This window comes from Kitasatospora sp. NPDC101235, from assembly GCF_044767505.1.
Classification (GTDB): domain Bacteria; phylum Actinomycetota; class Actinomycetes; order Streptomycetales; family Streptomycetaceae; genus Kitasatospora.
Window position 1 is genome coordinate 106,337 of record NZ_JBIWNZ010000022.1, and the last position, 51,743, is coordinate 158,079.

Here is a 51,743-nt window from a genome sequence, read left to right on the forward strand (position 1 = left end):
TCCTTCGCGCCGCCGGGGGCCCCGGGGGGCGGCCCCCCCCGGGGGGGGGGGGGGGGGGGGGGGGGCGGGGGGGGGGCGGGCGGCGGGGCGGGGGGGGGGGGGGGGGGCCCCCCCCCCCCCCCACGAGTCTTCCGGTGCCGCCCGTCCGGGGCATCAGGGGCGGGAGGCCGCCGCTCCCTGATCTTGCGTCAGGGTTTGCCCGGAGACGTGGAGCAGGAAGTCGGGCGGGCCGACTTCCCACACCTTCGCCATCGCGGGAGGACGGCAGGGGCGGCGGCGCCAAGCAGCTTCAGGCAGTGTTCAGTTGTTCACCGGAGGCAGCACGTTCTGCTGGTAGGCGGCCGGGTCGCCGACGTCGCCCGGCTTCTTGTACAGGCACACGATGTACGACTCCAGGCCGTCCTTGGTCTCGGCCGTCCCCTCGCCGGCGGCCCGGGCGCAGCCGATGCGGGTCGTGGCCTTCCACACCACCTGGGTGAACAGGCCCGTGCCCGGGTTCTGGTCGTAGCCGGGCTTGTCGAACTTGTAGTCGCTGCCCTGCTTGTACCAGGCGTCCACCGCGGAACGCGCCGGGGCCGCCTCGACGCCCAGCTCAAGGGGCCCGCCCCAGCCCCACCACGCGTTCTCTCCCACGCCCATGACCCGCCCCTCGTGCACCAGGTCGAGCCTATGCCCGGTGCTCAGGTGAGTGGCGCGCTGCTTGGCGTACTCGACGAGTTCGGGATCGAGCGTCATGGGCGGGGAGTTGTGCTTGGCACGGTACTGGTTGTGCGCCTGGAGGGCCTCGTCCTGGAACGCCTGATCCATCACGAGGGGAAGCGCAGGGCGGGGATAGCCCTCGGCTGCCTGGACGGGCTGCGCGGGCACGAGCACGCCCACGGCCGCCGCCGCGCTGCACGCTCCCAGGACGGCGTTGCGGATTCGACGTCGTTCCACGGCGGTCTCCTTCGCGCTCCGAGTGATCGTCAGCGGCTTAACGCCGCCACAGGCGCCAAGGGCACGGGAGACCAGCCGGAAGGATCGATTCCCTCGGCCGCCGGTATCTGGGGCAACAGTTCCGCGCGCGGGAAGATGATCATTCGCAGGGCAGACCCTGGCCGACTTCCCATTCCCGGCGGTTTGTCGGTGCGTTGGCGTGCCGCGGGGGCGGTCAGGCCATGCAGGCGTACCACTGGGTGCGGGCGTAGGACGCGCCGCCGACCCAGTAGTTGACGTTGTACGCCGCAGTGCACTGCTCCTCCTTGGACAGCACCCTGGGGTAGGCGTTCGCCTGGGTGCCGGTGGCCAGGACGAGCACGGGGGCCGGCACGGCCGCGGTGGCCGCGGCGGCGGCAAGTCGGCAGACCTTCATGAGTGTGGACCTCTCCTTCGAGACAGCCGGATGCTCCGGCGCAGCGCCGCACGAACGACGCGCGGGGCCCGAAATCCGAAGCCCGGCCGGAGTGTTCGGGCCCGTGCACCACATCCTGGCAGCGGTGGTCGACACGGGGATGTCCCACAAATCTCGGATGTCGAAGGAGTGGGAAGTCGGCTTGGTCGACTTCCCACTCCTGGTGGTTCATGGGCGTGTTGGGGTGGAGCTATGGCGGGGTTCAGGGGGCATCGGGGGTGGTGGGGTCGGTGAGGTCGAGTTCGGCCCAGACGGTCTTGGAGTTGGGGTGGCGGGGGATGGTGCCCCAGCGGTGGCAGAGGGCGTCGATGAGGGTGAGGCCGCGTCCGGTCTGGGCGTTGAGGGTGTGGACGGCGGGGAGAACGGGGAGCTTGTCACCCCGGGGGTCGCTGATCTCGATGCGGAGGGTGGTGCCCCGGCGCACGGTGGTGGTGAGTGAGAGGTGGAGCTCGAACCCGCGCCCCGGAAGGCGTCCGTGCGTGATCGCGTTGGCGGCGAGCTCCGCGACGATCAGCAGCGCGCAGTGGAACGGTTCGGTGTGCGTGGAGTGCAGCCCCCAGTCGGTGAGTTGACGCCTGGCGAGGCGTCGGCAGATGGCTGCGCCCTTGGGTGAGGCGGTGAGGGTGGTGGTGTGGGACCGGGGGTTGTCGAGGGGGATTTCGGTCGTCATGGGAAGAAGCGTGGCGTGACCGACGTACGCTGGCCATGAATTCGGCGGGCACGGAGAGTGCATGTACGGACACAAAGGGTCGGCTTGTCGGTCGGCCCGGATCAATCGATCGCGAGGGCAGGTGGTGGTCATGGCTGGCGTCGAGCGCACGGTGTTCGATGACGGTGAGACGGCGGAGAACTCGGACGGGGTCGCGGAGTTCTACAGCGCGGTGGGCAAGCTGATCAAGCACTTCCGTGAGCGGGCCGGCATCACGCAGAAGGAGCTGGCCAAGCTGACCGGCTACAGCGAGGACCAGATCGGCGCGATGGAGCGGGGCGTGCGAACGGCGAGGATCGAGTACCTGACGAAGGTGGACCCGATCATCAACGCCGGTGGTGCCTTGAGGGTCATCGCGGACGACGTGATGAAGGCGAAGGTCCGGATGAGTGAGCGTCATCCGGCCTTCTCCAAAGCCTTCACGTCGGAGGAGAACCGGGCCATCGAGATCCACGAGTACGGCACGATGGTGATTCCGGGACTGCTTCAGACCGAGGCGTACATCCGCGCTTTGTACGAGATGCGTCGGCCGGTTCTCTCGCCCGAGCAGATCGACGAGTGGGTGGCGGCGCGACTGGCCCGGCAGGAGATCCTGGCCCGCTGGCCCGTGCCGGTGGTGACGTGGGTGATCGATGAGAGCGTGCTCCGTCGCCCGCTGGGCGGGTGGGACGTGCACAGGGAGCAGCTCCAACACCTGCTGAAGGTGGGGCAGATGCGGGGCCCCGAACTCCAGGTCATGCCGCTCGACCGGATGAGTCACGCGGGAATGGGCGGCTCGTTCACCATTCTGACCCCGCCCGGCCGACCGCAGATCGGCTATGCCGCGGCGCAGCACGTGAACCGTCTGATCACGGATCCGGCGGAAGTCCGTAATATGGCCGCACGGTACAGCAGTATCCGGGCCCAGGCCCTGGGGCTGAGGGAGTCCCTGGCCTTGATCGAAGCGATTCTGGGAGAGCGGTAGGCATGGCCGAGCTGGCGTGGTTCAAGAGCAGCTACAGCACCAACGAGGAAGCCCAGTGCATCGAGGTCGCCGAGACCCCCGGTGTCGTCCACGTACGTGACTCCAAGGACAAGAGCGGCCCCCAGCTGGCCTTCGAGCCGGCCGCGTGGGGGGCGTTCGTGAAGTTCGCCGCCACCACCGAGGTCTGATCCGAAGACCCCCCTCAACGGCCCACCGCCTTCCGGGTGGCGGGCCGTTGGCGTACCGTCACAAACATGGAACTGGCCTGGTTCAAGAGCAGCCACAGCGGCAACGAAGGCGGCGCCTGCATCGAGGTCGCCGAGACCCCCGGTGTCGTCCACGTCCGCGACTCCAAGGACAAGAGCGGCCCCCAGCTCGCCTTCGAGCCGGCCACCTGGGAGGCGTTCGTGAAGTTCGCCGCCACCGCCGACGTCAGCTGAGGCCCAACGCCAGGCACTCGACGATCGGGGCGGCGTACACCCCGTGCGGGTCGAGTTCCGGGTCGTAGATGGCGACGTCCAGCCCGATCACCCGGCCAGTGCCGACCAGCGTTGAGACGAGCCCACCCAGCTGGGCGAAGTCCAACCCAGGACGCCCCGGGGAGTCCACCGCGGGCAGGACACGTTCGTCCAGCACGTCCAAGTCCACGTGCAGCCAGACGCGTTCCAGCCCGCGCCCCTCCCAGTGGGCGACGACCTTCTCCCCCAGCTCGGCGATGCCGATCCGCTCGATCTCCTGGGCGGTGAAGCGGACAACCGGCGGAACCTCCTCGCTCTCCCGATCGCCGATCTGGACCACGTCCTCGTCGGCGACCAGCGGCCGGCCCACCGCCGGCCATTCCGTGAGCAACGGCTCGCCCCGGCCGGTGGCGAGGGCCAGGTCCATGCCGGCCACCGAGCCGAGGGACGACAGCCCGACATCCGAGTTGCCGGGATGCCGGAAGTCGCTGTGCCCGTCGAGGTGAACCAGGCCGCACCGGCCCTCGCTCCGGGCTCCCAGCAGGCACCCCAGCAGGATGCTGCAGTCGCCGCCCAGCACCACCGGGAACCGGGAGGCGGCGAGCGCCTCCCGGACCGCCTCGCCCAGCCGCAGCGTGTGCTCGCGGATGGTCACGCCGTTGCGGATGCGGGTGGCCGGCTGCGCTTCGACGTCGTACGGCGGGCGGTCGAGCTCCACCACCCGGGCCGGCCGCAGCCGCGCTTCCAGCCCCGCCGAGCGCAGTGCCTGCGGGGCCCGCCAGGTGCCGGGTTCGTGGCCTGGCGCGGGCGGGCGCAGGCCGAGGTTCCAGGGGGCCGTGATGAGCTCGACGGCGGCAGCCATGGCCGTCTCCTTTTCAGTCGGGGACCATCGTTTCCAACCGGATAACATCAGTACACTGGTTGGATAGAGCATGGCAAGGACAGGAGAGGCGATCAGGCATGACGGGAACCATCGCGGCGCACACCTTCACGCCCCGCGACCTGGTCGGCGGGCACCTCGTCGTCGACCTGGTGAACACGGTCACGGCACGCGACGCCGAGGGCATCGACTGGCTCGACGGCTACCCGCGCCTGCTGGAATGGGCCGCCCTCACCGGCGAGTTCGACCCCGCCGACCTCGCGGCTCTCCAGCAGCTCGCCGACGCCCAGCCCGCCAACGCCGCACAGGCCCTGGACCGCGGCCGCGAGCTGCGCGAGGCCCTGCACGCGCTCATCACGGCGCTGATCGACCAGGACGCCCCCGCCCCCGCGGAGGCGCTCGCCCAGGTCGAGCAGCACTGGAAACGTGCCGCCGCCCGCGCCCACCTCGCCGTCCACGGGAACGCGCCACAACTCCTGGTCAGCGTTGGGGATTCGGGGCTGGAGTACCTCAACCACGCACTCGCTCTCTGGGCGTTCGACCTGCTTCGCTCGCTGCCGCTGGACCGCACCCGCGTCTGCCCCGGTCATCGCTGCGGCTGGGTGTTCATCGACAGCTCCCGAGGCGGTCGCCGCCGCTGGTGCGACATGGGCACGTGTGGGAACTCCGCCAAGGGGCGCACCCACTACCAGCGGAGCCGACACGCATGAAGCACCGCCCGTCCGACCGCTACGACCCGTACAGATGCGGGATGTCGGGTCTCACGCGCGGGCCAGCAGGCAGACGTAGGAGCGGGCTTCCTTCTGGGGGTGCGGCTGTTCGAGGCGGCTCGTGACGGTGAAGCCGGCCCGTTCAAGGAGGTCCACGAGCTGCCCGGCCGGGATGAGATGCGAGGCGTACGACACTGGGTGGCCGTACGCCTGGGTGGGGCGCAGCAGTTGGGCCTCGCCGGCGTGGCCACCGAGGAGGAGGTGGCCGGCGGGGGCGAGGACGCGATGGAACTCGGCGAAGAGATGCGGAAGTTGTTCGGCGGGGGTGTGGTGGACGGAGTACCAGGCGAGGATGCCGCCGAGGGCGCCGTCGGGCAGGTCGAGGGCAGCCATCGAGCCGTGCAGGAAGCGCAGTTCGGGGTAGGCCCGACGCGCCAGGGCGACCATCTCGCCCGACACGTCGACGCCGAAAGCCGACAGCCCCAGACCGTCCAGGTACGCCGTCACCCGCCCCGGCCCGCAGCCGAGGTCCGCGACCTCGCCACAGCCCGACTCCCGCACCAGCTCGGCGAAGGCGGCGAGCATCGCCCGGGACACCGGGTCCATGCCCTCCGGCGGGACCACGAGGCGGACGTAGTCGGCGGCGACGGTGTCGTACGACGTCCGGACGGCGGCGAGGTGCGCGGGTTCGGTCACCGCGCCACCCTAGTGCTGCGGCCCGCCGTGTTCGCCCGACAAGGTGCACAGCTCAGCCTTGCGACAGTTCCGCCACCTCACAGGAGTGGGAAGTCGGACCCGCCGACTTCCCACTCCATCACGTTGCAGCCCGGCTCAGAGGACGAAGTAGCTCGCCCCGATGGCCCGCGCGAACGTCCCGGGATCCACCTCCGCCGTCACCGGCCCCTGGCAGTTCGCCGCGGAGTGCACCAGAACCGTCGAATCCGTGAGGTTCAGGATGGACACCGGGGACGAGGTCGCGTAGCAGCCCCGCTGCGGATTCTCCTTGGGTACCCCGTTCACCACCAGGACGCCCGTGGCTGCCTGGGCGGGAACGGCGAGTGCGAGCACACCGGCGACGGCCAGCATGCCGACCCCCGCGATACGACGACGCATGACTGTTCTCCCTTTTTTCCGGGGGCGCACGACTGGGAGCGCGCGCCTCTGCGGACCAGGGATTCCCCTCGCACCCCGTCCGCCTCGGAACAATCGCTGCCGCTCCCTCGAATCGGCGAGCGCGCAGAGGCATCGGACGACGGCGAGGTGGGAGGAACCGGTCACCCGACCAGCTTGGCTGCCCTGGCGGCGCGCTCGGCGAACACCTTCTCCCGCCGGTCCGCGGTCTGCTTCATCATCCGCTTGCGGTCCCGGGCGGAGAGGCGGTCGATGTAGAGCCCGCCGTTCAGGTGGTCGGTCTCGTGCTGGAGGCAACGGGCGAAGTAGCCGGTGCCGTCGATGGTGATGGGCTCGCCGTGCCGGTTGACGCCGCGCACCACGGTCCGGGCCGGGCGGGCGAGCCTGGTGTTGGCGCCGGGAACGGAGAGGCAGCCTTCGGTCTCCTCGATCAGCGCACGCCCGGGATCCTGTTCCTCGACCACCGGGTTGAGGATGTGCCCGGTGTGCCGGACGCCGTCGTCGTCGGGGCAGTCGTAGACGAACAGACGCAGGTCCACGTCCACCTGGTTGGCGGCGAGGCCGCAGCCGTCGGCAACGTGCATGGTGGCGAACATGTCGTCGATGAGCTGCGCCAGGCGCTCGCTGCCGAAGTCCTCTTCCGTCGCCGTGCGGCAGGTGCGGCGGAGGATCTCCTCCCCCACCTCGGTGATCCGCAGGACGGTCGGGCGTTCGCGCGGCTCGGACACGGGTGCTCCTTCGAGAGGCTGGGCTTGCTGCCAGCTTTGCAAAGTAGCAGACTTTGCAAAGTGACCGAAGACCTCGTCAGAAGCGGCCCCCTCCCCGAGCACGCCGTCCGCACCGCGCTGCTGGAACTGCTCGCCGAGCACGGCACCGTCACCTCCACCGAAGCCGCCGCCCGGCTCGGCCTCAGCTCGGGCCTCTGCTCGTTCCACCTGCGGCAGCTGGCCCGGTACGGGCTGATCGAGGAGGCCCCGGCCACCGACGGGCGGGCCCGGCCGTGGCGGCTTCCGACGGCCCAACCGCCCTCAGCAGAAGGAGAGTTCGGCGAGCTGGCGCGCGGCCTGGAGGACGAGAGTCACCAGCGCTGGCTCGCCCGGCGCGCCGAGGCCCCGGCCGAGTGGCAGCGGGACGAGGCCTTCAGCGCCGTCGTCTACCTGACGCCCGAGGAACTGACCGCCGTCGGCGAGGCCGTCCGCCAGGTCCTCGCCCGCTACCGGGGCCGCGAGACCGACCCGGCCTCCCGCCCCGCCGAGGCTCGCCCGGTCGCAGCCGTGACGCGCCTGTTCCCACTGATCGACGAGTAGTTCACACCGCCCGCGCCCGCACCGCCCGTACCAGCGGCCCGGCCACCAGCCCCAAGGCCGCTCCCAGGACGACCCCCTGCACCCCGTCCCAGACGTCCTGCACGTCGCAGTCCCGCCCGATCGCCGGCAGCGCGTACTGCACCGCCGACACCGCGAACGGCAGCGCCGCCGCACCCAGCAGCGCCACCGCCGCCCGCCGCCGGGTGCCCGCCAGTGCGGCCGCGAACCCGACCGGGGCGTACGTCGCCAGCTTGAGCTCGATGTGCCGAACGTGCAGCAGTTCGTACGGCGATCGCGGCCGGCCACCCTCCAGGGCGCACTGCCGGACGGCGCCCTCCGAGAGCCTGAACGCCTCCGGCAGCAGCGTCGCCACGACCACCCCGCCGAGTCCGAGCAGCAGCACGAAGCCCACCACCCAGTGGGCCCGCAGCAACCGCCCCACCGGCCGGTTCAGCAGAGCCGCGGGCACCAGTGAGAGCAGCAGCCCGGGCCAGAACATCGGCATCCCGCCGAGCACCGCACTGATCACGCCTCAAACGGACGCACCGAACACTCGCCCGGTTCTCACCGGAGGCGGGGAAAACCACCGGACGGTCACCGCACGGTCACCGCACGGCGTTCCGGCCGTGCGGTCCCCGGGCCCGAGTGGCTCCACGGCATCCGGCCACGGAGCCACCGCAAAAACCCGTTTGCGGACCAGGGCAACCACTGCTAACTTTCCGGAGGCCGTGCAAGAGAACGAGGAGGTGGTACCCGTGAACGCAGTATCGACATGGGTGCTCCCCTCCGGGGTCACGGTCGGGCGATAGGTCGTCGTCCGGGAGCGCCATCTCTGAGCACTCCCGAAAGGCACGACCATGCACTTCACTTCTGAGCAGCGTTTCGACAACGACGTCGTCGAGCGCGAGTTCACCCTCGGCGAGATCCCCGGCATCCTGTGGACGCCCGCGTCCGCCTCCGCGTCCGCACCGGCGCCGCTGATCCTGATCTGTCCCCCGCCGCTCGGACTGAGCAAGGTGTACCCCCGGCTGGCGGGGCGGGCCCGGTACTACGCGGCGGAGTACGGCTTCGCCGCGGCCACCATCGAACTCCCCGGAAGCGGTGACCGTCCCCGTTGGGCCGCCGCCGACCAGGCCCGCGCCGACCTGCGCCGGGTGATGGAAGCCGGCGAGCCGGTCAGCGGCGAGATCATCGACGCCCTGATCCTCCCGCTGGTCGAGAAGGCCGTCCCGGAATGGCAGGCCGCCCTGGACGCCCTCCTTTCGCTGCCCGAGATCGGCGGCCCGGTCGGATACGAGGGGGGAATCATCTCCATCGGCGTCCGGCTGGCGGTGGTCGAGCCGCGCATCGCGGCCGCCGGTCTCTTCGCCGGGAGTCTCGTGCCCGCCGCCATCTTCGAGGAAGCCCGGCAGGTCACCATCCCGCTGCAGGTCCTGCTGCAGTGGGACGACGAGGGGAACCCCCGGCAGGCGGCCCTGGACCTGTTCGACGCCTTCGGCTCCAAGGAGAAGACCCTGCACGCCAACATGGGCGGGCACACCGGCGTCCCGCAGTACGAGCTCGACGCCGGGGCCCGGTTCTTCGCCCGGCACCTGAAGTGAGGCCGGGTCGTCAGGCCGGCAGCAGACGGTAGGCGGTAGGCGGTAGGCGGTAGGCAGTGCCGGCCAGGACACCGCTCATCGAGGAGATGCCCCGGCCCTCCTCGATGGCGGCGGCCGGCAGATGCACGACCGCCCCGATCGCGGCGGTACCGGCCATCGGCGGTACCGCCACGATCGGGGCGACGCTCGGCCACCAGTGCCTCCCTCGGCCGGGCCCATGCCGTGAGGCACTCGGCCCGGCCGGATCAGTGCGGGATCGAGGAGATCAGCTCCTGCGCCCCCTGCCGCTTGAGCGCCAGCGCCACCGAGGTCCCGAGGTCCTCCGGGCTGAGCGCGCCCGCCCACTCGTGGGCGTCCAGCACCTGCTTGCCGTCCGGGGTGAAGACCCGGCCGCGCAGCGAGAGGCGGCCGTCCCTCTCCGCTCTGGCGTAACCGGCGATCGGGCTGTTGCAGTGGCCCTGGAGCGCGTGCAGGAACATCCGCTCGGCCGCCGCCTCGCGCCAGGTGTCGTGGTGACCGAGGGCGGAGACCGCCTCGATGGTCGCGGTGTCGCCCTCGCGGCACTGCAGGACGAGGATGCCGGCGCCGATCGGCGGGCACATCGCCTCGATGCCGAGCACCTCGGTGATCCTCGCCTGCTCACCGATCCGTTCCAGGCCGGAGACGGCGAGCAGCAGCGCGTCGACGTCCTCGGCCTCCAGCTTGGCGAGCCGACTGTTGGCGTTGCCGCGGATCGGGACGCATTCCAGGTGCGGGTGGGAGGCGGCGAGCTGGGCGACCCGGCGGACGGAGGAGGTGCCGATCCGGGTGCCGGGCGGGAGTGCGGCCAGGGTGAGGCCGCCGGGGTGGACGAGGGCGTCGCGGATGTCGTCGCGGCGCAGGTAGGCGGCGAAGACGGTGCCGGCGGGCAGCGGGCGGTCGGCGGGGACGTCCTTGAGACAGTGCACGGCGACGTCGGCCTCCCCGGCGAGCAGCGCGGCGTCGACCTCCTTGGTGAACGCGCCCTTGCCGCCGAGCTGGGCGAGATCACCCGTCCAGCGGTCGCCCGAGGTGGTGACGGGCACCACCTCGGTGCGCAGACCCTGGTGCCGGGCGGCGAGTTCGGTACGGACCCGCTCGACCTGGGCGAGTGCCATGGGCGAGGAGCGGGAGACGATGCGGATCAGCTCAGCGGTGGCCATGGCGCGATGATAGGCGTCCACACAGCGTGGATTGAGCATCCGTCAGCGCCATGACAGACGCGGCGGACGATACCGCAAGCCCGGACGACACGGACGGCCGGTCGAGGTGTCCGACCGGCCATCCGCCCTACGGTCTGCGCTCACTCGTTGTGCAGCACCTCGGCGATCGGCAGCCGGGCTGCCGAACGGGCCGGGACGAGCGCGCCGAGGACGGCGATCGCGACGCCCGCGAGGGCCAGGCCGACGAGCAGCGGCGCGCTCCAGATGTCGATCGTCTCCTCCCGGAAGATGATCGTCCCGACGTGCTCGACGAGCAGCCGGTGGGCCACCACTCCCACCGGGATGCCGATGATCCCGCTCACCACGCCCTGCCAGGCCACCGAGGTGACCGTCATCACCACCACCTGCCGGGGCGTCATCCCGATCGACTTCAGCATGCCGAGGTCCCGGCGGCGCTCGCGGATGGTGAGCAGCAGGGTGTTGAAGACGCCGAGCGCGGCGACCACCGACAGCAGCACCGTGAAGATCGTGGTGAACGCGATGACCGCGGCGACCGGCCCGGCCAGGTCGGGGTCGAACACCGAGGTCGAGAGACTCGGGTCGGCGTCCGAGACGGCCTTGCGGTACGCCTCGGCGTCGGCGCCCCTGGCGAGCTTCACGTCGTACTCGACCACGTGCGGGTCGTCGGTGAGCGCGGCCCTGGTGGCGTCGTTGGAGGCGAACGCCCGCGGGTTGCCCTCGTCCTCCTCACCGACGAGGGTGACGGGCAGCTGCCGCCCGTCCAGGAGCAGGGTGAGCTTGTCACCGACCTTGAGCCCGTGCTGTCGGAGGAAGGACGGCCCGGCCTCGATCTCGTTCGGGCCGGTCGCCGGGCGGCCGTTCACCACCGAGAGCCGCTTGGAGTTCGCGATGTCGTCACCGCCGTAGAAGTCGGCGAACGCGGGCTGGTTGTGGCCGACCAGCCCGACCTGGACCAGCCCGCGCGTGCTGACCCGCTCGGCGCCGGGGGTGGCGCGCAGCATCGCCTCGGTCTGAGCCGAAGTGAGCTTCGGCTCGACCTTGTTGTCCGCGAAGTGGGCGGTCTGCACGTTGACGTGGGTGTGGCCGTCGGTGTGGTCCACCAACTTGGTCAGGGTGCTGCTCAGACCGGTCGTCATCGTCACGGTGACCACGCCGAGCACGATCGCCGACATGGTCAGCGCGGTGCGGCCGGGGCGGGCGAAGGGCTGGCCGAGGCCGAGGCTGACCGCGCGCGGCAGCCGGGTGCCGCTCAGCCGGCGCTGGATCTTCAGCCCGCGCCCGTTGCGCGGCGCGCTGCCGGCCGAGATGGCCTGGGCGGCGGAGAGCCGGTGGGCGCGCGAGGCCGGGGCCAGGGCGGCGAGGAGGACCAGCAGCGGGATGCTGACCAGGGTGGCGACGGGCAGCCAACCGGCGGGCTCGATCACGGCGGTGCCGGTGACGATGCCGGAGAAGGCGGACTTGAGGATCGGGTGCGCCGCCACCCAGCCGACCGCCGTACCGAGGACGGTGCCGGCGACCGCGGGCACCGAGACCATGGTCAGGTAGACCGTGACCACCTGGCGCGGGGTGAAGCCGATCGACTTCAGCACGCCGATGTGCCGGTAGCCGGAGACCACCGCGCCGCTCACCACGTTGCCGACGATCAGCGCGGAGACCACCAGGCCGAGCACGCCGAAGACCGTCATCAGCGGAAGGTAGGCGTCGGCCCCCGCCGAGAAGGCGTCCTTGAGCACCAGGTACGACTGCGCGCTGGCGATCGCGTCCTCGGGCAGGCTCTCGGTGGCGGTGCCGAGGGCGGAGGTGAGCGCCTGCTCGCTCGCGGCGTCGGTGAAGCGGTAGAGCATCTGCCGGCCGGTGGGGTGCAGGGCGGAGGCCTGTTCGGGGGTGACCCAGCCGCCGGCGCTCTGGCTCATGCTGGTGGCGAAGCCGACGATGGTGAGGTGCCGGCCGCCGCCGATGGGGAGCGGGGTGTTCAGGAGCTTCTCCGCCGCACCTCCGAACGGCGAGTTGAGGACCACCTCGCCGGGTGCGGTGGCCCAGCGGCCGGACAGCAGCTCCACCCGGTCCACCGGCCCTGCCGGGTCGGCCCGGCCGACCACGGTCAGCGGTCCGGGCGGGCTGCCGAACCAGTCGCTGGGGATCTCCACCGTGGCCTGGTCGAAGGGCCCGGCGGCCGCCTCGACGCCCGGCCGGTGGGCGGTGGCGGCCAGCTGCTCGGCGGAGGCCTTGGACGGGTCGAAGGCCGCGACGATGTGAGCACCCCTCTGCTCGCCGAAGGCCGCGTCGAAGGGGGCCCGGGCAGCGCTGATCACCGCGAGGGCGAGCAGCACGGTCGTGGTGGAGCAGAAGACGACCAGGCCGATCACGATGGTCTGCACCCGGCGGCGCTTCACCGCGGCCCGGGAGGCCCGCCACACCGCGCCGGTCACGACTGTGCCTCCAGCATCCGCTCGTTCGCCACCTTGCCGTCCGCCACCTCGACCAGCCGGCTGGCGCAGCGGGTGGCCAGGTTGGGGTCGTGGGTGACGATCAGCAGGGTCTGCCCGATCTGGTTGAGGTCGATCAGCAGGTCCATCACCTGCTCGCCCGAGCGGCTGTCCAGCGCGCCGGTCGGCTCGTCCGCGAGCAGCAGCGCCGGGCGGTTCATCAGGGCGCGGGCCACCGCGACCCGTTGGCGCTCGCCGCCGCTCAGGGTGGCCGGGTAGACGTCCTTGCGGTGGGCGACGCCGAGTTCGTCCAGCAGCTCCAGTGCCCGGCGCCGGGCCTGGCGGGCGCTGGTGCCGGTCAGCTGGGCGGCCAGGGCGACGTTGTCGAGGGCCGGGAGGTCGTCGATCAGGTTGAAGAACTGGAAGATCATGCCGATGTGGCGGCGGCGGAAGAGGGCCAGCCCGTTCTCGTTCAGCTGCCCGAGGTCCTGCCCCTGCACCCGGACGGTGCCGGCGGTGGGGCGGTCCAGTCCGGCCACCATGTTCAGCAGGGTGGACTTGCCGCACCCCGAGGGGCCCATCACGGCGACCGCCTCGCCGGCGCGGATCCGCAGGTCGACGCCGTCGAGTGCCCTGGCGTCGCCGAACTCCTTGTGGACTCCGGACAGCTCGACGACGACCTGCGCGTCGCCCGGCCGGGAGGTCCCGTCGTGGTCGTTGCTCATGGTGGACGACCGTAGGCGCAGGTGCCCCGCCGTCACGTCCCACCCCGGGTGTAACCGCGGCGGCCGTAGTACCCGGGATGTACGGGGGCGGCACCCCCGGATGATGTGGATCATGCCGTGACCTGGGAAGCTGGCGTCGTGTGGGGAACGGGGTGGGACTGGGTGGCCGTCGCGGTGGCCGGTGTGGCGAGTGCCGCGGCCGGCCGGCTGGCCGTGGCGCTGGCCCGGGCGCGGCGGCTGCACCGCGCGGCCGTCGGCGAGCGCGGCTGGCTGCTGGAACGGGAGCGGGAGAGCGCCGCCCGGACCGCCGTGGACGCCGAACGGGCGCGGATCGCCGCCGAGTTGCACGACATCGTGAGCCACAACGTGAGCCTGATGGTGGTGCAGGCCGGGGCCGCGCGCGAGGTGCTGGCCACCATGCCCGAGGAGGCGGCGGCCGCGATGGCCGCGGTCGAGGCGGCCGGGCGGGACACGATGACCGAACTGCGGCACCTGCTCGGCCTGCTCGCCCCCGCGGCGGACGGCAGCGAGGAGCCGGCCGCGGACGGTTTCGCGCCGCAGCCCAGCCTGAGCCGGCTGAGCCCGCTGATCGACCGGTTCGCCTTCGCCGGGCTGCCGGTCGAGGTGCGGATCTCCGGCGAGCCGAGGCCGCTGCCCGGCGGCATCGACGTGACGGCGTACCGGATCATCCAGGAGGCACTGACCAATGCGCTCAAGCACGGGGACGGGGTGACGGCGGAGGTGACGGTGCGCTACGCGGACCACTACCTGCGGGTGGAGGTGCTCAACAGCGGCCCGAGCGTGCTCTCCGGGGCACCCGCCGCGCCGGTCGGGCCGCGGCCCGACGGGGCCGGGCGCGGACTGATCGGCCTGCGCGAGCGCGTCGCGGTGTACGGCGGCGACCTGGACGCCCGGCGCCGGCTCGGCGGCGGGTTCCGGGTCCGCGCCCGCATCCCGCTGGACCGGCCGTGACGGGGGGCGGCGTGGAGCAGGACCGGGAACGCCGTCCGCGCGTGGTGATCGCCGACGACCAGGAGCTGGTCCGTACCGGCTTCCGGATGATCCTCACCGCCCGCGGCATCGACGTGGTCGCCGAGGCCTCCGACGGCGCCGAGGCGGTGGCCGCCGCCGTGCTGCACCGCCCGGACGTCGCGCTGCTGGACATCCGGATGCCCGGCACGGACGGCCTGGAGGCCGCCCGGCGCATCCTGGCCCAGGTGCCGGGCTGCCGGGTGATCATGCTGACCACCTTCGACCTGGACCACTACGTCTACGCCGCGCTGTCCGCCGGGGCCAGCGGCTTCCTGCTCAAGGACGTCACCTCGGCCCACCTCGCCGCCGCCGTCCGGCTGGTGGACACCGGGGACGCCCTGCTCGCCCCCTCGATCACCCGGCGCCTGGTCGAGCGTTTCGCGGCCGGCGCCCCGCGGCCGGCTCCGGGTGCCGACGGCCCGCCGCTGCACCGCGACCTCGCCCCGCTCACCCCGCGCGAGGCGGAGGTGCTCACGCTGCTCGGGCGCGGGCTGTCCAACACCGAGCTGGCGCGCGAACTGACGCTCAGCGAGTCGACGGTGAAGACCCACGTGGCCCGGATCTTCGCCAAGCTCCACCTGCGCGACCGGGCGCAGGCGGTGGTCCTCGCCTACGAGACCGGGCTGGTCGCACCGGGGGGCGGCTGACCGTCAACGTCCCTTTCCGTATGCGCCAATTCGCGTGACTATCATCCGAATCTCACTCCTTAGAGCTAACTCCTCGCCAAATCCCCCGTTTTGCCGGTGCATGGGGCAGCATCTGCATGTCCACGCCCGAACGGAACCGACACCTCGGGCGCCACCACCCGGCATGACGAGGACACTTGGACCGGCCCGTGACCACCACCGCCCCCGTGTGGGACTGCCCCTTCCACCACACCGACGGCCTGGAGTTCGACCCCCTCCTGAAGCGTCTGCTCACCGAGGCCCCGGTCGCCAGGATCCGGCTGCCGCACGGCGAGGGCGAGGCCTGGCTGGCCACCCGCTACGAGGACGTCAAGACGGTCACCACCGACCGCCGGTTCAGCCGCGCCGCGGGCATCGGCCGCGACCTGCCCCGGATGACGCCGGCCCCGATCGCCCAGGCCGAGGCGATCAACCTGATGGACCCGCCCGCCCACAACCGGCTGCGCCGGCTGGTCGCCCAGGGCTTCACCAACCGCCAGGTCGAGCGGATGCGCCCGACCACCCAGCGGACCGTCGACGGCTACTTCGACGAGATGACCGAGCACGGCGCCCCCGCCGACCTGATGCACTTCCTGGCCGGCCGCCTCCCGCTCACCACCATCTGCGAACTGCTGGACATCCCCGCGGCCGACCGCGCCGAACTGCGCGGCCACGCCGTCGCGATGATGCGGATGGGCCCGGGCAGCCGGGACGGCCAGGAGGCCGCCAAGACCGCCCTGCGCGACTACTTCACCGAGCTCACGGCTGCTCGCCGGGCCCACCCCGGCGAGGACCTGATCAGCGCCCTGGCCACCGCCCGCGACGGCGACGAGCTGCTCGACCCGGACGAGCTGACCGTCATGGCGATGGTCCTGCTGGTCACCGGCCACGACACCAGCACCTACCAGCTCGGCAACCTCACCTACACCCTGCTCACCCACCCCGAGCAGCTCGCCAAGCTGCGCGCCCAGCCGGAGATGCTGCCGCGCGCCCTGGAGGAGCTGTTGCGCTTCGTCCCGTTCCGCCAGGGCGTCGGCATCGCCCGGGTCGCCACCGAGGACGTCGAACTGGGCGGCGTGCCGATCCGGGCCGGCGAGGCCGTGCACGTCTCCTACCTGACCGCCAACCGGGATCCGGCGGTCTACGAGCACCCCGACGAGCTGGACCTCGACCGCGGCGCACCCACCCACATGGCCTTCGGGTACGGACAGCACCACTGCCTCGGCTCGCACCTGGCCCGGATGGAGCTGCAGGTCGCCATCGGCACCCTGCTGCGCCGCTTCCCCGGCCTGCGGCTGGCCGTCGAACCGTCCGAACTCGACTGGAACTCCGGCTCGATCTGGCGCTTCCCGCGCACCCTGCCGGTGGCCTGGTAGCGCCTCCCCTCACCTCACCGTTCCCGCAGCACCGGGGAGACCCACACCATGGCAACTCTCTGCCGCCCGGCGATCGCCGTGCCCGAGCACGTCATCACCCTCGAACAGACCCTCGACCTGGCCCGCACCCTGCACGCCGGCCACCCCCGACTCGGCCTGGCGTTACGGCTGATCGAGAACACCGGGGTGCGCACCCGGCACCTGGTCCAGCCGATCGAGCGCACCCTCACCCACCCGGGCTTCACCGTTCGCAACGAGGTGTACGAGCGCGAGGCCAAGCGGCGCGTCCCCGCGGTGGTCGAACGCGCCCTCGCCCACGGCGAGCTGACCGCCCGGGACATCGACCTGATCGTCTACGTGTCCTGCACCGGCTTCATGATGCCGTCGATGACCGCCTGGCTGATCAACACCATGGGCTTCCGCTCCGACACCCGCCAGGTGCCGATCGCCCAGCTCGGCTGCGCGGCCGGCGGCGCCGCCGTCAACCGGGCGCACGACTTCTGCCGCGCCTACCCGGGCGCCAACGCGCTGATCGTCGCCTGCGAGTTCTGCTCGCTCTGCTACCAGCCGACCGACCTCGACGTCGGCTCGCTGCTCTCCAACGGCCTGTTCGGGGACGCGGTCGCCGCCGTGGTGATGCGCGGGAGCGGCGGGCACGGCGTGCAGGTCGAGCGCAACGGCTCGCACCTCGTCCCGCACACCGAGGACTGGATCTCGTACGGGGTGAAGGACACCGGCTTCCACTTCCAGCTCGACAAGCGGGTGCCCGGCACGATGGAGATGCTCGCGCCCGCGCTGCGCGGCCTGGCCGGGAAGCACGGCTGGGACGTATCCGGGCTCGGCTTCTACATCGTGCACGCGGGCGGCCCGCGCATCCTGGACGACCTGTGCCGCTTCCTCGACCTGGGACCGGCCACCTTCCGCCACAGCCGGGCGACGCTCACCGAGCGCGGCAACATCGCCAGCGCCGTGGTCTTCGACGCCCTGGCCCGACTGTTCGCCGACGGCGGCGTGCCCGAGGGCACCACCGGGCTGATCGCCGGCTTCGGGCCGGGCATCACCGCCGAGATCTCACTGGGCAGTTGGGTCGGCGCACCGGCCGAAGGAGCGCGTCCGCGCCGCCCGATCGCCCTCTCCACCTCCGACATCACCCTCGTCCATCCGAGCGCCCCCCGGCGTTTCCCGGCCACCACTACGATCTCCGAATGACCGATACCACAGACCGCACCGACGCCTCTGCCAGATCCGCCGAACTCGCCGCCCTGTTCCCGGCGTTGCACGCACCGCAGTACTGGAGCTGGGGGCGGTTCGACGCGCAGTTCTCCACCGAGCCGCCGCCGGACGCGCTGGTCACCAACATCCACCTGGTCGGCTTCGCGGACGGTCAGGTGGTGCTCTGCCGGGACGACCGGGACCACTGGTTCCTGCCCGGCGGCACCCGGGAGCAGGACGAGAGCATCGCCTCCTGCCTGGCCCGCGAGCTGCGGGAGGAGGCGGGCGCCCGGCTGCTCGGCGAGACCCACTGGCTGGGCGCGCACCGCTGCCGCACCGAGGACCCGGTGCCGTACCGGCCGTGGCAGCCGCACCCGGAGAAGGCCTGGCTGTGGGGCTGGGGCGAGGTCGCGCTGGACTCCGCGCCGACCAACCCGGCGGACGGCGAGCAGGTGGTCGAGGTCCGTCCGGTGCCGCCCGCGGAGGCCCAGCGGCTGCTGCTGGCCGGGCACGACGCCTGGTGGGGCGAGCTGGTGGCGCTGGCGGTGGAGCTACGGCGACGGGCCGGACTGGGCTGAGATCTCGGCCCCGGCAGCCGTTCCCGCGGCTGCGGGAAGGTCACCGGAACGGCGGAACATCGAGTGAATATGTCCGTTTTGTGGTGATATTACTCGGCCATGGACACCACATCGCTGGCCGTGGACTACCCGATGCTCAACATCTTCTGGACGATGTTGGAGCTGTTCCTCTGGATCCTCTGGTTCTTCCTGCTGTTCAAGATCATCACGGACATCTTCCGCAGCCACGACCTCGGTGGCTGGGGCAAGGCCGGCTGGCTGGTCCTGGTGATCCTCCTGCCCCTGATCGGCGTCCTCGTGTACCTGATCGTCCGCGGGCAGTCGATGACCAAGCGCGACATCCAACAGGCCCAGGAGAGCCAGGCCGCGTTCAAGGCCTACATCCGGGACGCGGCGGCGCCGGGACCGGACGCCGGGGGCCGCAGCCACGTCGACGACCTGGCGAAACTGGCGGACCTGAAGGAGAAGGGCGCCATCTCCGAGGAGGAGTACCAGAAGGCCAAGGAGAAGATCCTAGCCTGAACGTCCGGACGGGCACGACGGCCGGGGCCGGTGGACGCAGGGGTGCGCCCACCGGCCCCGGCCGCGGTCCGTCCGTCCCGGCTCAGCGCCGCCCGGAGCGCCGGTCGCCCGAACCGCCCTCGCCGCCGGTCAGGCCCGCGCGGCGCAGCGCGTCGGCCATGGCGCTGTTGGCCGGTGCGCCGCCGCCGAAGCCGCCCCGGTCGCCGCCTCCGCGCCGGTCCTGCCCACCCCGGTCACCGCCTCCGCGCCGGTCCTGCCCACCGCGGCCGCCCTGGCCGCCGCCGCGCCGCTCCTGGCGCGGCGGGCGGGCCTGGCGGTCGCCGCGCTCGCCGCGCTCGCTCCCCACCTCGTCGTCCAGCCGCAGGGTGAGTCCGATCCGCTTGCGCGGCACGTCCACCGAGACCACCCGGACCTTGACGATGTCGCCGGGCTTGACCACCTCGCGCGGGTCCTTGACGAAGTTCCTCGACAGCGCCGAGACGTGCACCAGCCCGTCCTGGTGGACGCCCACGTCCACGAAGGCGCCGAAGGCGGCGACATTGGTGACCACGCCCTCCAGCACCATGCCGGCCTCCAGGTCACCGATCTTGTCGACGCCCTCCTTGAAGGTCGCGGTGCGGAAGGCCGGGCGCGGGTCACGGCCCGGCTTGTCCAGCTCGCCGAGGATGTCGGTGACGGTCGGGACACCGAAGGTGTCGTCGGCGAACTCCGCCGGGCGCAGCGCCCGCAGCCGCTCGCCGTTGCCGATCAGCTCGCGCAGCTCCCCGCCGGTCGCGGCCAGGATCCGGCGCACCACCGGATAGGCCTCGGGGTGCACGCTGGAGGCGTCCAGCGGGTCCTCGCCGCCGGGGATGCGCAGGAAGCCGGCGCACTGCTCGAAGGCCTTGGGGCCGAGCCGGGAGACGTCCTTGAGCTGCTTGCGGGTGCGGAACGGGCCGTTGGCGTCGCGGTGCGCCACGATGTTGTCGGCCAGCGTGCCGGTGATCCCGGAGACCCGGGTGAGCAGCGGCGCCGAGGCGGTGTTGACGTCCACGCCGACGGCGTTGACGCAGTCCTCGACCACGGCGTCCAGCGAGCGGGAGAGCGACACCACGCTCAGGTCGTGCTGGTACTGGCCGACGCCGATCGACTTGGGGTCGATCTTGACGAGCTCGGCCAGCGGGTCCTGGAGCCGGCGGGCGATCGAGACCGCGCCGCGGATCGACACGTCCAGGTCCGGCAGTTCCTGCGAGGCGAACGCGGAGGCCGAGTAGACCGAGGCGCCGGCCTCGCTGACCATCGCCTTGGTGAGCTTCAGCTCGGGGTGGCGCTTGAGCAGGTCCTCGGCGAGCTTGTCGGTCTCCCGGGAGGCGGTGCCGTTGCCGATCGCGACCAGGTCGACGTCGTGCTTCTTGGCCAGCGCGGCCAGGGTGTGCAGGGCCGCGTCCCACTTGTTGGCGGGCTGGTGCGGGTAGATCGTGTCGTACGCGACGACCTTGCCGGTGGCGTCCACCACGGCGACCTTCACCCCGGTGCGGAAGCCCGGGTCCAGACCCATGGTGGCGCGGGTGCCGGCCGGGGCGGCGAGCAGCAGGTCGCGCAGGTTGGTGGCGAAGACCCGCACCGCCTCGTCCTCGGCCTCGGCGCGCAGCCGGGCGCGCAGGTCGATGCCGAGGCGGACCAGGATGCGGGTGCGCCAGGCCCAGCGGACGGTGTCGCCGAGCCACTTGTCGGCCGGGCGGCCGCGGTCGGCGATGCCGAAGCGGGCGGCGATCCGCTGCTCGTAGTCGTTCTCGCCGGGCAGGTCGCCCTCGGACCCGCCGTCGTACGGGGAGAGGTCGAGGTCGAGCACCTCCTCCTTCTCGCCGCGCAGCATCGCCAGGATGCGGTGCGAGGGGAGCTTGGTGTACGGCTCGGCGAAGTCGAAGTAGTCGGCGAACTTGGCGCCGTCGCCCTCCTTGCCGTCGCGGACCCTGGCGACCAGCCGGCCGCGGGTCCACATCCGCTCGCGCAGCGAGCCGACCAGATCGGCGTCCTCGCCGAAGCGCTCGACCAGGATCGCCCGGGCGCCCTCCAGCGCGGCGGGGCCGTCCGCGACCGACTCGTTCAGGAATTGCGCGGCCAGCGCGGCCGGGTCCTGGCCCGGGTCGGCGAGCAGGGAGTCGGCCAGCGGCTCCAGGCCGGCCTCGCGGGCGATCTGCGCCTTGGTGCGCCGCTTCGGCTTGAACGGCAGGTAGATGTCCTCCAGGCGGGCCTTGGAGTCGGCGGCGAGCACCTGGGCGCGCAGCGCGTCGTCCAGCTTGCCCTGGGCCTCGATGGACTCCAGGACGGCCGCCCGGCGCTCCTCCAGCTCGCGCAGGTAGCGCAGCCGCTCCTCCAGGGTGCGCAGCTGGGCGTCGTCGAGGGAGCCGGTGACCTCCTTGCGGTAGCGGGCCACGAAGGGGACGGTCGCGCCGCCGTCGAGCAGGTCGACGGCCGCCTTCACCTGCCCCTCGCGGACGCCCAGTTCCTCGGCGATCTTCCGCTCGATCGCCTGCTGGGCCTGTCGGGCCCCCTGTTCGACTGGCGTGGTCACGAAGCCGGTCACCTTCTCCATCAGTGCTTGCGCCGTACGCCCTGCATTCTGGCAGGTGCCGACGACGACGCCCGGCCGCACCCGGGGCGGCCGGGCGTGGCGCGCCCCCTCGGGGGGCTACACCGAGGCTTGAGCGGGGCCCAGTCGCGGCTTCCTAGGCTGGCGGGCATGGACACCCTGGATGCCGCCGCCGAGACGGAGCGGCTCGCTGCCGCCAAGTACCTGCTGTTCACCACGTACCGGAAGGACGGCACTCCGGTCGCCACCCCGGTCTGGGTCGCGCGCGACGGTGACGCGCTGGTCTTCACCACCGTGACGAAGACGGGCAAGGTCAAGCGCCTGCGCAACCGTTCGGACGTGCTGGTCGGGCCGAGCGACATCCGCGGGAACCTGCTCGGCGCGCAGGTGCCGGCCTCCGCGGTGCTGGACCCGGTCCGGGCGCCCGCCTACCGGAAGCTGCTGCGGCGCAAGTACGGCGTGCTGTGCGCGGTGGCGCTGACCGCCAACGTGCTGCGCTTCGGCAAGGGCGGCACCATCGGGGTGCGGGTCACCGTCGGCTGACCGTCCTCGCGCGACCGCTTTCGATCGGCCCCCTTCGATCGGCCTTCGGAACGTGCGCAGTTCGGGAATCCGGCTGAACCGCAACGACCGGCGCTGTACGCTGCCGGGCATGTGCGCTGCCACCTGGATGCACCCCGACGGGCCGGTGGTCGACGCGGCCCTGGTGCGGCGGTTGATCTCCGCCCAGTTCCCCCAGTGGGAGCGCCTCCCGCTCACCCCCGTCTCCGTCCCCGGGGCGGACAACGCGATGTTCCGCCTCGGGACCGAACTCGCCGTCCGGCTGCCCCTGGTGGAGTGGGCCGCCGGGGGCCTGCGGCGGGAGCAGCAGTGGCTGTCCCGGCTGGCACCGCGGCTGCCGCTGCCGGTTCCGGCGCCGCTCGCGGTCGGCCGGCCTGCTGCCGGCTACCCGTGGGAGTGGTCGGTGCTGCACTGGCTGGACGGCGCCAACCCGGTGGTCGGCTCACTGGCCGCGCCCGAGGCCGTGGCCCGCGACCTGGCCGGCTTCGTCAACGCCCTGCGCACCGTCGACCCGGCCGGCGCCCCGGTCTCCCAGCGCAGCGTCCCGCTCGTCTCCCGGGACGGCGCCACCCGCGCGGCCATCGCCCAGCTCTCCGGATCGATCGACGCGGCGGCGGCAACCGCACTGTGGGACAAGGCGCTTCGGCTGCCCGAGTACGCCGGCCCGCCGGTCTGGATGCACGGCGACCTCACCCCCGGAAACCTGCTGCTCGCCCGCACCGGCCGGCTCTCCGCCGTCATCGACTTCGCCCTGATGGGCGTCGGCGACCCGACCGCCGACCTGATCGCCGCCTGGAACCTGCTGCCCGCCACCGCCCGTCCGGCCTTCCGCGCCGCCCTGCACGCGGACGAGGCCATGTGGGCCCGCGGCCGCGCCTGGGCCTTCTCCATCGCGCTGGTGACGATCCCGTACTACCGCCACACCGACCAGGCGCTGACCGCCAACGCCCGCCACGTCGTCCGCGAGGTGCTCGCCGACCGCAGCGTCTAGCGTTCCCCCGCGGCCGTGAGCAGGCCGCCCGGCGGCCACCATGCAGGTGTGCGGCCCGACCGACCCGCGGATGGGGACCGAGATCGAGGTCACCGCCCGACGAACGACTGCCTGACCGGACGTCACATGATGTGCGGCTGCTGCTATATGGTTCTCCCCGCCACGACGGGCGGGGGGAGCGGACTTGACACGGAACGTGATCGAGGTCAGCGTCAGCCGGCGGGTGCTCTGGGTCGGCCGCGACGCGTACCCGCTGCAGCACATCGCCCGGGTCCGGCAACTGGCCTGGCGGCCGCCCAGGCGCGTGCGGACGGTCCTCCGGTACGCCCCACGGCTGATCGCCCTGGCATTCGGCGCCTTCCTCCTCGTCACGTACGCCCGGAGCACCGTGGCGAAGGGGGAGGAGCTGACCGTCGCGGGCTCGCTGCTGGCCGCCGGCCTCGGCTACAGCCTGTACCGGCTGGTCACCGAACTGCGGCAGCGGCCGCTGTACAAGCTGGTCATCGAGACCTCCAACGCCTCGACCACCGCACTGGTGAGCCACGACCCGGGGCAGATCGACGAGCTGATCCAGATGATCATGGAAGTGATCGACAACCCCCGGGCCGAGTTCTCCGTCCAGGTGGAGAACGTCCACATCGGCGACCGGATCGACCTGCACGGCGACCACAACATCGGGAAGCAGACGGGCCGATGAGCGACACACCCGCCGGCATACCAGGTCAGAAACCTGCCCTGGTCAACCCCCGCTGCTAGCCTGAGCCGCATGACTGGACTGCGGGAGCGGAAGAAGGAGCGGACCCGGCGGGCCATCTCCGAGGCGGCCATCGCGCTCTTCCTGGAACACGGCTTCGACCGGGTGTCGGTGGCGGACGTCGCGGCGGCCGCCGAGGTCTCCAAGCCGACGCTGTTCTCCTACTTCCCCACCAAGGAGGACCTGGTCGTCCACCGCTTCGCCGACCACCAGGAGCAGGCCGCCGAGGTGGTCCGCACCCGGCTGCCCGGCGAGCCGGTGCTCGACGCGCTGCTGCGGGACTTCCTGGCGGGCCTCGCCCGGCGCGACCCGGTCACCGGCCTCAACGACCACCCGGCGGTGCTCGCCTTCACCGCCCTGGTCTACGGCACCCCCAGCCTGGCCGCCCGGGTCGGCGAGTACGTGGCCCGCGCCGAGCGGTCGCTGGCCGAGGCGCTGCGCGAGGCCCCCGGCCTGCCCGGGTCGCAGGACCTCACCGCCGCCCTGCTCGCCGCCCAGGTCACCGCCACCCAGCGGGTCCTCGCCCTGCACAACTGGCGCCGCATCCAGGACGGCCGCACCGCCGACGACCTGCACACCGAGGCCGTCGGGGAGGCCACCCGCGCCTTCGACCTGCTCGCCCACGGCTACGGACCGCCCGCCGGCGACCGGCCCGCCGCTGGCTAGAGTGCGCACATGACGACGCGTCACCACCCCTTCGATGCCCTGCACAACTTCCGCGACCTGGGCGGCTATCCGGCCGCCGGCGGGCGGTCCGTCCGGTGGGGGCTGGTCTACCGCTCCGACTCGCTCGGCAAGCTCGGCTCCCCCGAGGACCTCGACCGGCTCCAGGCCCTCGGCGTACGGACCGTGATCGACCTGCGCTACCCCTGGGAGATCGCCGCCAAGGGCCGGGTGCCCGACTTCGAGGGCCTGGAGTACCACAACCTCTCGATCGAGCACCGCCCGTACGACCAGGCCGAGATCGACCCGGAGCTCGACCCCTGGCGCTACCTCGCCGACCGCTTCGCCGAGGTCGCCGAGGACGGGGTGAAGGAGATCCGCCAGGCCCTGGACGTGATCACGGCCGCCGAGGCCCCGGTGGTCTTCCACTGCGCCTCCGGCAAGGACCGCACCGGGCTGATCGCCGCCCTGCTGCTCACCCTGCTCGGCGTCGGCGAGGACGACATCGCCGCCGACTTCGCCCTCACCGAACTCGCCACCCCGCACTTCGTCGCCGAGTGGTACGCCGCCCACCCCGGCCGCACCCTGCGCTGGCCCGGCTACGGGCGCGCCCCGGAGGCCGTCATCCGGCTCACCCTCGCCGACCTCGCCGACCGCTACGGCTCGGTCGAGGCCTACCTCACCGGCACCCTCGGCATCGACCGCGACCGGATCGACGCCCTGCGTGCCCGTCTGCTGACCGACTGAGCGAACGGAGCCCCGCTGCGCGGGACGCCGCCCCGGGCCCGCCGTCCCGCGCAGCAACGGCCCACTGCCGACGGCCCGTTGTCAGCCGCCCGGCGTACGGTGCCGGCATGACCACGCACGCCGACGCACCGAACCTCTTCTCCGGCCTGGGCCGGGTGGTCGTCCTGGTGGCCGACCAGGACGCGACCCTGGCCTTCTACCGCGACGCCCTCGGTTTCCGGGTCCTCCACGACCACACCGCCGACGGCTACCGGTACCTGCACATCGGGCTCCCCGGCCAGGACGGCGTCGGCCTCTGGCTGATGCCCGCCGCCGACGAGCCCGACCGCGCCCTGGTCGGCCGCCAGTCCGGCGCCCAGCCGCTGCTCGTCCTGTACACCCCCGACCTGGACACCGTCCGCACCCACCTGCACGGCCACGGGGTGCGCACCTGGAACGACCGGGAGGACCGCGACAGCCGCTCGCTCCACCTGGAGGACCTGGACGGGAACGAACTGGTCGCCGTCCAGCTGCGCACCCCGGGCGAGTGACAATCCGGTGGCGGGCGGCGGCCGTTGTGGGCGACGATGCCGGGCATGACTGAACCCGAACGCTGGACCCAGGCGACCGTCCACCCCGACATGTGGGCCGACCCGGACGACGACCCCCGCAACAACGACGGCCCCGGCCAGGACGGCGAACTCGGCACGCTCCAGGACTGCCTGACGAACTACCGGCTGACGCTGCGGATGAAGTGCGACGGTCTGGACCCGGAGCAGCTGGCCCGCCGCTCGGTGCCACCGTCGACGATGTCCCTGCTCGGGCTGGTCCGGCACCTGGCCGAGGTGGAACGGGACTGGCGGAACTGGATCACCGACGGCGAGCCGCTGCCCAAGCTGTACGGCAAGCGGGACGGGGACTTCGAGGGCGCCGTGGCCGACCAGGCCGTGGCGGACGCCGCGTTCCGCGACCTGGAGCGCGAACAGGACGCACTGGACGCCGAGTTGGCGGCCTTCCCGGACCTGGGCGAGCGGGTCGGGAAGGACCGGGTCGCGATCCGGGAGCTGCTGGTGCACCGGATCGAGGAGTACGCCCGCCACTGCGGCCACGCCGACCTGCTGCGCGAGTGCGTCGACGGCCGGGTGGGCCAGTAGCCAGACCCCTAGCGTCGGCGGCCGCCCCGCGCGGGCCGGCCGCCGCCCTTGCCGGAGCGGGGCCCGGCCCCGGCCCTGGCCCCGCCCGTCGGCGCCGGGGCGGCCTCGGGCCAGTGGGCGGGCCGGACGAGGCCGTCCGGGAGTCGGGTGGTGGCGTCGCCGCGGGCCGCGTCGAGCTGGGCCTGGGTGAGGAAGAGGGCCGTGGTGAGGTCCGCGCCGGCCAGGTTGGCGTCCCGCAGGTCGGCGCCGATCAGGTCGGCGAGGCGCAGGTCCGCGCCGGAGAGGTCGGCGGCGACCAGCAGGGCGCCGCGCAGGTTGGCCCCCTTCAGGTCGGCGCCGCGCAGGCGGGCGCCGAAGAGGTCGGCGCCGCGGTGCTCACGGCGGCGCGGGACGCCGGCCCGGACCAGTTCGCCGGCGCGCAGCAGCAGCTCGCTGACCCGCTGCCGGTGGGCCGGGACGTCGACGGCGAGGATCTCCTCGGGGGCGCCGCCGGCCAGCCGGTCGGTCTCCGCCAGGGCCTGCCGCAGCTCGTCGTGGACGGGGCGGGCGGCGGCGAAGGTGAGTGCCTCGGTGAGGTACCGGAGCAGTTCGTGCAGCTGCCGCACGATCGGGAAGACGTCGAACATCGCCTTGGCGCTGTCCGGCTCATCCCGCCAGCTGCGGCCGCCGAAGGTCACCTGGGAGACCCTCTGCCCGGCGCCGAAGCAGTCGTAGACGGTGCAGCCCGGGAAGCCCCGGTCGCGCAGCCGCGCGTGGATGCCGCAGCTGAAGTCGGCCTGGAGGTTGTGGCAGGGGCTGCCGGCCGCCTTGTTCACGGCGAAGTCGGTACCGGCCGCGAACGGCAGGGCGGCGCAGCAGAGCCCGAAGCAGCTGCCGCAGTCGGACCGGAGTGGGGTCGGCGCGGCCGCCGTGGGGTCCTGCGGCGACTTGGTCTCGCGCACGTTCCGGGGTCCTTCCAGCAGCTGGGCGCCGGGCGGCGCGGTGAACCCGGAAATCCTACTGGGCAGACGCCCCTCGACGTCGGTAAGGTGTGAAAGTCCATGACGACCATTACACGCGGGGGTGGGCTCATGCAGGACCCGGACATCAGGGAGCTGGTCCGGATGTGGATCGCGGGCTGGGCCGTGTCGCGCGGCTCCGCCGAGCCGGTGGACCAGCCCTGGGGCTGGAGCATCGACGTCGGCGCGCCGGTCGGCGAGGTGGGCCGGCACGTGCTGCCGGAGCCGACCGAGGCCGAGGTCCGCAAGCTCGCCGAGACCATCACCGCGCCGACCACCTGGCTGAAGCTGTTCGCCGAGGACGCGACCGTGCGCCCCTGGCTGGACGAGCGGTGGCGCCTGGACGCCCCCGGGTTCCTGATGACCGGCCCGGTCACCGCCGGCCGGCCCGAGCCGCGCGCCGGGTACACCGTGACCAGCTGGATCCGGGGCGGAGTCGTCAAGGCCCTGGTGCGCACCGACGCCGGGCACCTGGCCGCGCGCGGCCAGGCCGGTCTGGCCGACACCGGGGCCGGCCGCGTGGTGGTGCCGGACATGATCGGCACCGTGCCCGAGCACCGCCGCCGGGGCCTGGGCGCGCTGGTGATGCACACCCTGCTGGCCGCCGGGCACGGGGCCGGCGCCCGTACCGGCATCCTGGTCGCCACCGTGGACGGCCGGGCGCTCTACCGCACGATGGGCTGGACCACCCGCGCCCCGATGGCGAGCCTGGTCCTGGACGCCCCGGGCGTCTACGAGCAGAAGTAGGACCGGCAGGCCTGCCGCAGCCCGCCCGCCGTCCGGGCGGCGCGGCCCGCAGCCGGGAGTCCGACGACGGCCCCTAGCGGTACGGCAGCAGCTCCGGCCGCTTCGCCGGGCGGCCGTCGCCGGAGGAGCGGCCGGTGAGGCGGCGGCCGATCCACGGGCCGAGGTGGGTGCCCAGCCAGCGGGCGTCCTCGCGCAGCCGCTCGGCGCGGCCCGCCGGGGCGGCGGCGGGCAGCGGGGCGCGCCAGTCGAAGGCCGCGGGCCGGCCGAGCGCCTCCAGCACGCCCTCGGCGACCCGGCGGTGCCCTTCGGGCGACAGGTGCAGCCGGTCCTCGGCCCACAGCCGGCGGTCGTCGAAGCAGGGCGCGGAGAACAGGTCGACCACGGCGAAACCGTCCTGCCGGCCCAGCGCCTGGACGAAGGCCTTCATCCGCAGGATGGTGGGCAGCAGCCGGGCACTGCCCGCCAGGCGGCGAGTGGGGTCGGTGCTGGTGAACAGCACGACGGTGGCGCCGGTGGCGCGCAGCTCGGCGGCGCAGCGGCCGAGCTGCCGCTCGACCGCGTCGATGTCGCAGCCGGGGCGCAGTACGTCGTTGAGCCCGCCGGCCAGGGTGACCAGCTCGGCGCCCATCGCGGCGGCGGGGGCGAGCTGTTCGTCGTGGATCTGGCCGATGAGCTTGCCGCGGACGGCGAGGTTGGCGTACCGGAAGTCCCCGTCGGAATGCTCGGCGGCCAGCGCCGAGGCGACCCGGTCGGCCCAGCCCCGGTGGTGGCCGTCCGGCAGCAGGTCGTCGCACATGCCCTCGGTGAAGGAGTCGCCGACGGCGACGTAGCTGCGGTAGGGGGTGGGCACGGGCTGGCCTCCGCTCTCCTGAGATGGCTCCGCGGTCCGACGATCGTACGTGCGTGCCCGCTCGGGGCGGCGGGGGCCCCGGCGCTCATCGCCCGTCGAGTGTTCGTTTATCGGCCCGGGCCATCCTGAGGCCACGGGGCGGCGGTCGGCGACGGGGGCCTTGCCGCCGCCCCGCCCGTTCCACCGGGCACGCCCTCGGCCGTCAGCCGGCCGCGACCGCCGCCTCCTCCTCCGCCTTCCGGGGCGTGAACCAGTGCTCCCGCACGGCGTCGGTGGGCCGCTGCTCACCGAGGGCGGCCAGGCCCCACTCCCCCAGCGCCTCGACGACCGGCCGCAGTTCGCGGCCGCGCCCGGTCAGTTCGTAGACCGTCGCGTTGGCGGGCCGTTCCAGCCGGCGGCGGGTGACCAGCCCCTCGCCCTCCAGTTGCTTGAGCCGGGCGGCCAGGATGTCGGTGGAGACGCCGGGCAGGTCGGCGTGCAGGTCGGTGTAGCGGCGCGGGCCGCCGAGGAGCTCACGGACGATCAGGAGGCTCCAGCGCTCCCCCACCGCGTCCAGGGCGCGGGCGACGGCGCAGTACTGGTCGTAGCTTCGGCGTGACATGTGGATCAGCATAGCCAAGAGGTTGGACTTTCCAAGTACACACTTGGTAGAACAAAGCTGAAGCAGCGGAGCGGTGGTGACGGTCGGGAGGCCGCAGATGGAGTTTCGGCAGTCCAGCAAGCTGAATGACGTGTGCTACGAGATCCGGGGCCCGGTGGTCGACCAGGCCAACGCCCTGGAGGAGGCCGGGCACAGCGTGCTGCGGCTGAACACCGGCAACCCGGCCCCGTTCGGCTTCGAGGCACCCGAGGAGATCATCCAGGACATCATCCGCAACCTGCCCAAGGCGCACGGCTACAGCGACTCGCGCGGCATCCTGCCGGCCCGCCGCGCGGTGGTGCAGTACTACCAGCAGCGCGGGGTCCAGGGCGTCACCGTCAACGACGTCTACCTCGGCAACGGCGTCTCCGAGCTGATCCAGATGGCCGTCACCGCGCTGGTGGACGACGGCGACGAGGTGCTCGTGCCGATGCCCGACTACCCGCTCTGGACGGCCGCGGTCCGGCTGGCCGGCGGCAAGGCCGTGCACTACCTGTGCGACGAAGAGGCCGAGTGGTACCCGGACCTGGACGACATCGCCGCCAAGATCACCGCCCGCACCAAGGCGATCGTCGTCATCAACCCCAACAACCCCACCGGCGCGGTCTACCCGAAGGAACTGCTGGAGGGCATCCTCGACCTGGCCCGCCGCCACCACCTGATGGTGCTGGCCGACGAGATCTACGACAAGATCCTCTACGACGGCGCCGAGCACCACTGCCTGGCCGCCCTGGCCGACGACGTGCTGACCCTCACCTTCAACGGCCTCTCCAAGTCCTACCGGGTGGCCGGCTTCCGCAGCGGCTGGCTGGTCGTCTCCGGGCCCCGGCAGCACGCCACCGACTACCTGGAGGGCCTGACCATGCTCTCCGGCATGCGGCTGTGCCCCAACGTGCCCGCCCAGTTCGCCGTGCAGGCGGCGCTCGGCGGCCACCAGTCCATCAACGACCTGGTGCTGCCCGGCGGCCGGCTCACCGAGCAGCGCGACATCGCGGTCAAGGCGCTCAACGAGATCCCCGGCGTCAGCTGCGTCAAGCCCAAGGGGGCGCTGTACGCCTTCGCCAGGCTGGACCCGGCGGTGCACCGGATCGTCGACGACGAGCGGTTCGTACTGGACCTGCTGCTGCGCGAGAAGATCCACGTCGTCCAGGGCACCGGCTTCAACTGGCCCCGCCCGGACCACTTCCGCTTCGTCACCCTGCCCCGGGCCGACGACCTGGAGACGGCCGTCAACCGGATCGGGCGCTTCCTGGCCACCTACCGGCAGAGCTGACAGCACGTACGCTGGGCGGCCATGACCGTCCTCCGCTCGATCGCCCTGTTCGTCCTCGCCGCCGTCGCCGAGATCGGCGGCTGCTGGCTGGTCTGGCAGAGCGTGCGCGAGCAGCGGCCGTGGTGGCTGGCCGGCCTGGGGGTGGTGGCGCTCGGCGCGTACGGCTTCGTCGCGGCCCTCCAGCCGGACAGCCACTTCGGCCGGGTGCTGGCCGCCTACGGCGGGGTGTTCGTGGCCGGCTCCCTGCTGTGGGGCGTGGCCGTCGACGGTTTCCGGCCGACCCGCTACGACGTGCTGGGCGCGCTGATCTGCCTGGCCGGGGTCGCCGTCATCATGTACGGGCCCCGGCGCTGAGGTCCTCCCTCACCGCCGGGGCCCGCCGGGTGCGTCCGGGGACTACCAGCCCCAGCCGCCGCCCTGGCCGTCGTCGTCCTGGTTCGAGTCCCAGCCCTCGCCGACCTTGCGCAGGATCGTGTAGTTGTCGATCTGCGTGCCGTCCTCGGCCAGCGCGGTGACCTTCATCACCGACTTCTGGCCCAGGTGCTTCGGGGTCACGTCGACCTTGATGAAGGAGTAGCCGGTGTAGCGCACCCGCGACCACTGGATGGTCTCGGGGGTCTTCACCCGGCCCTTGCTCCAGTAGTAGGTCTTGACCTCGTCCTGGTGGTTCTCGTGCCCCTCGTAGGTGTCCGGCACGTCGAACTTGTACAGGCTGCGGCCGGCCGCACCCGCGGTGACGTAGACCACGCCGTCCTTGGCCGGCTCGATGGTGGCGCCGCTCGGCACCTGCTTCGAGACCTTGTTGCCGAGGATCGCGTCGGTGCGCTCGTAGATGTGGTTGTGGCCGTTGATGACCAGGTCCACCCGGTACTTCTCGAACAGCGGCACCCAGGCCTCGCGGACACCGCCCTCGGAGGCGTGCGCGACGGTGGTGGAGAAGGCGCAGTGGTGGAAGAAGACCACGACGAAGTCGACGGTCTCGTCGCCCCGCAGGTCCTTGAGGGTGCGCTCCAGCCACTTGGTCTGCTTGTTCGCCGAGATGCCCAGGTTGGCCGGGATCTCGTAGGAGACGTCGTTGGCGTCCAGCGAGATCACGCCGACGTTCTTGTAGCGGAAGGTGTAGACGCCGGGGACGGTGCGCGGGTCCGGGCCGTTGTTCGGCAGGAAGAAGCGGGTGTTCTCGCCGCCGTAGCCGTTCGGCGAGTACCAGGCCTCGATGTCGTGGTTGCCGTACGCGACCATCCACGGGATCTCGGCGGCGACCGTCTCGGTCTGCACCAGGAAGTCGTCCCAGGTCTTCGCGTTGAAGACGGACTTGTCCGGGTCGGTGCCGGAACCGGCCGGGTCGGCGTAGCAGATGTCGCCGGCGTGCAGGTGGAAGGCCGGGTTCTGGGCCTTGATGATGTGGTCGTTGCCGGCCGCGTGCGAGCTGACGCCCTGGTCGCCGAAGGCGGTGAAGGTGAACGGCTCGTACACCTTGCCCCAGCGGTGGTCGCGGGAGGGCGCGGTGCGGAAGGTGTGCAGGGTGGAGATCTGCTGCTGCGAGGCCGGGTCGAAGCCCTCGTGGCCGACACCGTAGTAGTAGGTGGTGTCGGGGTGCAGGTCCTCCAGCGCCACGTGCAGGTAGTACTGGTCCACCGGCTGGCTGTTCGGGGTCAGCGCCGGGGTGTGCAGCGCGCGGACCTCGGCCTGGACCTTGTGGCTCAGCTCCCACGGGGTCTTGCCGAAGCGCAGGAACGGCTTCTTGACCGGGGCCGGGACCTGCCAGGAGATGCGGAACTGGGTGTCCGGCTCGGGGCCGAACTGGAGGTGACGGCCGATCGGCGCGACCAGCGAGCCGTCGACGCCGTTGGTCGTGCCACCGGTCAGCAGCTGCGGGCCGGCCGGAGCGGCGAAGGCCGTCCCGTTGCCCAGCGCGCCACCGACGGCGACGGCACCCACCGTCACGGCACCGGCGCGCAGCATCCGGCGGCGGGAGAAGCGGGCCCGCAGGTACTCGTGCTGCTCGGCCATGCTCATGCGGTCGGCAAGCTTGGCCGGCACGCCCATGTTGGGGATATCCATGCGCGGGACTCTTTCAGCGGCGTGTTGATCGCGCACGGACGCCGGGTGAACGGGTCGCAGCGTACCGCCCATTCGAACGCCAATGTTCGACCATGATTCGGTAAAGGACGTGTCCGTACCGTCCCGACGCCGCATCATGGCCCCCGCCCGCCCCTCGGCCTGAGTGGGCGTCGGGGCGGGCGCGACGGGCTGGCGCGGTCAGCCCGAGGGCTCGTCCCAGTGGGTGGCGGCCCGGTTGCCGGTGCCGTCACAGGTGCGGCAGATCTCGTCCCGGTAGGCGTGCTTGGCGCCGGTCGCGTCCACCCGGTAGCGCACGTACACCCCGGTGCCGTCGCAGAGGAAGCAGTTGCCGCCCCCGCCGCCCACCTCGGTGGTGCCGGTGCCCTGGCACGTCCGGCAGCTGAGGCCGGCGGTCCGGCCGGTGCCCGCGCAGATGCGGCAGACCGTCGTCATCGGCTTCCTCCCTCGCGCGGAAACGGCTCGGCACCGTCCGGAACGGCCCGATGCCACCGGTCATGGTAGTGGCGAAGGCCCTCGGACCACCCCGGCTGCATACGATCCGACGATCAGTCAGTAGAGGCGAGGGTGCGGCCTCACTCGGGCAGGCCCTCGCGGACCCGCCGGGAGACCGAGATCAGCTGGAGGTCGAGCAGCCCGGGCGGGTCGGCGAGGCCCGGGCCGCCCGCGCGCACCCAGGCGGCGATCTCGTCGATCATCTCGTCCATCAGCACGAAGCCCAGCCAGACCGGCCGGCCGCCCGCCGCCCGGCCCTCGGCGGAGGGGCCGACCACCACCACGTTGGACTGGGTGCACACGTCCAGGCACTTGACCGCCCGGACCCGGCCCGCCGCGCCCACCGCCGTCCGCAGCCGCTCGTACTGGCCCGCGTGGTCCACCCCGGGGTGCTTCGCCTCGGTGCCGCAGCAGCAGCCCCGGCAGACGGTGACGGTCACCGGGGAGTCGGCGGCCCGCCGGCGGTCACCGGTCCGGGCGCCGGCGCGGTCACGGTCTCGGCGGCTCATCGGCTCTGGTCTCTCCCGGCTCATCGGCTCCGGCCCGCCCCCGGTCGGCGGCGCGCACTGCACGCGCAGCCTACCCGCCGCTCGAAGACCCCTCACCGGGCCCTTAGGATGCGCACCACTCGATTTCGATCAAGGTTCGATCAGGGGAGGCCCGGTGCCGGGACGAAGAGCGTGGACGGTGTGGGTGCCGTTGGTCGTGGCGGCGGTGGGGGTCGTGTGCGTCGTCCTCGGGTTCTCCAGGATCGGCTCCGACTACCGCTACCAGCGGGTGGCGGGCGAGACGATGTCGCCGGAGCTGAGGCCCGGCGAGCAGATCGTGACCACCCCGGTCCGGCCCGCGGAGGTGACCCGCGGTGAGGTCTACACCGTCGACTCCCCCTGGACGATGACCGGCCCGGTCCTCCAGCGGGTGATGGCCCTGGGCGGGGACCACTTCGCCTGCGTGGCCGGGCGCCTGACGCTCAACGGACAGCCGCTGGACGAACCCGAGTCCCGACAGCTCGGCTCCTGCTCGATCGGCTTCGACGTCACCGTCCCGCAGGGCCGCGCCTTCCTCATGGGGGACCGCCGCTTCGACGCCTTCGACTCCCGGCTCAATCTGGACGACCAGCAGGGCACCGTCGACCTGGCCAAGGTCGACCGGCGGGTGGTCTGGCACAGTGGCGCCAAGGCCTCGCCGCCCGGCACGCTGGTCGGCGCGGCCGTCCTGACCGGCGTCGGCTTCCTGGTCTTCGTCGCCGGACTGATCACCTCGATCGTCGCCGCCGTCGTCCGCCGCCGCCGTCGTCGCCGGGCGGTGGCGCAGCCGGACACTGGCGCGGCCGAGCGGTGGCCCGGCCGGGCGGTGGCGTAACCGGCGGGTCCGCTACCCGACCGCCCGCGCCGCCGCCCGTCCCGCCGTACGGCCCGAGAACAGGCAGCCGCCCAGGAACGTGCCCTCCAGCGAGCGGTAGCCGTGCACGCCCCCGCCGCCGAAGCCGGCCGCCTCGCCGGCCGCGTACACCCCCGCCAGCACCTCGCCGTCCGGCCGCAGCACCCGGGAGGACAGGTCGGTCTCCAGTCCGCCCAGCGACTTGCGGGTCAGGATGTTCAGCCGGACGGCGATCAGCGGGGCGGCGCCCGGGTCGAGGATGCCGTGCGGGGCGGCGGTGCGGACGAGCTTGTCGCCGAGGTGGCGGCGGGCACCGTGGATGGCGGCGACCTGGAGGTCCTTGGCGAAGGGGTTGGCCAGCTGCCGGTCGCGGTACTCGACGGTGCGGCGCAGCTCGTCCGGGTCGATCAGCGGCTCGTCGGTCTTGGCGTTCATGCCCCGGGCGAGGTCGGCGAGGTTGCCGGCGACCACGAAGTCCCGCCCGTGCCGCAGGTGGCCCCGGACCGGGCCGGGGGCGCCGGGCAGCGCGCGGCCGAGCACGCCGCGCACCGACTTCCCGGTCAGGTCGGGGTTCTGCTCGGAGCCGGAGAGGGTGAACTCCTTCTCGATGATGCGCTGGTTGAGCACGAACCAGGTGTACTCGTACCCGGTGGACATGATGTGCTCCAGCGTCCCGAGGGTGTCGAAGCCGGGGAACAGCGGGACGGGCAGCCGCCGCCCGCGCGCGTCCAGCCAGAGCGAGGAGGGGCCGGGCAGGATGCGGATGCCGTGCCGGGCCCAGATCGGGTCCCAGTTCTCGATGCCCTCGGTGTAGTGCCACATCCGGTCGCCGTTGATCAGGCTGGCCCCGGCCCGGCCGGCGACCTCCAGCATCAGTCCGTCCACGTGCGCGGGCACGCCGGAGAGCAGCCTGGCGGGCGGGGTGCCGAGCCGGGCCGGCCAGGCCTTGCGGACCAGGTCGTGGTTGCCGCCGATGCCGCCGGAGGTGACGATCACGGCCTGGGCACGCAGCTCGAAGCTCCCGGCGACCTCGCGCGAGCTGGCCTCGCCCCGGCCCGCCGGGCTCGACAGCAGCACCTCGCCGGTGACGGTGTCGACGGCGCCCGCGGTGGCCGACAGCCCGGTGACGCGGTGCCGGAAGCGCAGGTCCACCAGGCCGCGCGCGGCGGCGGCGCGGACCCTCCGGACGAAGGGCTCCAGCAGACCCGGCCCGGTGCCCCAGGTGATGTGGAATCGCGGCACCGAGTTGCCGGGCCCGTCGGCGAGGAAACCGCCGCGCTCGGCCCAGCCGACCACCGGGAAGAACCGCACGCCCATCCCGCGCAGCCAGGACCGCTTCTCGCCCGCCGCGAAGTCCACGTACGCCTCGGCCCAGCGGCGCGGCCAGGCGTCCTCGGCACGGTCGAAGCCGGCCGTGCCGAGCCAGTCCTGCCAGGCGAGGGCGTGCGAGTCGCGGATGCGCATCCGGCGCTGCTCGGGCGAGTCGACCAGGAAGAGGCCGCCGAAGGACCAGTGCGCCTGGCCGCCGAGGGAGGCCGCGGGCTCCTGGTCGAGCAGGATCACCTTCCGTCCGGCGTCGGCGAGTTCGGCGGTGGCGGCCAGGCCCGAGAGTCCCGCTCCGATGACGATGACGTCGGCGTCCAGGGCCATGCGCAGTCCTCCGTCGCGGCTCGCGGTGGCGGCGCGCCCGGGGCGTGCCGTCGCTGTGCGCCCGATACTGCGGCCTGCGGTGACGTCCGGTCAACCGGTGGGTGACAACCGCCGGCGCGAATTCCGCTCCGGGCCGTTTCGGAAATACCGTCGATACCCATGCGATACCGGGTGGAGCGAAATGCGAAATGCGACCAGGGACGGCCTGACGGAATGTCGGCAATTTCCGCGCAAACCATGGACGCCCGGGAAACCTGGCAGTAACTTACCTGCGAGTAGCTGTGGCCCGGCTCGGCACGACCCCCCACCCGTCGTTTCTCTCCCCCAGGAGGAACCGTGCTCCGCCCTGCCCGGAAATCCCGGCACCTCCGGAATTCCACCGCGCTCGCCGCCGTCGCCCTCGGCGCCGCGCTCACGCTCACCTCCACCACCGCCCAGGCCGCCGCCACGGCGCCGAAGCACTACGTGGCACTCGGCGACTCCTACGCCGCCGGCGCCGGCGTGCCGGGCCAGTCGGCCGGCCTGTGCCTGCGCTCCGACCGCAACTACGGCCACCTGGTCGCCGCCGCCCTCAAGGCCGGCACGTACACCGACGTCACCTGCTCCGCGGCCAAGATCAAGGCGATGACGCAACCCCAGTACGACGCCTTCATCAGGGTCAACGACCCGCAGCTGGACGCGGTGAACGCCGACACGGACCTGGTCACCCTCGGGATCGGCGGCAACGACCTCGCGGCCAGCGACCTCGGCCTCGGCGAACTGGTCGCCACCTGCATCGCCGGCGCCGTCGTCAATCCGCTCGGCACGCCCTGCAAGGACGTCTACCACCACGGCTACTGGGACTGGCACACGTGGTCCTGGCAGTACGGCAACGACGACCTGGCCGAGCGGATCACCACCACCATCGCCCCGCAGCTGGCCGACACCCTCCAGCGCATCCACGCCAAGGCGCCCGGGGCCAGGGTGCTGCTGGTCGGCTACCCGTCCGTGCTGCCCGCCGACGGCTCGAAGTGCATCCTGCGCCAGCCGGTGACCCCGGGCGACGTCGAGTACATGTACGGCGTGCTCAACAAGCTGAACGCCGCCCTGAAGTCCACCGCGGCCGCGAACGGCGCGACCTACGTGGACACCGCGACGCCGACCGTCGGGCACGACGTCTGCTCGGACGACCGCTGGATCGAGGGCGCGCTGCCCGGCTCGCCCGCCGTGCCGTTCCACCCGAACGCGACCGGTGAGCAGGTGATGGCGCAGGCGGTGCTCGCCGCGCTGAAGTAGCGGGACACCGCGGCCCGCCCGGAAGGCCCCGAGGGGCCGGTGACCAGACCCCGGTCACCGGCCCCTCGGCTGCGTGCGCGTCCTACTCGGAGTCGCCCGAGGCGGAGGCGGAGGCCAGCCCGGCCGACCACTTCTCCTCGACGTTGCCGAGCTTCCAGTAGGCGATCGCCGCCGCCCAGGTGAGCACGAACAGTCCGACGATGGCGTAGCCGACGAAGTTGAGGTCCAGCCCACCGATCCAGGCGACCGGACCACTGGTGATGTCCAGCTTCTCGCCGAGCAGGCCGATCAGCTCGATCGAGCCGATCACCAGCGCGACCAGCACCGACAGTCCGGTGACGGTCAGGTTGTAGTAGATCTTGCGGACCGGCTTGGAGAAGGCCCACTCGTACGCGAAGTTCATGAACGAGCCGTCGATGGTGTCCAGCAGGCTCATCCCGGCCGCGAACAGGATCGGCAGCGTGAGCAGCGCGTACCAGGGCAGCGAGAAGGCCGCCGCGCCGCCCGCCAGCACCAGCAGAGACACCTCGGTGGCGGTGTCGAAGCCCAGCCCGAACAGCAGGCCCACCGGGTACATGTGCCAGGGCTTGGTGACGGCCCTGGTGACCCTGCCGAGGATGCGGTTCATCAGCCCGCGCCGCTCCAGCTGGCGCTCCAGCTCCGCCTCGTCGTACTCGCCCTCGCGCATCCGGCGGAAGACCTTGAGGATGCCGTTGAAGGCGCCCAGGTTGATCAGGCCGAGCAGCAGCAGGAAGGTGCCGGAGACGGTGACGCCGATCAGGCCGGTCAGCTCGTGCAGCGTCGAGTCGTCGGACTCCACCTGGCCGGCGAGCGAGCGGATGCCGAGGGCCAGCAGCGCGCAGAGGCCGAAGACGATCGAGGAGTGCCCGAGCGAGAACCAGAAGCCGACCGACAGCGGCCGCTTGCCCTGGCCCATCAGCTTGCGGGTGGTGTTGTCGATGGCGGCGATGTGGTCCGCGTCGAAGGCGTGCCGCATGCCGAGGGTGTAGGCGGTCAGGCCCATGCCCGCGCCGAACACCTGGCCGCCGACGTCGTAGTGCTCGGGCTCGACCAGCGCGAGCAGGGTGAACCAGCCGATGACGTGCAGCGCGAGGATGAAGCCGCCCATTCCGGCCAGGCGGATCCACTCCTCACGGGTGAGCCGGTCGCGCCAGCGGGGGGCGGTCATCGTCGTGTCCTTTCGGTCGGGTGGTCGAAGCTGGGCCATCTTTCCGCCTTGACGCGCGCAGTTGCAAGTCATGCGCAATTACGGATTCGCCTCCCCCCGCCACCGGAGATCGTCACGACCCGTACAAGCCTTCGTAACCTCGGAGGGCTTTCACCGCGCGTTCTACGCGCGGATACTCTCGCTCTACGCGCGAAAACTCGGGCGCTGATCCCTCAACTCCCCACGGAGGACCGGCACATGACGATCCGTATCCGAACCGCCGCGGCCCTGGCCGGTGCGGCGCTGCTCGCGGGCGGTCTCACCGTCCCCACCGCCACCGCCGCTCCCGCCACCACCGCCAAGGCCGCCGCGGTCAGCGCCACCCCGCACCGGGTGCTGTTCGACAACAGCAAGGCCGAGACCGCGGGCAACGCCGACTGGATCATCAGCACCAGCCAGCCCGACCCGCTGGCCCAGAACGCCAACCCCACCACCGAGAAGAGCTGGACCGGCGCCCTGTCCGCCTGGGGCGTCGCCCTCCAGAAGACCGGCCAGTACAGCCTGAAGACCCTCCCGGCCGGCTCCACCATCAGCTACGGCACCGGTGCCGCGCTCGACCTCGCCAACTTCGACACCTTCGTGATCCCGGAGCCCAACATCCGGTTCAGCGCGAGCGAAAAAATCGCCCTGATGAACTTCGTGAAGAACGGCGGCGGGCTCTTCCTGATCTCCGACCACGTCAACAGCGACCGCAACAACGACGGCTGGGACTCCCCGAAGATCATCAACGACCTGCTGACCAACAACGGGGTGAACAACAACGACCCCTTCGGCTTCTCGGTCGACCTGCTCAACATCACCACCGACAACCCGCGCGCGGTCAACGCCCCGACCGACCCGGTGCTGCACGGCCCCTTCGGCACCGTCACCGGCTCGATCCTGCGCAACGGCACCACCTTCACCCTCAAGCCCGCCGACAACCCGGACGTCAAGGGCCTGGTCTACCGGACCGGCTACAGCGGCAACACCGGCGCGTTCTTCGTCACCAGCACCTTCGGCTCCGGCCGGGTCGCGATCTGGGGCGACAGCTCCCCGATCGACGACGGCACCGGCCAGTCCGGCAACACCCTGTACAACGGCTGGGACGACCCGGCGGGCACCGACGCCGCCCTCGCCCTCAACGCCACCGCCTGGCTGAGCAAGGCCTGACCGCCGGGGCGCCCTCGCCAGGCCCCCTCATCAGGCCCCTCTCACCAGGAAATGGGCCGCTCCCTCCCCTACTGTCGGAAATACCGGCACCCGCGGCGCGCTCGTACGGAGCGGCCCCCGCCCGTACGCGCCGCGGGCCCGCCGGTGCTCACCGGCCCGGGACCGATGGGAGCGGCCATGCCGTCCTACCCCTTCCACACCACCCGCGAGGACCTGCGGATCCCGCTGCCCGACGGCACGCGGCTGGCCGCCCGGCTCTGGCGGCCGGTCGGCGGCGAGCCAGGCCCCACGCTGCTGGAGTACTCCGGCGACCGCCTCAGCGACCGGACCGCCGCCGAGGACGCCCGCCGCCACCCCTGGTACGCGGGCCACGGCTACACCGCCGTCCGGGTCGACACCCGCGGGCACGGCAACTCCGAGGGCACCCCCGTCGAGCCCGGCGGCGCACAGGAGCTGGCCGACGGCGCCGCCGCGGTCGACTGGCTCGCCCGCCGCCCCTGGTGCAACGGCCGGCTCGGCCTGCTCGGCGTCGGCGCGGCCGGCACCACCGCACTGCGGCTCGCCGCCCGGACCGCCGACACCGTCGGCGCCGTGGTCACCGCCTGCCCCGAGGGCGGCCCCCGGCTCGGCGGGGCCGTGCTCGCCGCCGACCTGCACACCCGGCTCACCGCCCTGATCGCCGACGCCGCCCTGCCGCCGGACCCGCGGCACGTCGGCGACGCCTGGCGGGCCGCCTGGCTGGACCGGCTGGAGTCACTGCGGCCGCCCGTCGAGGACTGGCTCGCGGCCGGCGAGAGCACCGTCCCGGTGTCCGTGCCCACCCTCGCGGTGGCCGGCTGGGGCGACCCGTCCTGCTCCTTCGTGCTGCGGCTGCTCGCCGAGTCCCCCACCGCGCACGCCCTGATCGGCCCCTGGCCGCACGGCCTGCCCGAGGCCGCCCTGCCCGACACCCTGCGCTGGTGGGACCACTGGCTGCGCGGCGCCGACACCAGCGCCCTCAAGGAACCCGCCCTGCGCAGTTGGCTCGGCACCCGCTGGACCGGTGACGAGGCCTGGCCCTCCCCCGACGTCCGCGAGATCCACTACGGCCTGGACGGGCCGCTGTGCACCGCCGGCACCGCCTCCGACGACCGGTACGTCCGGGTCCGCTCCCCGCAGCACACCGGCCTCAACTCCGGTGCCTACGTCCCGCACGGCAGCCCCGCCGACCAGCCTCCGGACCAGCGCGAGGAGGACGGCCGCTCGGTCTGCTTCGACTCCCAGCCGCTGCCCGAACCGGTCGAGCTGCTCGGCGCCCCGACCGTAAGGCTGCGGCTGCGGCTGCCCGAGGACGGGGCGGCCGTCCAGGTGGCGGTGCGGCTGTGCGCGGTCGGCCCGGACGGCACCTCGCAACTGGTCACCCGGGGCGTCCTGGTCACCGAAGGGCCGGAGGCCGAGGTCGAGCTGGCCGCCTGCGCGGCCGCCTTCCCGGCCGGGCACCGGCTGCGGCTCGCCCTCTCCTCGGTCTACTGGCCCTGGGTGTGGCCCCCCGCGGAGGACACCGGGTACGGCGTCGACCCGTCCCGCTCCACGCTGAGCCTGCCGGTGCGCCACCTCGCCGCCGACATCGGCGCCCCGCCCGTCACCTTCGAGTCCCCGGTGCTGCCCGACCCGCTCGACGTCCACCTCACCGAGCCGCTCACCGCCCGTCCCGAGCACCTCACCGTGCACGACATCGGCCGCCGCGAGTGGCGCACCGAACTCTCCCCCGCCACCGACGGCACCCGCACCCACCCCGACGGCCTGGTCCGCAACGAACACACCGTCACCGCCTACCGCGTGCTCACCGACGCCCCGCTCAGCGCCCAGGCCCGCACCGACCACACCGTCCGGCTGGAGCGGCCCGACATCGGCTGGGACGTCACCGTCCAGACCCGCACCCAACTGCGCTGCGACGCCGAGCACTTCATCAGCGTCGTGCAACTGCGGGCACTGGAGGCGGGCTCGGTGGTGTTCACCCGGGAGTGGCAGCACCGGGTGGCCCGGGAGAGCTGATCAAAGATTTCCTTATGCACTTGCCTCATATTTCGACCCTGGCTTATAAATGGCCCCATGAAGACCATGAAGACCGTCGGCCTGATCGGCGGCATGAGCTGGGAATCCACCGCCGAGTACTACCGCCTGCTGAACCGGCTCACCCGCGAGCGCCTCGGCGGACTGCACTCCGCCCGACTCGTGCTCTACTCCGTCGACTTCGCGCAGATCGAGCGGCTACAGGCGGCCGGCCGGTGGGAGGAGGCCGGCGAGGTCCTCGCCGACGCCGCCCGGTCACTGGAGGCGGCGGGCGCCGACCTGCTGCTGATCTGCACCAACACCATGCACAAGGTCGCCGACCAGGTCGCGGCGGCGGTCTCCGTCCCCCTGCTGCACCTGGCCGACACCACGGCGGCGGCCGTCCGGGCGACGGGCCTGCGACGGGTCGGGCTGCTCGGGACGGCCTTCACTATGGAACAGGACTTCTACCGCGGCCGGTTGGCGGCGGGCGGCCTGGACGTCCTGGCGCCGCGGGCGGACTCGCGCGCCCTGGTCCACCGGGTGATCTACGAGGAACTGTGCGTCGGACAGGTCCGCGAGGAGTCCCGGGCGGCGTACCGGCGGGTGATCGGGGAACTGGTGGCCGGGGGCGCGGAAGGGATCGTCCTCGGCTGCACCGAGATCGAACTGCTGATCCGGCCGGAGGACAGCCCGGTGCCCGTCTTCCCCACCACCCGGCTGCACGCCGAAGCGGCGGTCGAAGCCGCCCTGGCCGGCCTCTGACCAACCGGCCCGGCTCGATGCACCTGTGCCTGCGGGCCGACGACTTCGACGCCGTCCACCAGCGGATGAAGGACGCCGGCTACGAATTCCTCGGCGACGACCACACCTTCATCGAGGGCGAGGTCACCCCGAACGCCGCCCTCGGCACCCAGGTCGCCTACTTCAACGACCCAGACGGCACCAACCTGGAGAATCATCCGCCCCGAGGGCGGCTTCGCCAGCTAGGAGTTCGCGGCGGCGGGTTGTCGGGGCCGACCACGCAGGGCCGCCCGGGCCCGGGCGACGCCGCCGGGGGTGGCGGGCGCGCCGGTGCCGACGGCAACGGCCCTCCTGCCCAGGCCCGCGCAGGCGCGGCAGATGCCGGGGCGGGGCACCGGGTCGTGGCAGCGGCCGCACTCGGCGTACGGGCTGGGTGGGGCTTCGGGGCGTTCCGGCGGCAGCTTGCGTTGCAGCCGGTCCCGGAGGACCGCCGCCGGGGAGTGCATCGGCTGCGGCAGGCCGGGGATCAGGGCGCGGGCCAACTCGGCCTCGCTGCAGCCCCGTTCCAGCCACTGCGCGACGAGAGGTGCCAGTGCCTGCGCCTCGGCCTCGCCGAGGCGCAGGCGGGGTTCGGGCCGGATCGCCCGGAACAGGGTGGCCACGGCGGCTCGCGTCCGTTCATCCGGGAGGGTGGGTTCTTGTCCCGGGTCCTTTACGGGAGGGGCGACAGCGCCGCCGGTCCCTCGCCCACCGGAAGCCGGGCGGGGGACAACCGGTGCGGGCTGCGGGGTGTCGAAGACATGGGCCTCGGACCGGACCGTTCCGTCGGCCCTCCGGACCGTGTCGACCCGGTAGTACCCGGCGTCCTTCAGTTCCTTGAGCGCCCGCCGCACGGCGCCCCGCCCCTGCGGACTGCTGTCCGCCATCTGCCGCCCGTCCTCCCGCCACCCGTCGGGCCGGGAGAGCAGGTCGGCGAGGAGGCCGCGGGCGGTGTAACTGAGCCGACGGTCCTGCAACAGGCCGTTCGGAAGAACGGTGAACGCGCGCGTGTGCGCGTTACGATGAATCCGCATCTGGAGCTCTATCTCCTGGTGCCAGACCCCGGGGTGTTCCCGCACCGCCGGGGTCTCCTATGTTCTGTTGATGATGCGGAAAGTAGCACATCGACTACGAAGAGTGCGAACGGTTCACGCGGGAAGCTCTGACCCCCACACCAAGTACGCCCCCATTACGGCCCGCTGCCGGAAGTCTGGTTCACCGACGCCGACGGCACGCTCGACACCGAGGACCTGGCCCGCTACCAGAAGACCGGCGAGGTACGGGCAGAGTGGAACTGCTCGCCCGAACTGGAGCCGGCGGCGAGTTGGTCCCGGTGGCGTCGCACCTGTGATCACCGCGCCGTCCGACGGGGCGTCCCGGCCTACCGCCGGGGCCGACCAGCGTCAACATTGTTTGCCCGAATGATCTGTGACCGGGCGAGTTCGGGGGTACGGTCCCGCATACAGGTTCAAGGCATTCACGAGATGGGGCCAGCGTGGCACCTCCGGACGGAATCAGTACCGGCCAGCGCATCGCCGCCTACGAAGATGTGAGAGGCCTGAGCCATCGGCAACTTGCTGATCGTGCTCACGTCTCATACAGCCTGCTCACGAAGGTGGTGGCCGGGCACAAGCCGGCGACACCAGAGTTCGTGGCAGCGGTGGCCAGGGCCTTGGGAGTCGATCCAGGAGACCTTCAGCCGGTCTCGCACATTGACGGGGTGACAGATGATCCGCTGGTCCCATTGATGGGGCCGATCCGTACGACCCTCGACCTGTACGACCTGCCTCCGCAGGAGGCCGTTCGGCCTCGTGCCCTACCTGCGCTCCGGGCGGCGGTCCGGCAGGCGAACGCGCTGGCCCAGGCCGCAAAGTACAGGCCGATGGTGGCGATATTGCCAGGCCTCCTGGTCGAGCTGCACACGGCCGCGCACAAGTTCACCGGTGATCAGCAGCGGCAGGCATGGGGTTTGCTGGCGGAGGCCTACCGGTGCGGGCACTCGGTCGGGATCGCCATCGGGCTGAGCGACTTGTCCGCGACCGCGCTGGCCCGGATGGACTGGGCTGCGGAGCGGGCCGGGGACCAGGCGCCCGCGTTGCGGGCCGCCCGCGAGTACCTGCGGGTCACCGCTTACCTGCGCGTTGGCGACCTCGCGGCCTGCCGGCGCCTCCAGGAATCCGGCCGCGGACACCTGGAGGGTACCGACATCAAGACTCCAAGCGCACTGGTCACCACCGGGCAACTGCACCTCGGCTCGGCCGTGGTCGCCGCCCGCGCCCGACAGAAGGACCTGATGCAGCACCACCTGGACGAGGCTGAAAAAGTAGCCGCCCAGACCGGCGAGCGGCCGGACCTGTCGCTGCACTTCGGGCCCACCAACGTGCAGGTGCACCGGGTGATGACTTTGGTGGAGGCCGGCGAGCACGACCGGGCGGTGGCCGCCGCGAAGGGGCTGCGGTTCCCCACCGGATGGGCGCCAACCAGGATCGGGCATCACCACATCGACCTGGCCCGCGCCTACCGATGGATGGCCAGGCCGGAGGCTGCACTCGACCAGCTCGACGCCGCATACGCGGTCGCACCCGACCAGGTATCCCGGCACCCGCTCGCCCGCGAGACGGTGACCGCACTGTCACGCTCCGCTAACCGCCGAAGTCTGCGACTGTCAACCTGGATCACCCGAACGGGCATCTGACGACCTTTCACTTCTGGTGAAATTCAAGGACTTCCATCAGCGGCATCGTGGTGTTCAGCACCCCCGAGAGGCGAAGCCTCGGGGTGTGAGCCCGGTCAGGTCCGGGCTCACCAACACCACTGCCGCATCCCTTGGAGCCCGCGATGGCCGCCGCACCCCGCCCTTCGTGCCCTGCCCAGACGCCGCCCGGGCCGCGCAGATCCGCCGAGGATCGCCTACGACGGAACGCCCTGGCCGCCGCAGCGGCCGGCTGGGCAGAGTTCGCCCCGACCGCCGACCCCCGGGCCCGCCGGGCCTCGTGAGTTCGGAGACGGCTCTCTCTCCGCTTGCAGCACGCCCCGCCCCCGGTCGGGTGATCAGACCCCGATCGGCGGTAGGTCTGGCGCACGTCGCACTTCCTTGACATGCTCCCGCCCGCCCCTTCGAGGTACCCTCATGCTCACGTCCCGTCGTCCTCGCATGTTCGTCGCGCGCCTCGACTCGCGGACCGAATCCACGCCGCTGGCCCGCTACTTGCTCCGGGCCTACCTCTCCGGGCTGCCTTCCGGCGACCGCTATCGCGATACCGCCGAACTGCTCCTAGGCGAGCTCTTCGCCAACGCCGTCCAGCACTCCGACGCTCCCGCCGACCAACACATCGAGGTCCGCTTCGCCCTCACTGGCTCCCGCCTGCGGCTGGAGGTGCACGACGCCGGCAGCGGCCACCCGTCGGTCCGTACCGCCGCGCCTGACGACGAGCACGGGCGCGGCCTCTACCTCGTGAACGAGCTCGCCGAGCGCTGGGGCTGTGCCTCCCGCCCGTGCGGCGTCGGCAAGTTCGCCTGGGCTCTCGTCGCCCCCACCACCGTCTGAAAGCCCGATTCCCTATGCACCTCGCCACCCTTGCCCGGCACACCCTCTCCCGTGGCACCACCCCCGCCGCCGCCTACGCCCTCCTCGCCCGCCTCGGCCACCGACCCCTGCCCGTCGCCCGAGCCGTCTGCCTCGCCCTCTCCATCCCCCAGGCCGAGACCACCCGCCGCCTCGCCGACTGCTACGACGCCCTGCTCGCCGACCCCCGCCCCGACTCCGCGAGCGACACCGGCGAACTCCTCGAAGCCCTCGGCGTCTTCGACATCCCCAAGTCCCTCACCGACACCGAACTCGCCGTCGTCGAACATTTCCTGACCGCCGTCGACGCCATGGGCGGCATCCGCCCCGGCCACCGCCACGGCCTCAACCGCTGGTTCACCACTGGCAACCTCACCGCCGCCTACCTCTCCCTCGCCGCCGCCCACCCCCTCCCCCGCACCGGAAACCCCACCCTCTACTGGACCACCCTCGTCACCGCCGGCGAACTCCTCACCACCACCCTCCCCTCCGACCGCCGCATCCGGTACGCCCTCACCCACTGCCGCACCCGCGCAACCCGCCCATAAGCGCAGTGAATGCTGCTCGGCGGTGGTTTCGGCGGCCTGGCCAAGCTTGGCCAGGCCGCCGTTGCTCTTGCGGTTCCTGGAAGGGGCGGGCGGGTGGGGCGCAGCTGTTGCCGCTGTTCCGGCCTGCTCTCTTCGGGCGGCCCGGCCGTTCTCGGCCGGACCGCCCGAAGAGAGCACCGCTTCCGGCCGAAGCTGTCCGGCGCGGAGCCCCGCCCGAGGGCGGCCTCGTCGGCTGATCCCCTCCTCCCCGGCCCGGATCCGTCAGCGGTGTGAAAATGCTGGGACGAGGAAGGCCAGCCAGGGGAGGGCGAGCATGCTGACCGAGTCGGTGTACCGGACCGAGGACCTGGAACCGTCCGACCGCTTCGAGTACTGGCGGAACCAACTCTCCGGGATGAGCGCGCCGTTCGAGGCCAGCACCGAACACGCCGCCGACTTCCGGGCCGAGTTGCGCATCCTGACGCTCGGTGAGCTGCGGCTCTGGGGCATGGAGACCCCGTCGAGCACCATCCGCCGGCCGTCGCGCCTGATCCGCTCCTCCGACCCGGAGTTCTACCTCCTCTCGCTCCCGTTCACCGGGCCCGCCGCACGGGACGACGGCCGCGGCGAGTGGCACCCGCAGGAGCTGGTGCTGCACGACAGCACACGTCCCACCTTCCTGCGCGTGAGCACCGAGGACCCGCGGCAACGGATCCGCGGGGCGTGGCTGACCGTTCCCCGGCAGGCGCTGCCGATCCCGCCGGACCGCATCCGCACGCTGATCGCCCGCCGGATGCCCGGGAACGCGGGCATGGGTGCCCTGCTCGTCCAGCTGCTCACCGGCATCGCCGCCGACACCGGCGCCTACCGGACCGGTGACGCGCCGCGGCTGGGCACCGCCGCCCTCGACCTGGTGTCGGCGCTGCTCGCCCACCACCTCGACGCCGAGGACGCCGTACCGCCGGAGAGCCGGCGCCGGGCCCTGACCCAGCGCATCCGGGCGTTCATCCGCGCCCACCTGCACGAGCCGGACCTCAGCCCCGGCGCCGTCGCCGCCGCGCACCACATCTCGGTCAGCTACCTGCACCGCCTCTTCGAGGGGGAGGAGGAGACCGTCGCCGCCTGGATCCGCCGCCAGCGCCTCGAACGGGCCCGGCGCGACCTCGCCGACCCGGCCCTGGCCGCGACCCCCGTCCACGTCATCGCGGCCCGCTGCGGGTTCCCCCGCGCCGCGGACTTCAGCCGCGCCTTCCGCGGCGCGTACGGGCTGCCGCCCCGCGACTTCCGCCACGGCACGGCGACGGGCGGCAGTGGACTCTGAACCAAGCGGGAGTGGACCGCATGCTAACGACAATCCCCTTGCGCGGTCGGCAAGCTGATGGTGCGTCCAGCACGGGGGATCTGGTGGTGGACGCGACCACACCAGCACCCTCGAAGGGGGACCGTCCATGTCCAGCAACGGACTCCGCAGGAACCCGCGCTCCGCCGCCGGGATCGGCCTCGCCGCCCTGGCGCTCGGGCTCACCGCCCTCGGCGGCGGCCAGGCCGTCGCCGCGCCGCAGGACGGCGCCGAGACGCCGAGCCTGCTCACCGTGTTCAAGAAGAACGCGCTCGCCGCCACCTCGGACCCGTTCATCATCACGAACAACAGCGGCAAGTGCCTGGAGATCACCAGCTCCTCCACCGCGAACGGCGCCGACGCCCAGCAGTGGACGTGCAAGGGCCAGGCCGGCGCGGTGTGGCGCTTCAAGTCCACGAGCGACGGCTTCGTCAACATCGTGAACGAGAACAGCAAGAAGTGCCTGGAGATCACCAGCTCCTCCACCGCGAACGGCGCCGACGCCCAGCAGTGGACGTGCAAGGGCCAGGCCGGCGCGAAGTGGAAGGTGGCGCTCATCCGGACGAGCGACGGCAAGGAACGACTCCTGTTCGTGAACCACAGCGGCAAGGTCCTGGAGATCACCGGCTCCTCCACGGCGAACGGGGCCAACGCCCAGCAGTGGGAGTACAAGGGCCAGGCCAGCGCCAAGTGGTACTGAGTCGCCGGCGGCCGCCGTCCTGCCGATCCCGCCGGTAGCGCGGGCCCGGACCGGCGGGACGGCGGCTCGTTCCCGGGTTGACCGTCCGACGGAAACCGCCCATGATCGCCGCCGTGAACGCACGCACGCTCTACGAGCGGCTCCTCGACCACGACGGGCCGTACGAGGACGACATCGACCGTTGGCTGGCCGGTCCGGAGGCGCCCGGGTACCGCGACCGCCTCCGGACCGCCGCGGTGCACCACACGTCCTGGTGGGCCGACAAGGACGCGGGCGGGCAGCGCCTGGTGGAGGAGCTCTACGCCCTCAGCCGGGTCGCCGACGTGCTCCTGCTCGACCCGCAACTACCGCTCTATCTGGGTCTGTTCACCGCCCTCGGGATGGCGCCCTTCGAGAGCGCCGCCCGCTTCGACCCGTTCCTGCACGAGATCGTCGAGGTCGAACGGGCCGAGGACCCGCAGGCGCCGATCGAGATCCTCGACGTACGGTGGCCCGGCCTGATGCTCGGCGAGCTGCTGTTCAACCGGGCCGGCGTACGGGTCCGGGCCGGCGCGGCGCACGCCGAGCGCGGGGTGGCCGACCACTTCCCGCTCTACTGGACGTTCCACCGCGCGCACCGCCCCACCTGCGACCTCTCGCACGGCTGGGGCGGCAACTCGCAGTGGCGCACCGACTTCCGGCTCGACTACCGCACCGCCGGAGGCGACCTGTTGAACGTCGCCGAGGCCGGATCGGTCGACGGCCGCCCCGACCTCGGCCACTACCGGGACCTCGGCCCCGAGGAGCGTCTGCTCACCCCCGCCGAGCGGCGCGAACTGCTGCGCCACCGCTGCCTCCTGCGCACTCCGGAGGCGGCCGGCGAACTCGCCGCCTCCCCCGGGTGGGAGCGGGAGCTGTTCCCCTACGAGTGGCGGCTGCCGGACGGGGAGGCGTGATCGGCCAGCACCTCGGCGATCACGTGACGGGCGATGCCGGTCATCCTCGGGCTGCTGTCGCGGTAGTAGGCCACTTCCAGCAGGGCAATGGAGAGGGCCCAGCCGCGGGCGCGGTCCCACGCCGCGTCGTCGACGGCAACGGCCGCACGGAAGGCGGTACGGGCGGCGGCGGGCAGCACGTACCAGGCGGGGATCAGGTCGACGGCCGGCTCGCCCAGGCCCGCACAGCCGAAGTCGATGACGGCGCTCAGCCGGCCCCGGGCGTCCACCAGCAGGTTGCCGGGCTGCAGGTCGCCGTGGATCCAGACCGGGGGGCCGGCGGGTGCGGAGGCCCGGAGCGCGTGCTCCCAGGCGGCGGTCACGGCCTCGGCATCGACCAGGTCCGCAACCGCCGCGATCGCGGTCCTGGTCCCGGCGTCCCGCTCCGCCAGCGACTCGCTGCGGTGGGCGGCGGGGCCGTCGGTCGGGTCGATCCGGCGGATGGCGGTCACGAAGGCGGCCAAGTCCTCGGCCAGCAGCGCGGGTTGGGCCGACCGTCCGGCGACCGGGTTGGTTCCGTCGAGCCAGCGCAGCACCGACCAGGGCCAGGGGCAGCCGTCGACCGGCCCGCCCACGGCCAGCGGGACCGGTACCGGGACCGGCAGCCGCGGGGCGAGGCGCCGCAGCCAACGGTCCTCCTTGGCGATCTCCTCGACCACCCCGGGGATCCGCGGGATGCGCACCACCAGCTCCGTCCCCAGCCGGTACATCGCGTTGCTGGTGCCGACCGGCTCCACCGGCTCGACCGGCAGACCGGCCCACTGCGGGAACCGCTCGGCGACCATCCGGCGCACCAGCGCCTCGTCGATGTCCAGTTCGTCGGGGTGCATCTTGCCGGAGGAGGCCATGGTGCCCGACCCTGCCAGCCGCGGGCCCGGCCCGGCAACCGGATTACCCTGCCCCGGTCACTCCCGCACCGCGCCCGCGGCGATCAGTGCGGGCAGCTCGCGCATGTCCTCGAAGACGACCGTTCCCGGCCCGGCCAGCCGCTCCGCCGCCGTGACGCCGCCCGCGTAGCCGAGCGCGCGCATCCCGGCGGCGCGGGCGGCCTCGACGCCGGGCCGGCTGTCCTCGACCACCACGCAGGCGGACGGGTCGACGCCCATCGAGCGCGCGGCGTGCAGGAAGAGGTCCGGCGCGGGCTTGCCGCGCCCGACCTCGGTGGCGCTGAAGATCCGCCCGGCGAAGTGGCCGTGGAGGCCGGTCCGGCCCAGGGTGTGACGCATCTTCTCGTGCGTGCCGCTGGAGGCCACGCAGGTGGGCAGGGTGATCGCGGCCAGCGCCTGCGGCAGGCCGTCCACCGGGGTCAGCCCGGCGTCGACCGCCTCGGCGTGCAGTTCGTGGAAGCGCTTGCCCCACACCGCCGCCGTCTCCGCCCCGAGCCGCTCGGCGACCAGCGCGTTGTTGACCGCCTCGGACCGCCCGACGAACCGCTCGATCGCCTCCGCCTCGGTCAGCGGCCAGCCGTACTCCTCCCCCAGCCGCACCAGCACCCGGACGGCGATCACCTCACTGTCCACCAGGACGCCGTCGCAGTCGAATATCACCAGCTCAATCGGCTTGATCATCCGGCCAGCATACGACCGGCCCCGGCCCGTCTCGTCGACTTCCCCACAGCGTCCGGGCGTTGGCAGCAGCAGGCCGCGCGGCCCCCGGGGACGGGGCGCGCGGCCGGGGGGCACCCGCGCAGCGGGGCTGGATCGCGGTGTCGTCGATCACGAAGCTCGTCTGGAGCGAGGAGTCCTCGG

At 72.5% G+C, this 51,743-nt stretch carries 56 protein-coding genes and 2 pseudogenes; 34 read left to right on the plus strand and 24 right to left on the minus strand.

Annotated features, from left to right (window positions below; all coding sequences use genetic code 11):
• Window positions 1-300: 300 nt before the first annotated feature.
• The 3 genes from ACIRRH_RS30475 to ACIRRH_RS30485 all read right to left on the minus strand — a co-directional run bounded on the left by ACIRRH_RS30475 (window position 301) and on the right by ACIRRH_RS30485 (window position 2,060).
• Window positions 301-936 (minus strand): CAP family protein, encoded by a 636-nt coding sequence (locus ACIRRH_RS30475; protein ID WP_403073792.1) that lies wholly within the window; start codon window positions 934-936, stop codon window positions 301-303.
• 214 nt (window positions 937-1,150) lie between these two features.
• Window positions 1,151-1,351, minus strand: a complete 201-nt coding sequence (locus ACIRRH_RS30480; RefSeq protein ID WP_403073794.1) for a hypothetical protein — start codon at window positions 1,349-1,351, stop codon at window positions 1,151-1,153.
• Window positions 1,352-1,592: 241 nt separating this feature from the next.
• Complete coding sequence (locus tag ACIRRH_RS30485; RefSeq protein ID WP_403073796.1) at window positions 1,593-2,060, minus strand: ATP-binding protein; 468 nt, start codon at window positions 2,058-2,060, stop codon at window positions 1,593-1,595.
• Window positions 2,061-2,190: 130 nt separating this feature from the next.
• Here ACIRRH_RS30485 and ACIRRH_RS30490 point away from each other — a divergent pair, with 130 nt between their 5' ends.
• From ACIRRH_RS30490 to ACIRRH_RS30500, 3 genes are all read left to right on the plus strand, one after another.
• A complete protein-coding gene (locus ACIRRH_RS30490; RefSeq protein WP_403073798.1) occupies window positions 2,191-3,063 on the plus strand; it encodes a helix-turn-helix domain-containing protein in 873 nt (290 codons plus the stop codon).
• 2 nt (window positions 3,064-3,065) lie between these two features.
• On the plus strand, window positions 3,066-3,251 hold the full coding sequence (locus ACIRRH_RS30495) for a DUF397 domain-containing protein (protein ID WP_403073800.1): 186 nt from the start codon (window positions 3,066-3,068) through the stop codon (window positions 3,249-3,251).
• 66 nt (window positions 3,252-3,317) lie between these two features.
• A complete protein-coding gene (locus tag ACIRRH_RS30500) occupies window positions 3,318-3,503 on the plus strand; it encodes a DUF397 domain-containing protein (protein ID WP_403073801.1) in 186 nt (61 codons plus the stop codon).
• Here the strand turns inward: ACIRRH_RS30500 and ACIRRH_RS30505 are convergent.
• Window positions 3,496-4,383, minus strand: a complete 888-nt coding sequence (locus ACIRRH_RS30505) for an arginase family protein (protein ID WP_403073803.1) — start codon at window positions 4,381-4,383, stop codon at window positions 3,496-3,498. The two genes, ACIRRH_RS30500 and ACIRRH_RS30505, sit on opposite strands and share 8 nt — an antisense overlap.
• Before the next feature lie 98 nt (window positions 4,384-4,481).
• On the opposite strand from ACIRRH_RS30505, the gene ACIRRH_RS30510 reads away from it, so the two are divergent.
• Window positions 4,482-5,111, plus strand: coding sequence for a CGNR zinc finger domain-containing protein (locus tag ACIRRH_RS30510; RefSeq protein ID WP_403073805.1), 630 nt, complete (start codon window positions 4,482-4,484; stop codon window positions 5,109-5,111).
• Between the two features lie 51 nt (window positions 5,112-5,162).
• Here ACIRRH_RS30510 and ACIRRH_RS30515 read toward each other — a convergent pair whose 3' ends face one another.
• From ACIRRH_RS30515 to def, 3 genes are all read right to left on the minus strand, one after another.
• The gene (locus ACIRRH_RS30515; RefSeq protein WP_403073807.1) at window positions 5,163-5,807 is read right to left on the minus strand and encodes a class I SAM-dependent methyltransferase; all 645 of its coding nucleotides are present in this window, start codon (window positions 5,805-5,807) and stop codon (window positions 5,163-5,165) included.
• A 135-nt stretch (window positions 5,808-5,942) separates the two neighbouring features.
• Window positions 5,943-6,224: a hypothetical protein gene (locus tag ACIRRH_RS30520; RefSeq protein WP_403073809.1), complete on the minus strand. Its 282-nt coding sequence runs from the start codon at window positions 6,222-6,224 to the stop codon at window positions 5,943-5,945.
• A gap of 161 nt (window positions 6,225-6,385) precedes the next feature.
• Entirely contained in the window at window positions 6,386-6,970 is a 585-nt protein-coding gene (def, locus tag ACIRRH_RS30525; protein WP_403073811.1) for a peptide deformylase, read from the minus strand.
• 60 nt (window positions 6,971-7,030) lie between these two features.
• Between def and ACIRRH_RS30530 the strand changes: the two genes are divergently transcribed.
• Window positions 7,031-7,549: a winged helix-turn-helix domain-containing protein gene (locus ACIRRH_RS30530; RefSeq protein ID WP_403073813.1), complete on the plus strand. Its 519-nt coding sequence runs from the start codon at window positions 7,031-7,033 to the stop codon at window positions 7,547-7,549.
• 1 nt (window position 7,550) lies between these two features.
• Here the strand turns inward: ACIRRH_RS30530 and ACIRRH_RS30535 are convergent, their stop codons facing one another.
• The gene (locus ACIRRH_RS30535) at window positions 7,551-8,078 is read right to left on the minus strand and encodes a hypothetical protein (protein ID WP_403073815.1); all 528 of its coding nucleotides are present in this window, start codon (window positions 8,076-8,078) and stop codon (window positions 7,551-7,553) included.
• A 328-nt stretch (window positions 8,079-8,406) separates the two neighbouring features.
• Here ACIRRH_RS30535 and ACIRRH_RS30540 point away from each other — a divergent pair, with 328 nt between their 5' ends.
• Window positions 8,407-9,150: an alpha/beta hydrolase gene (locus tag ACIRRH_RS30540; RefSeq protein WP_403073817.1), complete on the plus strand. Its 744-nt coding sequence runs from the start codon at window positions 8,407-8,409 to the stop codon at window positions 9,148-9,150.
• Between the two features lie 10 nt (window positions 9,151-9,160).
• Here ACIRRH_RS30540 and ACIRRH_RS30545 read toward each other — a convergent pair whose 3' ends face one another.
• From ACIRRH_RS30545 to ACIRRH_RS30560, 4 genes are all read right to left on the minus strand, one after another.
• A complete protein-coding gene (locus ACIRRH_RS30545) occupies window positions 9,161-9,322 on the minus strand; it encodes a hypothetical protein (RefSeq protein ID WP_403073818.1) in 162 nt (53 codons plus the stop codon).
• Between the two features lie 73 nt (window positions 9,323-9,395).
• On the minus strand, window positions 9,396-10,331 hold the full coding sequence (gene hemC, locus ACIRRH_RS30550; RefSeq protein ID WP_403073820.1) for a hydroxymethylbilane synthase: 936 nt from the start codon (window positions 10,329-10,331) through the stop codon (window positions 9,396-9,398).
• Window positions 10,332-10,471: 140 nt separating this feature from the next.
• Window positions 10,472-12,781 carry an FtsX-like permease family protein gene (locus tag ACIRRH_RS30555; protein ID WP_403073821.1) on the minus strand — a complete coding sequence of 770 codons (2,310 nt, stop codon included), beginning with the start codon at window positions 12,779-12,781 and terminating at the stop codon, window positions 10,472-10,474.
• On the minus strand, window positions 12,778-13,503 hold the full coding sequence (locus ACIRRH_RS30560) for an ABC transporter ATP-binding protein (RefSeq protein ID WP_403073823.1): 726 nt from the start codon (window positions 13,501-13,503) through the stop codon (window positions 12,778-12,780). The genes ACIRRH_RS30555 and ACIRRH_RS30560 overlap by 4 nt, the downstream gene beginning before the upstream one ends.
• Before the next feature lie 117 nt (window positions 13,504-13,620).
• Here ACIRRH_RS30560 and ACIRRH_RS30565 point away from each other — a divergent pair, with 117 nt between their 5' ends.
• From ACIRRH_RS30565 to ACIRRH_RS30590, 6 genes are all read left to right on the plus strand, one after another.
• Window positions 13,621-14,475, plus strand: coding sequence for a sensor histidine kinase (locus ACIRRH_RS30565; RefSeq protein WP_403073825.1), 855 nt, complete (start codon window positions 13,621-13,623; stop codon window positions 14,473-14,475).
• 11 nt (window positions 14,476-14,486) lie between these two features.
• Window positions 14,487-15,182, plus strand: coding sequence for a response regulator (locus tag ACIRRH_RS30570; RefSeq protein WP_403073827.1), 696 nt, complete (start codon window positions 14,487-14,489; stop codon window positions 15,180-15,182).
• 188 nt (window positions 15,183-15,370) lie between these two features.
• On the plus strand, window positions 15,371-16,576 hold the full coding sequence (locus ACIRRH_RS30575) for a cytochrome P450 (protein ID WP_403073829.1): 1,206 nt from the start codon (window positions 15,371-15,373) through the stop codon (window positions 16,574-16,576).
• 48 nt (window positions 16,577-16,624) lie between these two features.
• Window positions 16,625-17,785: a type III polyketide synthase gene (locus tag ACIRRH_RS30580; RefSeq protein WP_403073831.1), complete on the plus strand. Its 1,161-nt coding sequence runs from the start codon at window positions 16,625-16,627 to the stop codon at window positions 17,783-17,785.
• Window positions 17,782-18,366, plus strand: coding sequence for an NUDIX hydrolase (locus tag ACIRRH_RS30585; protein ID WP_403073833.1), 585 nt, complete (start codon window positions 17,782-17,784; stop codon window positions 18,364-18,366). The genes ACIRRH_RS30580 and ACIRRH_RS30585 overlap by 4 nt, the downstream gene beginning before the upstream one ends.
• 99 nt (window positions 18,367-18,465) lie before the next feature.
• Window positions 18,466-18,888, plus strand: a complete 423-nt coding sequence (locus ACIRRH_RS30590) for an SHOCT domain-containing protein (RefSeq protein ID WP_403073834.1) — start codon at window positions 18,466-18,468, stop codon at window positions 18,886-18,888.
• 82 nt (window positions 18,889-18,970) lie between these two features.
• Here ACIRRH_RS30590 and ACIRRH_RS30595 read toward each other — a convergent pair whose 3' ends face one another.
• A complete protein-coding gene (locus tag ACIRRH_RS30595; RefSeq protein ID WP_403073836.1) occupies window positions 18,971-21,442 on the minus strand; it encodes a Tex family protein in 2,472 nt (823 codons plus the stop codon).
• Window positions 21,443-21,610: 168 nt separating this feature from the next.
• On the opposite strand from ACIRRH_RS30595, the gene ACIRRH_RS30600 reads away from it, so the two are divergent.
• The 7 genes from ACIRRH_RS30600 (at window position 21,611) to ACIRRH_RS30630 (ending at window position 26,309) form a co-directional block, all read left to right on the plus strand.
• Window positions 21,611-22,003 (plus strand): PPOX class F420-dependent oxidoreductase, encoded by a 393-nt coding sequence (locus ACIRRH_RS30600; RefSeq protein ID WP_403073838.1) that lies wholly within the window; start codon window positions 21,611-21,613, stop codon window positions 22,001-22,003.
• Window positions 22,004-22,112: 109 nt separating this feature from the next.
• The gene (locus ACIRRH_RS30605) at window positions 22,113-23,012 is read left to right on the plus strand and encodes an aminoglycoside phosphotransferase family protein (protein ID WP_403073840.1); all 900 of its coding nucleotides are present in this window, start codon (window positions 22,113-22,115) and stop codon (window positions 23,010-23,012) included.
• A gap of 184 nt (window positions 23,013-23,196) precedes the next feature.
• Entirely contained in the window at window positions 23,197-23,709 is a 513-nt protein-coding gene (locus ACIRRH_RS30610; RefSeq protein WP_403073842.1) for a DUF6232 family protein, read from the plus strand.
• A 69-nt stretch (window positions 23,710-23,778) separates the two neighbouring features.
• Window positions 23,779-24,432 carry a TetR/AcrR family transcriptional regulator gene (locus tag ACIRRH_RS30615; RefSeq protein ID WP_403073844.1) on the plus strand — a complete coding sequence of 218 codons (654 nt, stop codon included), beginning with the start codon at window positions 23,779-23,781 and terminating at the stop codon, window positions 24,430-24,432.
• Between the two features lie 9 nt (window positions 24,433-24,441).
• A complete protein-coding gene (locus tag ACIRRH_RS30620; protein WP_403073846.1) occupies window positions 24,442-25,176 on the plus strand; it encodes a tyrosine-protein phosphatase in 735 nt (244 codons plus the stop codon).
• Between the two features lie 107 nt (window positions 25,177-25,283).
• Window positions 25,284-25,706 (plus strand): VOC family protein, encoded by a 423-nt coding sequence (locus ACIRRH_RS30625; RefSeq protein WP_403073847.1) that lies wholly within the window; start codon window positions 25,284-25,286, stop codon window positions 25,704-25,706.
• A gap of 36 nt (window positions 25,707-25,742) precedes the next feature.
• A complete protein-coding gene (locus ACIRRH_RS30630) occupies window positions 25,743-26,309 on the plus strand; it encodes a DinB family protein (protein ID WP_403073849.1) in 567 nt (188 codons plus the stop codon).
• 8 nt (window positions 26,310-26,317) lie between these two features.
• Here ACIRRH_RS30630 and ACIRRH_RS30635 read toward each other — a convergent pair whose 3' ends face one another.
• Window positions 26,318-27,250: a pentapeptide repeat-containing protein gene (locus ACIRRH_RS30635; protein ID WP_403073851.1), complete on the minus strand. Its 933-nt coding sequence runs from the start codon at window positions 27,248-27,250 to the stop codon at window positions 26,318-26,320.
• Between the two features lie 99 nt (window positions 27,251-27,349).
• Here ACIRRH_RS30635 and ACIRRH_RS30640 point away from each other — a divergent pair, with 99 nt between their 5' ends.
• Window positions 27,350-28,054: a GNAT family N-acetyltransferase gene (locus ACIRRH_RS30640; RefSeq protein WP_403073853.1), complete on the plus strand. Its 705-nt coding sequence runs from the start codon at window positions 27,350-27,352 to the stop codon at window positions 28,052-28,054.
• A gap of 73 nt (window positions 28,055-28,127) precedes the next feature.
• On the opposite strand, the gene ACIRRH_RS30645 is transcribed toward ACIRRH_RS30640, so the two are convergent.
• Both ACIRRH_RS30645 and ACIRRH_RS30650 read right to left on the minus strand, forming a co-directional pair.
• Window positions 28,128-28,904, minus strand: coding sequence for an SGNH/GDSL hydrolase family protein (locus tag ACIRRH_RS30645; RefSeq protein WP_403073855.1), 777 nt, complete (start codon window positions 28,902-28,904; stop codon window positions 28,128-28,130).
• Window positions 28,905-29,151: 247 nt separating this feature from the next.
• Window positions 29,152-29,505, minus strand: a pseudogene (locus ACIRRH_RS30650) (winged helix-turn-helix transcriptional regulator); the annotation flags it as partial.
• Window positions 29,506-29,602: 97 nt separating this feature from the next.
• On the opposite strand from ACIRRH_RS30650, the gene ACIRRH_RS30655 reads away from it, so the two are divergent.
• Both ACIRRH_RS30655 and ACIRRH_RS30660 read left to right on the plus strand, forming a co-directional pair.
• The gene (locus tag ACIRRH_RS30655) at window positions 29,603-30,817 is read left to right on the plus strand and encodes a pyridoxal phosphate-dependent aminotransferase (protein ID WP_403073857.1); all 1,215 of its coding nucleotides are present in this window, start codon (window positions 29,603-29,605) and stop codon (window positions 30,815-30,817) included.
• A gap of 21 nt (window positions 30,818-30,838) precedes the next feature.
• Entirely contained in the window at window positions 30,839-31,171 is a 333-nt protein-coding gene (locus ACIRRH_RS30660) for a YnfA family protein (RefSeq protein ID WP_403073859.1), read from the plus strand.
• A gap of 42 nt (window positions 31,172-31,213) precedes the next feature.
• On the opposite strand, the gene ACIRRH_RS30665 is transcribed toward ACIRRH_RS30660, so the two are convergent.
• The 3 genes from ACIRRH_RS30665 to ACIRRH_RS30675 all read right to left on the minus strand — a co-directional run bounded on the left by ACIRRH_RS30665 (window position 31,214) and on the right by ACIRRH_RS30675 (window position 33,903).
• Window positions 31,214-32,881, minus strand: a complete 1,668-nt coding sequence (locus ACIRRH_RS30665) for a fibronectin type III domain-containing protein (protein WP_403073861.1) — start codon at window positions 32,879-32,881, stop codon at window positions 31,214-31,216.
• Between the two features lie 198 nt (window positions 32,882-33,079).
• Window positions 33,080-33,334 (minus strand): hypothetical protein, encoded by a 255-nt coding sequence (locus ACIRRH_RS30670; RefSeq protein ID WP_224281991.1) that lies wholly within the window; start codon window positions 33,332-33,334, stop codon window positions 33,080-33,082.
• Window positions 33,335-33,474: 140 nt separating this feature from the next.
• Entirely contained in the window at window positions 33,475-33,903 is a 429-nt protein-coding gene (locus ACIRRH_RS30675; RefSeq protein ID WP_403073863.1) for a (2Fe-2S) ferredoxin domain-containing protein, read from the minus strand.
• A 184-nt stretch (window positions 33,904-34,087) separates the two neighbouring features.
• On the opposite strand from ACIRRH_RS30675, the gene lepB reads away from it, so the two are divergent.
• The gene (gene lepB, locus ACIRRH_RS30680) at window positions 34,088-34,756 is read left to right on the plus strand and encodes a signal peptidase I (RefSeq protein ID WP_403073865.1); all 669 of its coding nucleotides are present in this window, start codon (window positions 34,088-34,090) and stop codon (window positions 34,754-34,756) included.
• Between the two features lie 12 nt (window positions 34,757-34,768).
• Here lepB and ACIRRH_RS30685 read toward each other — a convergent pair whose 3' ends face one another.
• Entirely contained in the window at window positions 34,769-36,424 is a 1,656-nt protein-coding gene (locus ACIRRH_RS30685) for an FAD-binding dehydrogenase (RefSeq protein WP_403073867.1), read from the minus strand.
• Window positions 36,425-36,760: 336 nt separating this feature from the next.
• Here ACIRRH_RS30685 and ACIRRH_RS30690 point away from each other — a divergent pair, with 336 nt between their 5' ends.
• Window positions 36,761-37,699: an SGNH/GDSL hydrolase family protein gene (locus ACIRRH_RS30690; RefSeq protein ID WP_403073868.1), complete on the plus strand. Its 939-nt coding sequence runs from the start codon at window positions 36,761-36,763 to the stop codon at window positions 37,697-37,699.
• Between the two features lie 82 nt (window positions 37,700-37,781).
• Here the strand turns inward: ACIRRH_RS30690 and ACIRRH_RS30695 are convergent, their stop codons facing one another.
• Window positions 37,782-38,888 carry a HoxN/HupN/NixA family nickel/cobalt transporter gene (locus ACIRRH_RS30695; RefSeq protein ID WP_403073870.1) on the minus strand — a complete coding sequence of 369 codons (1,107 nt, stop codon included), beginning with the start codon at window positions 38,886-38,888 and terminating at the stop codon, window positions 37,782-37,784.
• Between the two features lie 237 nt (window positions 38,889-39,125).
• On the opposite strand from ACIRRH_RS30695, the gene ACIRRH_RS30700 reads away from it, so the two are divergent.
• From ACIRRH_RS30700 to ACIRRH_RS30715, 4 genes and pseudogenes are all read left to right on the plus strand, one after another.
• Complete coding sequence (locus ACIRRH_RS30700) at window positions 39,126-40,076, plus strand: hydrolase (protein WP_403073872.1); 951 nt, start codon at window positions 39,126-39,128, stop codon at window positions 40,074-40,076.
• Window positions 40,077-40,253: 177 nt separating this feature from the next.
• Window positions 40,254-42,110, plus strand: a complete 1,857-nt coding sequence (locus ACIRRH_RS30705) for a CocE/NonD family hydrolase (RefSeq protein ID WP_403073874.1) — start codon at window positions 40,254-40,256, stop codon at window positions 42,108-42,110.
• Between the two features lie 66 nt (window positions 42,111-42,176).
• Window positions 42,177-42,872, plus strand: coding sequence for an aspartate/glutamate racemase family protein (locus ACIRRH_RS30710; RefSeq protein ID WP_403073900.1), 696 nt, complete (start codon window positions 42,177-42,179; stop codon window positions 42,870-42,872).
• A pseudogene (locus tag ACIRRH_RS30715) lies at window positions 42,761-43,003 on the plus strand (VOC family protein); the annotation flags it as partial. The gene ACIRRH_RS30710 and the pseudogene ACIRRH_RS30715, both read left to right, overlap by 112 nt.
• Window positions 43,004-43,093: 90 nt before the next feature.
• Here ACIRRH_RS30715 and ACIRRH_RS30720 read toward each other — a convergent pair.
• Window positions 43,094-43,924, minus strand: a complete 831-nt coding sequence (locus ACIRRH_RS30720; protein WP_403073876.1) for a hypothetical protein — start codon at window positions 43,922-43,924, stop codon at window positions 43,094-43,096.
• 461 nt (window positions 43,925-44,385) lie between these two features.
• On the opposite strand from ACIRRH_RS30720, the gene ACIRRH_RS30725 reads away from it, so the two are divergent.
• The 6 genes from ACIRRH_RS30725 (at window position 44,386) to ACIRRH_RS30750 (ending at window position 49,956) form a co-directional block, all read left to right on the plus strand.
• Window positions 44,386-45,585, plus strand: coding sequence for a helix-turn-helix domain-containing protein (locus ACIRRH_RS30725; protein ID WP_403073878.1), 1,200 nt, complete (start codon window positions 44,386-44,388; stop codon window positions 45,583-45,585).
• A gap of 459 nt (window positions 45,586-46,044) precedes the next feature.
• Window positions 46,045-46,437 carry an ATP-binding protein gene (locus tag ACIRRH_RS30730; protein WP_403073880.1) on the plus strand — a complete coding sequence of 131 codons (393 nt, stop codon included), beginning with the start codon at window positions 46,045-46,047 and terminating at the stop codon, window positions 46,435-46,437.
• A gap of 14 nt (window positions 46,438-46,451) precedes the next feature.
• Complete coding sequence (locus tag ACIRRH_RS30735) at window positions 46,452-47,003, plus strand: hypothetical protein (RefSeq protein ID WP_403073882.1); 552 nt, start codon at window positions 46,452-46,454, stop codon at window positions 47,001-47,003.
• Window positions 47,004-47,316: 313 nt separating this feature from the next.
• Window positions 47,317-48,303 (plus strand): helix-turn-helix domain-containing protein, encoded by a 987-nt coding sequence (locus ACIRRH_RS30740; RefSeq protein WP_403073884.1) that lies wholly within the window; start codon window positions 47,317-47,319, stop codon window positions 48,301-48,303.
• A gap of 127 nt (window positions 48,304-48,430) precedes the next feature.
• Entirely contained in the window at window positions 48,431-49,021 is a 591-nt protein-coding gene (locus tag ACIRRH_RS30745; protein ID WP_403073886.1) for an RICIN domain-containing protein, read from the plus strand.
• 113 nt (window positions 49,022-49,134) lie between these two features.
• Entirely contained in the window at window positions 49,135-49,956 is an 822-nt protein-coding gene (locus ACIRRH_RS30750) for a hypothetical protein (protein WP_403073888.1), read from the plus strand.
• On the opposite strand, the gene ACIRRH_RS30755 is transcribed toward ACIRRH_RS30750, so the two are convergent.
• Together ACIRRH_RS30755 and ACIRRH_RS30760 are read right to left on the minus strand one after the other, a co-directional pair.
• Window positions 49,923-50,843: an aminoglycoside phosphotransferase family protein gene (locus ACIRRH_RS30755; protein ID WP_403073890.1), complete on the minus strand. Its 921-nt coding sequence runs from the start codon at window positions 50,841-50,843 to the stop codon at window positions 49,923-49,925. The genes ACIRRH_RS30750 and ACIRRH_RS30755 overlap by 34 nt on opposite strands.
• Before the next feature lie 57 nt (window positions 50,844-50,900).
• The gene (locus tag ACIRRH_RS30760; RefSeq protein WP_403073892.1) at window positions 50,901-51,563 is read right to left on the minus strand and encodes an HAD family hydrolase; all 663 of its coding nucleotides are present in this window, start codon (window positions 51,561-51,563) and stop codon (window positions 50,901-50,903) included.
• Window positions 51,564-51,743: the final 180 nt, after the last annotated feature.

What these genes read in the sequence shown, in the direction of transcription:
- ACIRRH_RS30510 (WP_403073805.1), top strand. Translation starts at nt 4,482, where the DNA reads ATGACGGGAACCATCGCGGCGCACACCTTCACGCCCCGCGACCTGGTC.
- ACIRRH_RS30640 (WP_403073853.1), top strand. Translation starts at nt 27,350, where the DNA reads ATGACGACCATTACACGCGGGGGTGGGCTCATGCAGGACCCGGACATC.
- ACIRRH_RS30560 (WP_403073823.1), bottom strand. Translation starts at nt 13,503, where the DNA reads ATGAGCAACGACCACGACGGGACCTCCCGGCCGGGCGACGCGCAGGTC.
- ACIRRH_RS30730 (WP_403073880.1), top strand. Translation starts at nt 46,045, where the DNA reads ATGTTCGTCGCGCGCCTCGACTCGCGGACCGAATCCACGCCGCTGGCC.
- ACIRRH_RS30670 (WP_224281991.1), bottom strand. Translation starts at nt 33,334, where the DNA reads ATGACGACGGTCTGCCGCATCTGCGCGGGCACCGGCCGGACCGCCGGC.
- ACIRRH_RS30480 (WP_403073794.1), bottom strand. Translation starts at nt 1,351, where the DNA reads ATGAAGGTCTGCCGACTTGCCGCCGCCGCGGCCACCGCGGCCGTGCCG.
- ACIRRH_RS30495 (WP_403073800.1), top strand. Translation starts at nt 3,066, where the DNA reads ATGGCCGAGCTGGCGTGGTTCAAGAGCAGCTACAGCACCAACGAGGAA.
- ACIRRH_RS30585 (WP_403073833.1), top strand. Translation starts at nt 17,782, where the DNA reads ATGACCGATACCACAGACCGCACCGACGCCTCTGCCAGATCCGCCGAA.
- ACIRRH_RS30675 (WP_403073863.1), bottom strand. Translation starts at nt 33,903, where the DNA reads ATGAGCCGCCGAGACCGTGACCGCGCCGGCGCCCGGACCGGTGACCGC.
- ACIRRH_RS30630 (WP_403073849.1), top strand. Translation starts at nt 25,743, where the DNA reads ATGCCGGGCATGACTGAACCCGAACGCTGGACCCAGGCGACCGTCCAC.
- ACIRRH_RS30490 (WP_403073798.1), top strand. Translation starts at nt 2,191, where the DNA reads ATGGCTGGCGTCGAGCGCACGGTGTTCGATGACGGTGAGACGGCGGAG.
- ACIRRH_RS30485 (WP_403073796.1), bottom strand. Translation starts at nt 2,060, where the DNA reads ATGACGACCGAAATCCCCCTCGACAACCCCCGGTCCCACACCACCACC.
- ACIRRH_RS30745 (WP_403073886.1), top strand. Translation starts at nt 48,431, where the DNA reads ATGTCCAGCAACGGACTCCGCAGGAACCCGCGCTCCGCCGCCGGGATC.
- ACIRRH_RS30620 (WP_403073846.1), top strand. Translation starts at nt 24,442, where the DNA reads ATGACGACGCGTCACCACCCCTTCGATGCCCTGCACAACTTCCGCGAC.
- ACIRRH_RS30505 (WP_403073803.1), bottom strand. Translation starts at nt 4,383, where the DNA reads ATGGCTGCCGCCGTCGAGCTCATCACGGCCCCCTGGAACCTCGGCCTG.
- ACIRRH_RS30720 (WP_403073876.1), bottom strand. Translation starts at nt 43,924, where the DNA reads ATGCGGATTCATCGTAACGCGCACACGCGCGCGTTCACCGTTCTTCCG.
- ACIRRH_RS30600 (WP_403073838.1), top strand. Translation starts at nt 21,611, where the DNA reads ATGGACACCCTGGATGCCGCCGCCGAGACGGAGCGGCTCGCTGCCGCC.
- ACIRRH_RS30580 (WP_403073831.1), top strand. Translation starts at nt 16,625, where the DNA reads ATGGCAACTCTCTGCCGCCCGGCGATCGCCGTGCCCGAGCACGTCATC.
- ACIRRH_RS30605 (WP_403073840.1), top strand. Translation starts at nt 22,113, where the DNA reads ATGTGCGCTGCCACCTGGATGCACCCCGACGGGCCGGTGGTCGACGCG.
- ACIRRH_RS30625 (WP_403073847.1), top strand. Translation starts at nt 25,284, where the DNA reads ATGACCACGCACGCCGACGCACCGAACCTCTTCTCCGGCCTGGGCCGG.
- ACIRRH_RS30740 (WP_403073884.1), top strand. Translation starts at nt 47,317, where the DNA reads ATGCTGACCGAGTCGGTGTACCGGACCGAGGACCTGGAACCGTCCGAC.
- ACIRRH_RS30660 (WP_403073859.1), top strand. Translation starts at nt 30,839, where the DNA reads ATGACCGTCCTCCGCTCGATCGCCCTGTTCGTCCTCGCCGCCGTCGCC.
- ACIRRH_RS30755 (WP_403073890.1), bottom strand. Translation starts at nt 50,843, where the DNA reads ATGGCCTCCTCCGGCAAGATGCACCCCGACGAACTGGACATCGACGAG.
- ACIRRH_RS30710 (WP_403073900.1), top strand. Translation starts at nt 42,177, where the DNA reads ATGAAGACCGTCGGCCTGATCGGCGGCATGAGCTGGGAATCCACCGCC.
- ACIRRH_RS30540 (WP_403073817.1), top strand. Translation starts at nt 8,407, where the DNA reads ATGCACTTCACTTCTGAGCAGCGTTTCGACAACGACGTCGTCGAGCGC.
- ACIRRH_RS30665 (WP_403073861.1), bottom strand. Translation starts at nt 32,881, where the DNA reads ATGGATATCCCCAACATGGGCGTGCCGGCCAAGCTTGCCGACCGCATG.
- ACIRRH_RS30500 (WP_403073801.1), top strand. Translation starts at nt 3,318, where the DNA reads ATGGAACTGGCCTGGTTCAAGAGCAGCCACAGCGGCAACGAAGGCGGC.
- ACIRRH_RS30700 (WP_403073872.1), top strand. Translation starts at nt 39,126, where the DNA reads ATGACGATCCGTATCCGAACCGCCGCGGCCCTGGCCGGTGCGGCGCTG.
- ACIRRH_RS30695 (WP_403073870.1), bottom strand. Translation starts at nt 38,888, where the DNA reads ATGACCGCCCCCCGCTGGCGCGACCGGCTCACCCGTGAGGAGTGGATC.
- ACIRRH_RS30705 (WP_403073874.1), top strand. Translation starts at nt 40,254, where the DNA reads ATGCCGTCCTACCCCTTCCACACCACCCGCGAGGACCTGCGGATCCCG.
- hemC (WP_403073820.1), bottom strand. Translation starts at nt 10,331, where the DNA reads ATGGCCACCGCTGAGCTGATCCGCATCGTCTCCCGCTCCTCGCCCATG.
- ACIRRH_RS30735 (WP_403073882.1), top strand. Translation starts at nt 46,452, where the DNA reads ATGCACCTCGCCACCCTTGCCCGGCACACCCTCTCCCGTGGCACCACC.
- ACIRRH_RS30655 (WP_403073857.1), top strand. Translation starts at nt 29,603, where the DNA reads ATGGAGTTTCGGCAGTCCAGCAAGCTGAATGACGTGTGCTACGAGATC.
- ACIRRH_RS30590 (WP_403073834.1), top strand. Translation starts at nt 18,466, where the DNA reads ATGGACACCACATCGCTGGCCGTGGACTACCCGATGCTCAACATCTTC.
- ACIRRH_RS30685 (WP_403073867.1), bottom strand. Translation starts at nt 36,424, where the DNA reads ATGGCCCTGGACGCCGACGTCATCGTCATCGGAGCGGGACTCTCGGGC.
- ACIRRH_RS30615 (WP_403073844.1), top strand. Translation starts at nt 23,779, where the DNA reads ATGACTGGACTGCGGGAGCGGAAGAAGGAGCGGACCCGGCGGGCCATC.
- ACIRRH_RS30520 (WP_403073809.1), bottom strand. Translation starts at nt 6,224, where the DNA reads ATGCGTCGTCGTATCGCGGGGGTCGGCATGCTGGCCGTCGCCGGTGTG.
- ACIRRH_RS30760 (WP_403073892.1), bottom strand. Translation starts at nt 51,563, where the DNA reads ATGATCAAGCCGATTGAGCTGGTGATATTCGACTGCGACGGCGTCCTG.